A 55,410-nucleotide genomic window follows, 5' to 3' on the forward strand; every position below is an offset into this window, starting at 1 on the left:
CCCGTACCGTGTCGCGGACCGGCCCGCCGAGCAGGGTGTGCACCGGCACCCCGAGGGCGCGGCCCGCGATGTCCCACAGGGCCTGGTCGATGCCGGCGACGGCGCTGGACAGGACCGGGCCGCCCCGGTAGAAGCCGCCCTTGCTCAGCACCTGCCAGTGGTCCTGGATACGCAAGGGGTCCTGGCCCACCAGGTACTCCGACAGCACCTCCACGGCCGACCGGACCACCTCGGCCCTGCCCTCCACCACCGGCTCGCCCCAGCCGACGACGCCGTCGTCCGTCTCGATGCGGCAGAACAGCCAGCGGGGCGGGATGAGAAAGGTCTCGACGCGCGCGATCTTCACTGTGCCTGGCCGTCCTTCTTCTCGGGTGAACCGTCCGTGCCCTCGGGCGCGTTCGGGCCGCTGACCTTGTCGAGATCGCGCGTCGCCTGGTCGAGCAGGGCGCGCATGGCGCGTTCCGCGGCGTCCGGGTCCCGGTCGCGCACGGCGTCGAGGACGGCGCGGTGGCTGGGGACCGGGTCCTCGCTGTGCGGGGCGCTGTGCACCAGCTGGTCGCGCTGGGCGAGGCCCGACTCGATGACCACCTCCATGCGTTCCAGCAGTTCGTTGTGGGTGGCCGCGAGCAGCGCGCGGTGGAAGGCGAGGTCGGCCTCGACGGCGTCGCTCGGGTCGCCCTCCTGGCTCATGGCGGTCAGTGCGGTCCGGAGCGCCTCGAGGTCGGCGTCGGTGCGCCGGTCCGCCGCGAGGCGCACGGCCGCGGGCTCGATGATGCCGCGGACCTCGCCGAGGTTGCGCAGCAGTGCGGGGTTCGCGCCGGTGCCGCTGCTCTCGGCGAACTGCCAGCGCAGCACGTCGGCGTCGAGCAGGTTCCAGTCGGAGCGGGGCCTGACGAAGGTGCCGCGCTTCTGCCGGGCGTCGACCATGCCCTTGGCCGCGAGCACCTTCAGTGACTCGCGCAGGGCCGTCAGGCTGACGTCCAGTTCGCTCTGCAGGGCCGCCATGTCGAGCGTCGCTCCCTCGGGGATCTCGCCGCTGAGCACCCGGCGGGCGAGGGTCTCCACGGTCTGGCCGTGCACTCCGCGGCGCGCGTATGGCGTCATGTGTATGCCTTTCTTGCTGTTCGATCGGTGGCCGTCGCGGTCGGTTCCGTCAGGCGGAGGCCTTGGTGACGCTCCAACCGCCGTCCACGAGCAGGCTCGATCCGGTGATGTAGGAGGCTTCGTCGGCGGCGAGGAAGGCGACGGCGGCGGCGACCTCCTCGGGGGTGCCGAAGCGGCGGGCCGCGGTCTCCGCGACACTGAGCTCGCGGTCGGCCTGCGGTACCCGGTCCCAGGCGGCGGTCAGGATCGGCCCCGGCAGCACCGCGTTGACCCGGACGTCCGGGCCGTACTCGACGGCGAGCTGACCACACAGCGACAGCAGGGCGCCCTTGCTCGCCGCGTACGCCGGGTGGCCGGGGATGCCCCGGTGCGCGTGCACGGAGGAGACGAGCACCACGGCCCCGCCGTGCTCGCGCAGATCCGGCAGTGCGGCCTTGACGCCGAGGAAGGCACCGGTGAGGTTGACCGAAAGCTGCCGCTCCCAGGAGGCCAGACTGGTCTCGTGGACCGGTGCGACGGCCACCGTGTACGCGTTGCTGACCAGGACGCCCACGGGCCCGAAGCCGTGCGCGGCGGTGATCACCCGCTGCCAGTCGTCCTCACTCGAGACGTCGGCGGCGACGAAGAGGGCCCGGGCCCCGTCCTTGCGCAGCCGCTCGGCGGTCTCCTCGCCGCGCTCGGCGGCGATGTCGACGAGGACGACGGCCGCGCCCTCCGCGGCGAGACGTGCCGCGGCGGCCGCGCCGATGCCCGACGCGGCACCCGTGACCACGGCGACGCGGTTGGTGAAGCGGGCGGCTGGATTCATGGGGTGGATCTTCTCCTGTTCGAGAGGCCGGTGGGGTGCAGATTCTCCCGCTGTCGTCACTGACGGGCCAGAACGGTCAACTCCGCGTCGTGCTCGGGGGTCCAGGCGAACGGCAGCCCCGTGTGGAGCAGATACGCGCCGCGGTAACGGGTGCCGGTCACGGTGTCGGTGTAGACGGCGTCCGGGGCGAGGTCCCGCAGCCGGAGCCGGGCGGGCCGTCCGGGCACCAGGGGCGCGCCGTTCAGTGGACCGGTGTTCCAGGCCGTCACCACCACGCGGTCGCCGCTCTGTTCCTCGAACTGGACGCCGCACGTCGGGTCGGCGGGGCTGCCCAGCAGATGGACCTCGCCGTGGTGGACCACGTCCCGGATCTCCTTGTAGCGGGCGATCCACCGCGCGGCCTCGGCACGCTGCTCCGGTGTCCAGTGGCGGATGTCGGCGCCGATCCCGAGCACGCCCGCCATGGAGTTGACGAAGCGGAAGGCGAGCGAGCGGGGCCGGGGGTCGAAGACGCCGGGGGCGTCGGTGACCCAGGAACTCATGGTGTGCGGGGCGTGCGCGTGGAGGTAGCCGTACTGGGTGCGCAGCCGGTCCATGGGCGCGGTGTTGTCGCTGGGCCACACCACGTCGGTGCGGGCGATGGTGGCGTGCTCGACACGTGCGCCGCCGCCGGCGCAGCCCTCGACCGTGACGTGCGGGTGGGCCGTGCGCAGATGGTCCAGAACACGGAGGTAGCCGGCGACGTGCGCGGCGTCGAGGTCCTGCCGCTCCGGATCGGGGCCCGCCGGATGGCCGGGGCGGCCGCGTTCGGTGGGCGGCCGGTTCATGTCCCACTTGAGGTAGCCGATGGCGTGGGAGCCGAGCAGCCGGTCGAGGGTGGCGATGACGAAGTCCTGGACGTCCTCACGGCCGAGGTCGAGCAGGAGCTGGTTGCGCACCAGGGTGGCGGGGCGGCCGTCGATCCGGTACACCCACTCGGGGTGTTCGGCGTAGAGCTTCGAGCGGGGGCTGATGCCCTCGGGCTCGACCCACAGCCCGAAGTCCATGCCGAGAGCGCGGACGTCCTCGACGAACCGGTCGAATCCGCCGGGGAATTCGGCCGGGTCGGGGTCCCAGTCGCCGAGGCCGCCGGTGTCGTCGGGGCGCCCGGTGAACCAGCCGTCGTCGACGACGAAGAGCTCGGCACCCAGTTCCGCGGCGACCTCGGCGAGCTCCAGCTGGCCTTCGGCGTCGACGTCGAAGCCGGTGGCCTCCCAGGAGTTGTAGAGGACCTTGCGCGGCCGGTCGATGCGCTCGCCGGTCAGGTGCCGCTCGTAGCGGTGCCAGACGCGGGCCAGGCCGTCGAGACCGTCCGGGCTGAAGGCGCAGGCCAGACGGGGCGTGACAAGGGTGGTGCCGGGGGCCAGACGGACGGCTCCTTCGTGCGGCACACGGCCGGCGCGCACGCGCACCGCGCCGCCGGGCTCGGCATCGGCGGTGATCCGCCAGTTGCCGGACCACTCCAGCGCGATGCCGTAGGTGGGGGTGGCTCCCTCGGCCGGGGCGGCGGCGTCCTGGATCGCGAGCCACGGGTGGTAGGCGTGGCCCGCCGAGCCCTGGGTGCTCTCCATCTCGAACCGGCCGCGCTCCAGTTCCACGTCCTCGAGCTGGAACTCCTGCGACCACTGGCCGGCCAGATACGTCAGCCGTGCGCCGTCCTGGACGGGCACGTTGACCGCGGCGGAGTCGAAGCGTTCCAGACGCACCTCGTCGTCACCGGTGCAGGTGAGTACCGTCCAGCGCAGCACGACGTCGGTACCGGGCACCGTCTCGTAGCACAGGGTCGTGTGCAGTCCGAGGAGGTCGTCGGCGAACTCCAGGCGCAGCGCGTGGTCGCCGTCCTGCGTGGCACCGGTGAACCGCCACCAGCTGCCGCGGTCGCCGCCGGGGCGGGAGGCGACCAGGTCGGCGCCGGCGAACGGCCGCAGCCCGTACGGGATGTACTCGGCCGGCGCGGCGTCGGCGGGGGTGATGAAGTGCGTGCGACGGGACCAGTCCATGGGCGACGGTCCGTCCTCGGCGCCGTGCGGCCCCCAGGCGGCGAGTTCGGCCCAGCGTCCGTCGCCTCCGAGTGCGACGGCGTAGGTGGTGGTGTCGGTGCGCAGCAGCCACCGGTCGGGCGCGGTCACTTCACGGCTCCGAGGTTCAGTCCGGCCACGAAGTGGCGCTGGAAGCGGAGGAAGACGGCCACCGTCGGGGCGGCGGCGATCACCGAACCGGCCGCGATGACGTTCCACATGGACACGTACTGGCCCTGCAGCCCGATCAGCGAGGCGGTGATGGGCATCTGGGTGTCGGTGCGCAGCACGGTGATGGCCCACAGCAGGTCGTTGAAGATCCAGGTGAACGACAGCGCGGTCAGCGCGGCCAGCGCCGGGCGGGCCAGCGGCAGGATGATCCGCCAGTAGATCTGCCACGGGCCCGCGCCGTCGATGACGGCGGCCTGCTGGATCTCACCGGGGATCGACCGCATGAAGCCGTGCAGAACGAAGACGTAGAAGCCGACGCCGAAGCCGACCTGCACCCCGATCAGGGCGTACAACTGGTCGTAGATGCCGAGCACTTCGCTCAGTTTGGAGACCGGGATCAGCAGGATCTGCGGGGGCAGCAGATTGCCGCCTAGCATGAGCAGCAGCAGGACGCGCCGGAAGGGCAGGTCGTAGCGGCTGAGCGCGAAGGCCGCCATGGAGGCCAGGCCGAGCGACAGTGCCACGGTGGGGATGGTGACCAGCATGCTGTTGATGAGGGCGCGCTGCTGGCCGCCGTCCACCCACGCCTGGCGGAAGCTGTCGAAGGTGAACGAGTGCGGCCAGCTGCCCACTCCGTGCGCGGCGATGTCGTCGAAGGTCCGGGTGCTGGTGATGAGCACCAGGACGATCGGCAGCAGCCACAGTGCGGACAGCAGGCTCGCGGTGAGGTGGAAACCGGTGGTGCGCAGCTTGCGGCTGTGCAGCAAGGAGCGGCGGGGTGCCGCGACCTTGGCGGGGCCGGCCTTGCCCTCGGTTTCCTCGCTGTGCGCGGTGGCGTGGGTGGCGGTCATCAGTCGGCCTCCCGGAAGGCGCGCACGAGGTAGCTCACGATGACGCCGAAGGCCAGCACGAAGATGACGACGGCGAGTGCGGAGCCGTATCCCAGACGCAGGGACTGGAACGCGGTGGAGTACATGTAGGTGCTCAGCAGTTCGGAGGAGTGGTAGGGGCCGCCGCGGGTGAGCGCCCACACCACGTCGAACGAGCGCAGCGAGTCGATGACGATCACCGACAGAACGACCGCGTTGACGCTGCGCAGCTGCGGCAGTGTGATGTACCGGAACTGCTGCCAGCGGGTGACGCCGTCGACCTTGGCCGCCTCGTAGAGGGCGGGGTCGATGCCCTTGAGGCCGGCCAGGTACAGCACCATCACATAGCCGACCTGGCGCCACAGCGCGGGCACGATCACCGCGTAGAAGGCGGTGTCCTGGTCGGCGAGCCAGGCGTGCCGCCAGCCGCCGAGACCGACGGCCTCCAGCACGTTGTTGATCAGGCCGTCCGGCTGGTACATGGCCTGCCACACCAGCGCGGTCGCGACCAGTGAGAAGACCACCGGCAGGAACAGCGCCGCCCGGTAGAACCCGATGCCGCGCCGCTCCTTCTGGAGCAGCATCGCGGCACCGAGCCCGAGTGCGGCGGAGAGCCCGCCGAAGAGCAGCAGCCACAGCACCGTGTTGATCGCGGCGGTGCGGAAGACCGCGTCGTGCACCATCTCGCTGTAGTTGCCGAGGCCGACGAATTTCGGGGCGGCCAGGCCGTCCCAGGACGTCAGGGAGAGGTAGAAGCCCTGGAGCGCCGGCCAGAAGACCCAGAACGCCTCGGCGAGCAGCGGGATGAGAACGAAGGCCAGGACCACGGGGGGCACCCGCGTGGCCCTGGACCGACGTGTGGAGCCGATCAGCGCCATTGTCACTGGCTCCAGATCTTCTGTGCGCTGCGCTGCCACGTGGTGAGGATGGAGCCGATCTCCTTGGGCTTCGCCAGGTAGTGCACCAGCGCCGTGTCGGCGGTCGGCTGGAGCGCGTCGCTGGAGTCGCGGTTGAAGAACTGGGTGATCTCCGCGGCGCTCTCGACGAGCTTGCGCCCCTTGGCGACCAGAGGGGTGCCGGCGTCCTTGGCGTCCGGGTGGGTCGGCAGCACCGTGCCCGAGGAGCTCTTGATGTACAGCTCCTGCGACTCGGCGGTGGCCAGGTAGCGCAGCAACTCCTTGACGCCGTCGGCGCGCTTGGTGCGGGCGCTGGCGAAGTAGCCGTCGGTGGGTGCCTCCTCGGCGACCGGCACCTTCGGGTCGATGATGGGGAACTGGAAGAAGTCCAGGTCGCCCAGCGCGTCCTTGGGCGCGGCGTCCGCGAAGAAGGTGCCGATGAGCATCATCCCCGTACGGCCCTGGAGGAGGGCGGTGGTGGCGTCCTGGAAGGGGATCGCCGTGCCGTTGGGGTCGAAGTAGGGGCGTGCCTCGTCCCACTTGTCGAAGACCTTGCGGACCTCGGGGTCGTCGAACCGGTGCTTCCCGGCGAGGAGTTCGCGGTGGTACGTGGCACCGTTGACGCGAATGTTGAGGTAGTCGAACCACGCGGAGGCGACCCACGGGGTGTCGCCGCCCGCACCGAGGCCGATCGGGGCGACGCCCTTGCTCTTGAGCTTGTCGCACAGGTCGAGGAACTCGTCCCAGGTCTTGGGCTCCTGCACGCCCCACTTCGCGAAGTTGGACTTCCGGTAGAACATGCCCCACCAGTAGTAGCTGGTGGGCACGAAGACCTTCTTGCCGCTGGAGGCCGAGGTGCACAGCTTCTTGAGCGCGTCGGAGTAGCCGGCGAGCTCGGGCTTCGTCCAGATGTCGTCGAGCTGGAGGAGCAGGTCCTTCTTCGCGTACGACTCGGCGACGGAACCGGGGTACCAGGTGTAGGCGTCCGGCGGGTTGGCCGACGTGAGGTAGGTCGGCAGCTGTGTGCGGAAGGTCTCCGACGCGACGGTGTTGAGCTGCGCCTTGGTGTCGCCGCGCTTGTCGAAGGCGGCGACGATCTGCTGCATCGCGGTCTTGGCCTGCGGCGAGGAGAGGTTGGACTGCAGGGTCACGGGGCCGCCGGACTTTCCTCCGGAGGCGGACGGGCTCTGGGTGACGCAGCTGCTGAGCAGCGCGCCGGCGCCGACTGCGCCGGTTCCTATGAGGAATCTGCGGCGGGTGGCGTTGAAGGCGGTCATCTGTGCACTCCCTAGGTGCCGACGGAACGGTGCTTGGGCCCCCTGACGGCCCGGCTCCGGGCGCGGCAGGCACAGCCTGGCGCAGTGGTCAGGGGGCCGTCAAGATTAATTACTAATTTATTTTCGGGTGGGTGCGCCTCAGGGCCTGAGAAGACCCCGAGGCGCACCTGTCACTGCCGGGTGATGCCGGGTCGAGCGGTGATGCGGGGCCACGCGGGTGGAACAGGGTGGAGCGGGTCGACGCGGGTGGAACACGGTGGAGCGGTCGGGCGCCGAGCTCAGAGCTCGGTCTGGTGGACGCGCCCGTCCACTCCGCGGAAGGCGGCCAGCACACCGCCGTCCGGCCCGGCCACGGCGCCGAGCGCGCCGTCGAAGGCACCGCTGACGAACTCCTCGGCCTTGCTCCAGCCGGCCCAGTCGCCGGACGCCGTCCAGCTGCGCTGCCAGAGCGTGTAGTCACCGGCACGGGCGTACAGGTGCACCGTGTCCCCGGAGGCCACGAGCGTCGGGCTGCCGCTGGTCGTGCCGTCGAGAGCCGTCCAGTCCGACCAGGTGCCGGCTGCGTCGCGGGTCCGCGTCCAGACGGAGTCGTCGGGGGTGCGAACGGCCACGTGCAGCCGGCCCGCATCGTCCACGACGCCCGACGGACGGCCGTAGAACGCCTTGTCCTGCGGGGCGCCCTGCGAGGTCCAGCCGGAGGCCGGGCCGCGCGACCACAGCGCGCCGTCCGCGCCGCGGGCGAAGAGCGTCCAGTCGTCAGGACCGGCGAACGCCGCGGTCGGCGCGTCCGTCAGCGTCCCGCCGAGGCTCTGCCAGCGGCCCCAGCGCCCGTTCGTGAAGACACGCCGGTAGGCGGTGTCGTCGGTGCCGCGCACGAAGACGTCGATCCGTCCGCCGGACGAGGCGTACGCGGCGGGCTGACCGAGGAAGCGGCCGTGCGTCGGTCCACCCAGTTCGGTGGTACGGGCCTTGGACCAGTCACCGTCGCGCGCGGTCCGCGCCCGCAGGGACCCGTCGGTGCCGCGAGTGAAGGCGGTCAGGGTGTCACCGTCGCGCACCAGCGCCGGACTCGCCGACGAGCGGCCGGGCAGCTGCGCACCCGGGGCGTCGTCGGTGCCGGTCAGCTTGAGGAACGCGGTGCCGTGCGCGGGGACGTGCACCGTGTACGAGCCGGCGAACGTGCCGCGCGAGGTGCGGGCCCGCAGGTCGCGGACGGAGACCTTGCCCGTCAGACCGGCGTCGGCGAAGTTCACCGTGCGGTCCTGCGCCTGGTCGGACCGGTTGAGCAGGACGACCGCCCGCTTGCCCGCGCCCTGGAGCACCTTGCTGTAGACGTCGCCGACGGAGTCGGTGGCCACGCGGGCGCCCTGGATGCCCAGCGGGTCCTGGTCGACGGCGAGGATCTCGGGGTTGCGCAGGGTGTCGAGCATGGACTCCGGCAGGGTGCGCGGGTCACTGCCGATGACCAGCGGCGAGGCCATCTCGGCCCACATCACGAACTGCGTGGTGGACTCCTCCTCCGTCAGCTCGTAGCCGCCCTCGGCGAGCTTGCGCATCGGGATGAGGTAGTCCGGGTCGTTCCAGTGGCCGGGACCCTGGGCTTCGGGGTGCCACGCGTTGGCGTCCATGCTGCGCAGGATGTTCGGCCACTCCCCCGCGGTCGGGGTGCCCCAGGCGAGGTCGGTGCCGGTGCGCCAGGAGTCGGCGGTGGTGGGCCCGTAGACGAAGGCGTTGTGCGCGTCCTGCTCGGGGGTGTGCGGCATGCCCCAGTCGTCGGTGAGCGGGTTGCACAGGTTGAGCAGCATCTTGCGGCCGGTCTTGGCGACGGCGTCGCTGAACTCCTTGAAGGCCGGGCCCGGATCGAGCCCCGCGCCGATGCCGCAGAGGAAGTCCACCTTGATGGCGTCGACCTTCCACCCCGCGAACTGGCGGGCGTCCTCCTCGTAGTGGCCGCGACTGCCCAGGCCGCACCACGTGCCGCCGTCGTACTCACCCGCGTCGGTGTAGATGCCGGCCTTCAGGCCGCGCTTGTGCAGGTAGTCCACCAGCGCGGGGATGCCGGAGGGGAAGCGGGTGGGGTTGGCCACGAGCCGGCCGGTCTGCGGATCGCGAGGCCGGTCGGCCTGCCAACCGCCGTCCAGCCACACGATGTTGTAGCCGCTGTCGCGCAGCCCGCTGCTGACGAGGTAGTCGGCGACCTTCTTGACCTGGTCCTCGGTCGGGGCGCCGAGCCCGTAGTAGGTGTTCCATCCCATGTACGGCGTGGGGGCGAGGCCGCTGTCGTAGTACTGCGGCGCGCCCTGGTCGTCCGCGGCGTGTGCCGTCGGAACGGCCGACCCGACCAGGACCGCGGCGCCGAGCACCGCCGCGGTCCGCCGCACGCGCGCCATCTCTGCACGATGCGAAGCCACTGAAGTCTCCCGAGAGTTGGGGGTACGGGGCACCCCGCTCCAGTCGTCCCGGGCGCCGGTGCCACGGCGGAAACTGTGCCCAGGCCCCTGAAGCCTGTCAATATTAATTGCTAATTAACTTAAAAACGGGATCTCGAAGTGACGTAGCCCTGCGCCGTCGAAGGTTGCCGCGGGCCATGGCGATGCCCTGACCTGGGCACGGGTACGCCGAAGCCGCCGTACGACCTGCCCTCGAGCCGTACGGCGGCTGCGGCGCCCATCAGATCCTGTGCGGGTTGCGTCCCTTCACGGTGTGCGGTGTCGGCCGGAAGGCGCGCGGTCCGCGAGCGGCGTGCGGGCCGGAGCCTCCCGCCGGATCGGGGTTGCGCTCAGGCACCGACGGCGGTACGTCCGGCGAGGTAGATGCGGGTCTGTTCGGCGACGCGGCGGCCCAGGTGCCCGGCGGTGGCGATGTCCGCCTTGTGGACTTCCTCGGGGCCGTGGTCGGTGTGGGTCTGGGCGCCCGCGCCCAGGTAGAAGCCGAGGCGGTTGAGATCGTCCTCGGAGGCGGTGGAGCTGTTCCAGCCCGGGTGCAGGCCGAGGTTGACCCATGTCATGCCGTGCTGGGCCGCCAGTACGGTGAAGTACTGGAGCGTGTGCAGCTTGTCACCGCTCTTGGCTCCGGAGTTGCTGAAGCCGGCGGCCAGCTTGTCCTTCCACGAGTGGACGAACCATCGCTTGGAGGTGGTCTCGGCGAACTGGTGGAAGGCGCCGGACGCCGTACCCATGTAGGTCGGCGAACCGAAGACGATCGCGTCGGCCGTGTCGAGCAGCCCCCACTGCTCGTCGGTGATCTCGTCGACCTTGATCAGGTGAACGACGGCTCCGGCCTCCGCGGCGCCGTCACGCACGGCCTCGGCCAGCACCGTCGTGTGGCCGTAGCCGGAGTGATAGGCGATCGCGACGACGGGGGTGGTCATAAAAGCTCTCCTCCTGGCGGTGGGGGTGCCGACTCCCTCCGGGAGCCGGAGGCCGACGCCCGCCCCACAGGGCGGCTCGGAATCGACCTTCTCCTACCAGGACCGGACGGCCTCCCGATCCGTGACAGCGGAGGAGGCGCGGGAAGGAGCGTCTCTCGTACCAGGGGTGGGCCCCGCGTCGGGCACGGGCACCACGTTCGGCCGGTGTCGTGGCTCTGCCGCGGGGGGCGCCCGCCACCCGGGCGGCAGGCACGCCTCCAGGACCGCGCCGGGGAGCGGGAAGGCGTTCCTCAGCGGACGGGACCGGCCGGGGACGCCGGTCCGAGGGGGCGTCCCCGGCCGGGGTGCCGCCCCGGACAGGCTCCCCGGCTCAGGCGGCGCCGCCGGACAGGCTCCTCGACTCAGGCGCCGCCGGACGGACTCACCGACTCAGGCGCCACCCCGGCCGGGGCGACGTCCTGCCGCCCCGGGCTCGAGGGAGCCGTCTCACGTCTCCCTCTCCGGCATGTACTCCCCCTCCTCGAGGCCGAAGGTCCAGGCGACGCCCTCCCGGGCGGTGCGCATACGCGGCGGTACTCGAAGCCAGTACGTGCGGTGCGTACCGTCGGGCTCGGGCGTCGAGTTGACCACCTCGACCATCACCAGCGGCTCGTCCCCGTCCAGTTCGATGCGCCACAGCACGCCCGTCTCGTCCCGCTGGACCGGCTCGGCCCCGGACTCCTCCAGGTACCGGTCGTAGCCGTAGTGCTCCAGCATCACGCGGCGCAGTTCGGCGTTCTCCTCCTCCCGTATCCGCTGCGGGGTCAGCCCGGTCAGCCCGTCGAGGAACTCGGCGGGGACGGGCATGCCGCGCCACGCGTGCAGCGCAAATCCGTCGGGAAAGGCGAGCGCCGGTCCGTCGCCGCGATCGAGTCTGCCCGCCTCGTCCCGGTGCAGTTCCACCGGGCGTTCGCAGACGATCACGGTCCTCTCGTACGGCCACCACCAGCCCGCGGCACGGGCGACCGCGGCGACCCCGTCGAGCGCCTCACCCCCGTCCTGACCGTCGAAGGCGGCGAGCCACGCCGCGTCGTGCTGGCCGAGGACCGCGTCGACCAGCACCAGCCGGACGGCCCGCTCGTCCCCCGCCGCACCGGCCAGGGCCTCGACCACACCGGTCCGTATGCGCTCGGTCAACATGGCCGTGCCGTCCCACAGCTGAGCTCCCGTCAGGGACCAGTGCCCCGCCCATCCGGCCGGCCCGAGCCGGTCGAGTACATCCTTGCGAGCGGCGGCCCACTGCCGCGTACGCACCGCCTCGCGCACACTGCGACCGGTCGCACCCTCCGCCGTGAGGCGTGCCGCGAGGGCGGCCCCTTCGCGGGGCGATCCCGCCCAGACGACGGTCTCCGGTTCCTTCAGGCCCGCCAGCCGGTAGGCCAGGCGCAGCCCCTCCTCCGCGGCCCCACGGTCCGCGGGGCCGGTCGCCGCCGCCGCTTCGCGCCACTTCGCCATCGTGTCCGCCTGTGCGGTCTCCATCGGCGTGCTCACCCTTCCGCTCCCCCGCCGTCTCAGTCCGCCACGACGCGCACTGCGCCGGGCACGTACTCGCGCTGCCGGACCACGCGGTACCAGCCCTTGGGCAGCGGTATGGCCGCGTGCTCCTCGTGCACCACCCGTCCGCCGTCCGGGAGATGGAGGTAGGAGACCGCGAACGGCCCGGTCTCACGCATGAGCGTCCCCGGCCCGACCACCGCGTGGGCATGTCCGGTGACCTCGCCGAGAGCGAGCACGAGCCGCCCTCGCGCGTCCCTCGGCTGCTGCGGCAGCCCTTCCGTGCCCGGTGGCAGCGCCGCCTCCGCCACGGGCATGATCAGGACGTCCCCCTGCCGGTACATGCGTGTCTCCCTTCCCCGTCAGCGCCTCGCCGATCGATGTCCACGACGTTATGCGGGGGGTCTGACAATGACGTCCCGCACGGCGGCGGCCGGGGCCCGACGCCCCGTCCGACCTGCGCTTCCGCACCGGCGCCTTCATCCACCGCACCGCGCACCCGCAGGGGCGGGCCCGGCCGGGGTCCGCTCACGGCGCCGACCGATCGCGGTCGTTGTCGCCGTGGCCGAGCAATACGGCCGCCGCCGGACGATCGGCACTTCCCGTCCACGACATCGCCGCTCGCGCCGGTCGCTCGCCCCGCCCCGTCGAACCGGGTCACGCACGGCTCCTGTTGACGGTGCGGAACGGCTCGACGACCTGCCGGGCTCCGCCCCGCCTGCCTCGCGCAACCCGTTGCCGGCGGTGTCAGTGCCGCTTGGTAGAACTCTTCGCGAGCAACGCACCGCGTCCGCATCCCAGGAGGCCAGCGACATGTCCCCCGTCGAGCATCTTCAGGAACTGCACGGCCTCCCGGCCTTCGACTTCCCCGATCCCGGGACCCACCGCGAGCTGCCCGCCGCGGGCGCTGTGGCCTGGCGGCTGGCCGTCGATGCCTATGGGGACTCCTCGGAGGGTTTCGCCGACCTCTGGGACCGCTTCCTCGGCTCCGTGGAGCCGTCCGGCGTCCAGGCGATCGTCGTGGGCCAGTGGGGCGAGGCGTACGACAACGACTCCGGCGTCATCGTGCAGCGCCTCGTGGACGCCCGGGACCGGCTGACGGCTCTTCGGGCCGTGTTCATCGGGGACCTGGAGATGGAGGAGGCGGAGATCTCCTGGATCGAGCAGTCCGACGTCACCCCGGTCCTCGAGGCCTATCCGCTGCTGGAGGAGCTCGGGGTCCGTGGCGGCGCCGGACTGCGCTTCCCCGCCGTACAGCACAAGCGTCTGCGTACGCTCCGGTTCGAGGCCGGCGGCCTGCCGGGCGAGGTCGTACGCGGTGTCGCCGCCGGCGAGTTCCCCGCTCTGGAGAGCCTCGACCTGTGGCTCGGAGTGGAGGAGTACGGCGGTGACGCGACGGTCGCCGACCTCGCTCCGATCCTGGCGGGGGGACGCTTCCCGGCGCTGCGCCATCTCGGTCTGCGCAACAGCGAGATACAGGACGAGATCGCCGCCGCCGTCGCCGGGTCCCCGGTCGTCGCCCAGCTGACGTCGCTCGACCTGTCCCTCGGCGTGCTCACCGACGAGGGGGTGACGGCGCTCCTCGGCGGCCAGCCACTCACCCACCTCACCCGGCTGGACCTCCACCACAACTTCGTCACCGAACCGGTCGCCGGGCGGATCCGGGCGGCCCTGGAGCCCTCCGGCGTCGACATCGACCTGTCCGAGGTGGGCGATTCCTGGGAGGACGACGGCGTCGTCCACCGTTTCACCGCCGTCGCGGAATGAGGACACGATGACGTTCGCCGATCACTTCGAGACCTTCCACGGACTGCCCGTCCACACCCTTGCGGAGCGGCCCGAGGAGGCGCTTCCGGCAGCGGACGCCGTGGCCTGGCGGCTGGACTGCCAAGCGGCCGATTTCATGGCGTTCGACGACCTGTGGCGCAGCTTCGTGGACCGGGTGCCGACCACCGAGGTACGGGCGCTGGTCATCGGACCCTGGTGGTACGACGAGTACAGCGAACTGCGCCCGGCGCTCGAGCTCGTCCTCGCCGACGCGTCGCGATTCCCGGCGCTGCGGGCCCTGTTCCTCGCCGACGTCACCGGCGAGGAGTGCGAGATCTCCTGGCTGCAGCTCACCGATGTCACTCCCGTGCTGGAGGCCTTCCCGCTGCTGGAGGAGCTGGCCGTCCGCGGCGGCGACTCGCAGGGGCTCGGGGAGGAGCCCCTGTCGCTGCGCCCGGTGCGCCACGAAGCGCTGCGCGTACTGCGCTTCGAGTCGGGCGGCCTGCCCGCGCAGGTGGTCCGCTCGGTCGCCGCCAGCGAACTGCCCGCGCTGGAGCACCTCGAGCTCTGGCTCGGTGTGTCCCAGTACGGCGGTGACGTGACGGTCGCCGACCTCGCGCCGGTCCTGGCCGGGGGACGCTTCCCCGCGCTGCGCCATCTCGGCCTCCAGGACAGCGAGTTGCAGGACGAGATCGCGGCGGCGGTGGCCTCGGCGCCCGTCGTGGCACAGCTGCAATCGCTGAGCCTGTCCATGGGAACGCTCACCGACGCCGGTGCCGAAGCCCTGCTCCGGGGTCAGCCGCTGTCCCATCTGAAGCGGCTGGACCTGCACCACCACTTCCTCAGCGAGTCGGTGGCCGACCGGGTGCGTGCCGCCTTCGGCTCCGCCGGCACCGAGGTGGATCTGTCGGACCAGTGCGCTCCGCACCGGTGGCGGGACGAGGAGTGGCGCTATGTCGCCGTCTCCGAGTAGTCCGGGGCCGCGCACCGGCCTCCGGTTCGCCGTCATCGGCAATCCCGAGAACCGGCGGACGTCGATGTTCGCCGACGCCGTCCGGGCCGCGGGCCATGGCGCGCCCCGCGTCCTCGCCTGGCGGGACGTGCTGCGCGGGCGCTACGCCTTCACACCGGGCGAGTGGGTGCGGATCGACTCCCCCGGCGAGAACGCCGAGGTCGACCGGCTGTTGCGGGACACCGACGACCCGGCGCGCGTCGAGGGAACGGCTCTGTGGCACCGCCGCTTCACCGCCGTGCTCCGGGACGTGGCCCGTGCGGCGCACCGTGCGGGCGCGGTGACCTCCGCCGACCCGGAGGACGTCGCGGTCATGTTCGACAAACGCCGCTGCCACGCCCGGCTGACCACCGCGGGCGTGCCGGTCCCTCCGGCCCTGACGGGTACGGTCGGCGGCTGGGACGAGCTCAAGGACCGGCTGAAGCAGGCCCGCATGGCACGGGTGTTCGTCAAGCCGGCACACGGCTCGTCGGCCTCCGGGATCGTGGCACTGGAGACGGCGGGCCCCGACCGGGTCAAGGCGACGACGTCCGTGGAGACCGCGCCGGACGGCCGCCTGTACAACTCCCTCCGGGTGCGGCACTACACCTCGGAGCCGGAGGTCGCCGCCCTCGTCGACGCCCTGGTCCCGGACGGCATCCACGTCGAACGGTGGCTGCCCAAGGCCTCGCAGGGCGGCCGGGCCTGCGATCTGCGGGTGGTGGTGGTCGCGGGGCGGGCCACACACGCCGTCGTACGGACCAGCCGGCACCCGATGACGAATCTGCATCTGGGTGGCGCCCGCGGCGACCTGGACGCGGCACACGCGGCGATCACGGCCGCGGGAGGCAGGTTCGCCGACGTGCTGGAGACGGCCGAACGCGCAGCCGCCTGCTTCCCGGGCACGCTGTGCGTCGGCGTGGACATCCTGCCGGCCGCGGGATGGCGGCGGTTCACCGTCGGAGAGGTGAACGCCTTCGGTGATCTGCTGCCCCGCCTGACCGGCCTGCCCGGCAGCGGCGCCGAGGGCCTGGACACCTACGCGGCACAGGTCGCCGCGGCACCGGCCGCCGTCCCACGTGCGGAACGCAAGGAGCACCACCATGACACCACCGTTTGACATGAACGACATCGTGGGCAGCCACGACCTGCTGCTGGTCACGCTGGACACACTCCGCCACGACGTGGCCCAGGAACTCGCCGCGGCCGGCCGCATACCGAAGCTGGCACGCCATCTGCCCGGGGGCGGCTGGGAACGCCGGCACGCTCCCGGCAGCTTCACCTACGCCTCGCACCAGGCCATGTTCGCGGGTTTCCTGCCGACGCCGGCCACGCCGGGACCGCACCCGCGGTTGTTCGCCGCCCGCTTCGCGGGCAGCGAGACCACGGCGGACGGCACCTTCGTCTACGACACCCCCGACCTGGTCTCGGGGCTGGCCGCCATCGGCTACCGCACCGTGTGCATCGGCGGGGTGGGCTTCTTCAACAAGCAGGGACCGCTGGGCTCCGTCCTGCCCGGGATGTTCCACGAGAGCCACTGGGAGCCCGAGTTCGGGGTGGCCTCGCCCACCTCCTTCGAGGCCCAGGTGGCCCGCGCCGAGAAGGTCGTCGCCGAACTCCCCCCGGAGCGGCGCCTGTTCCTCTTCGTGAACGTGGCCGCCCTGCACCAGCCCAACTGGTTCCATCTGCCCGGCGCCACCCGCGAGGCCGGCGACTCCCGGGCCACTCACGCCGCCGCCCTCGAGTACGTGGACCGGCACATGGGGCGGCTGTTCGCCGCCGCGAGCAGCCGCCGTCCGTGCTTCGCCATCGTCTGCTCCGACCACGGCACCGCCTACGGCGAGGACGGCTACACGGGCCATCGTGTCGGCCACGACGTCGTCTGGACCGTGCCCTATGCCCACTTCTTCCTCGATGAGGCCGCATGACCACCGCCGAAGCCGCGGCCCTGCCCGCCGTCCGCCCGTACCAGCACTACGTCTACGCCTATCCGCACAAGACCGCGTACCGGCCCCTGCCCCCGGAACGCGCCCTTCTGCGCGAACTGTGGGCCGATGAGCCGAAGAGCGCCCTCTCGCTCTACTTCCACATCCCGTTCTGCGAGGTGCGGTGCGGCTTCTGCAATCTCTTCACCCGGATCGGGGCACCGGACGGTCTGACAACGGCCTACCTGGATGCGCTGGAGCGTCAGGCGGTCGCGGTGCGCGAGGCGCTGGGCGACGGCGCGCGGTTCGCGAATGCGGCCTTCGGCGGTGGCACTCCGACCTTCCTGGAGGCAGCGGAGCTCGAGCGGCTGTGCGATCTGGCCGAGCACGGCCTGGGCGCCGATCTGCGGGCCGTCCCGCTGTCCGTGGAGGCCTCGCCCGCCACCGCGACGGCCGACCGCCTGTCCGTGCTGGCCTCCCGCGGCACCACCCGGCTGAGCCTCGGGGTGCAGAGCTTCGTCGACGCCGAGGCCCGGGCGGCCGTGCGTCCCCAGCGGCGGGCGGACGTCGAGGCGGCGCTCGCCCGGATTCGCGACGCCGGAATCCCGGTCCTGAACATCGACCTGATCTACGGCATCGAGGGCCAGACCGAGGAGTCCTGGAGCCGTTCCCTCGACGCCGCCCTCGCCTGGCAGCCCGAGGAGCTGTATCTCTACCCCCTTTATGTGCGCCCGCTCACGGGTCTCGGCCGGCATCACGGTCGGCCCGCCGAGGAGGCCGACTGGGACGAACAGCGACTGCGGCTGTACCGCCACGGCCGCGACCACCTGCTCGCGCGGGGCTATGAGCAGGTCTCCATGCGCATGTTCCGCCGTGCGGACGCCCCGTCCACCGGTGGGGAGGACTACGCGTGCCAGACCGACGGCATGGTCGGTCTCGGCTGCGGTGCCCGGTCGTACACCTCGACGCTGCACTACTCCTTCGACTACGCGGTGGACATGCATCGCATACGCGCGATCATCGACGACTACACCGCCCGTTCCACCGACGGTTTCCGCCGTGCCGACTACGGCTGGGAGATGAACACGGACGACGCCCGGCGCCGCCATCTGCTGCAGTCACTGCTCCAGGCCGAGGGCATGCCCGTCACCGGCTACCGAACCCGATTCGGCACCGCGCCCGAGGACGATTTCGCCTCCGAGCTGGACCGGTTCCACGACCGGGGCTGGCTGGACGGCTCGACCGGCCCGGGGGTGCTGCGCCTGTCGCCCGAGGGTCTGGCCCACTCCGACGCACTGGGACCCGAGTTGTTCTCCGCCGCCGTGCGGGAGCGCATGACCGCGTACGAACCGAAGTGACGGAGCCCGTATGGACCTGACGATCCTCTACCGCGGCCCGCTGGCGTCGTGCGACTACGACTGCCCCTACTGCCCCTTCGCCAAGCGCCGGGACAGCCGCGCCCAACTGACCGCGGACCGCGCCGCACTGGAGCGGTTCGGCGACTGGGCGGGTGCGCAGCACGAGGACCGGCTCTCCCTGCTGTTCACGCCCTGGGGTGAGGGCCTGGTGCGTTCCTGGTACCGGCGCACCCTCGTGGAGCTGAGCCGGTTGCCGCATGTGAGCCGGGTGGCGATCCAGACCAACCTCAGCTGCCGCACGAACTGGCTGGACGAGGCCGATCCGGACACCATCGCCCTGTGGTGCACCTTCCACCCCGGGCAGACGCCGTACGACCGCTTCCTGGCCAAGTGCCATGACCTGGCGTCCCGCGGGGTCCGGCACAGCGTGGGCGTCGTGGGCCTCCCCGAGCACCTGGAGCACGCGCGCCGCCTGCGCGCCGACCTCCCCCCGCACGTCTACCTGTGGGTCAACGCCGCCGAAGGTCACACCTACTCCGATGCCGAGGCCGACCTATGGACCGACCTCGACCCGCTCTTCCCGTACAGCCGCCACCCGCACCGCAGCGGCGGTCTGCCCTGCCGTACGGGAGAGTCCGTCATATCGGTCGACGGAGAGGGCACGGTGCGGCGCTGCCACTTCGTCCGGTCCGAGTTGGGCAACCTGTACGACGGCTCCTACCGCCAGGCACTGCGTCCACGTGCCTGCCCGTTGGCCGCCTGCGACTGCCACATCGGCTACGTCCACTTGGAGACCCTGCCTCTGTACGACGTGTTCGCAGGCGGGGTCCTGGAGCGGATCCCCGCCGCGCTGCCTCCGGTCGGCGTCTGACAGCTCTGCAGCTCCGCCACCACGCTCGTCCCCGTCCAGGGCATGAGCCGGTCTGTTCGCTGTCAACGCCGACGCCGAGCCGCCCACCTGCTGCACTGGGCCAGTGACAGCTCGCACAACAAACGCCGTGCGGGACACGGCGAGCCGGTGCCATCCTGTGGCGGTGCTCCTGAGTGATCTGGCGACGAGGGTCGAGCTCGGCCCGTTGGGCTATGAGTTCCCCGTGGTCCGCGGCGACGTACACGACGACAACTGGCTGGTCATCACCGGCGCGGTGACAACTCCCGAGGGCAGCTGGTCCTTCACCGATCCGTGTCTGCTCACGGACGAAGCCCGTGAGGTGGCCGCCTGGCTGCGCGGGGTGGCCGCGGGGACGGTGTCGGTGAGCGAACCTGCCGCCGAAGACGATTGGTTGTCCCCCGACACATGGTTCATCGAGCCGGTCCTGGCCTTCAGTCTCGCCGATCGACGCGAGGACGGGGCGGTGATCCGCGTTCACCTGTCTTTGGAGGCGGCACCGCCATGGCGGCAGGGTGACAACCGGGCCGGCATCTACCAGTATTTCGTGAAGGTGTGCGTCGATACGGCTGCTCTGCTCGACGCGGCGGACCAGTGGGACCTCGCTCTGACCTCCTTCCCGAACCGTTGATCACCATCGTTTCGCCTTCGGCTCTTCTCGACGGCAGTGGCCGCCGGGAAGTGAACGGCGCGTTGCGGGCCGTCTCGGTGATCGTCGTTCACCTCCCGGACGGTGCCGTTCCGTGGACTTCGGACATGTGACAGGGCCTCTTCGGTGAGCTGGGCAGCGGTGCCCACGAAGAGCGCCGTCGGGTCATCGGTACGAACCTGAGGGTCCCGTTCTTCACCCGTCAACGATCGACCGGCAGGCCGGAGGCCGGAACCGCTCATGTCAGGTCGGTCGGGCGCCGGTCCGAGGTGGCATGCCGTCCCGGTCGTCGCCGGCCTGGCCTCGTACTGGCAAGAACCACCGAAAACAGAACCCTCCCGCCGCCCGCGCCGATCCCACATCCGCCCAGGTCACAAGCTCGATCGCCCCCTCCCACGACGGTCGGCCGCCCGCAATCTCCACCCCGGGGAACACCATCCCCGCTTTTTGTGGATTTCGTGCATTTTTGTCCGCAAGTGGGCTACTCGCCCCGGAGGCCGGGTCCGACGGCGGCGGCACAGCCTGCACGGGTTGTCCGGCCGTCCAGGACACGGTACGTACCGGTCGGACGGAGGGAATCCCGATGAAGGCTCTGGTGTACGAAGGTCCGCGCGAGGTCGTGGTGAGGGACATGCCCGATGCCAGGATCGAGCGGCCCACCGACGTCCTGGTGAGGATCACCACGACCAATATCTGCGGTTCCGATCTGCACATGTACGAAGGCCGTACCGACCTGGAGTCCGGCCGCATCCTCGGCCACGAGAACATGGGCGAGGTCATCGAGGTGGGCGACGGCGTGGACCGGGTCAGGGTCGGCGACATGGTCAGTCTGCCGTTCAACATCTCCTGTGGTTTCTGCCGCAACTGCGAGCACGGGCTGACCGGGTTCTGCCTTACCACGCCGGACGATCCGACGATGGCCGGGGCGGCGTACGGGTTCGCGGGCATGGGCCCCTACAGCGGGGGGCAGGCCGAGTTCCTGCGGGTTCCCTACGGCGACCACAACTGTCTGGTCCTGCCGGAGGACGCCGCCGAGCGGCAGAGCGACTACACCATGCTCTCCGACATCTTCCCCACCGGCTGGCACGCCACCCAGCTGGCCCGGGTGGAACCGGGTGACACCGTCATCATCTACGGTGCCGGTCCTGTGGGGCTGATGGCCGCCCTGTCCGCGACGCTGAAGAGCGCGGCGAAGGTGATGGTGGTCGACCGCCATCCGGACCGTCTCGCACTCGCGGAGCAGATCGGCGCCATCGCCATCGACGACTCCAAGGGTTCACCCGTCGACCGGGTCCTGGAAGAGACCAAGGGGCTGGGGGCGGACCGGGGCTGTGAATGCGTGGGCTACCAGGCACACGACACCCAGGGCAACGAGCACCCCAACCTCACGCTCAACAACCTGGTCGACTCGGTGAAGTTCACCGGCACGATCGGTGTCGTAGGCGTCTTCGTCGCGCAGGACCCGAAGAGCCCCGACCCGCTGTACAAGGAGGGTGAAGTCGCGTTCGACTACGGCAGGTTCTGGTTCAAGGGCCAAAGCATCGGCAATGGACAGGCCAACGTCAAGGACTACAACCGGCAGTTGTGCGGGCTGATCGAGCAGGGCAAGGCGAAGCCGTCCTGGATCGTCTCCCATGAGCTGCCGCTCGAGCGGGCGCCCGAAGGCTACCGGCACTTCGACGCCCGGGACGACGGCTGGACGAAGGTCATCCTCCACCCCGAAGGCGCCTGACCGGGCGTCCGCGGATGCCCATCCGCTTCACCTCCGGAGCCCGTTTCACGCTCAAAACCAGGGGGACGCGACAGCCATGGTGAAGATCGGCTACACGATGATGACGGAGCAGGCCGGCCCCAGGGAACTGGTCGACCACGTCGTCGGCGCGGAGCAGGCGGGATTCGACTTCTCGGTGACCAGCGACCACTACTTCCCATGGCTGCGTTCCCAGGGACACGCGCCCTATGCCTGGAGCGTTCTGGGCGCGGCCGCCCAGGCCACCGAGCGCATCCCGTTGATGACGTACGTCACGTGCCCCGGCTTCCGCTACCACCCCGCGGTCGTCGCGCAGAAGGCCGCGACCATGCAACTCCTCTCCGGGGGCCGGTTCCGGCTCGGTCTCGGCTCCGGCGAGAACCTCAACGAGCACATCACGGGCGGTGGCTGGCCGTCGGCCGACGTGCGCCACGAGATGCTCGAGGAGGCCGTCGGCATCATTCGGTCCCTCTTCGACGGAGGTCATGTCACCCACCGGGGACCGCACTTCCGCGTGGACTCCGCCCGCCTGTGGGACCTGCCCTCCACTCCACCTCCCCTCGGTGTCGCCGTGTCGGGTGAACAGTCGTGCGCCATCGCCGGCCGCCACGCCGACCTCGTCATCGCGACGGAACCGAGGCCGGACCTGCTGGAGTCCTTCGACCGGCACGGTGGCACCGGCAAGCCGCGCGTCGGCCAGTTGCCCGTGTGCTACGACCCCGACCGGGACACCGCGATCACCCGGGCCCACGAGGAGTTCCGCTGGTTCGGCGGCGGATGGAAGGTCAATGCCGAACTGCCCCATCCTGACTCCTTCGCCGCAGCGACCCGGTTCGTCACCAAGGACGATGTGGCCGCCTCGATACCGTGCGGCGACGACATCGAGTCCTTCGTGGAGGCGGTACGGCCCTTCGCTGCGGCGGGTTTCACCGAGATCGCCCTCGTCCAGGTCGGGGGCGGCAGTCAGCCCGCGTTCCTGGAATGGTCCGCCGAGGCTCTTCTGCCCGCACTGCGCGAGGCCTTCGCGTAGGCACACGGCCCGATCGGCCGTCAACTCCGCTGCCAGGAGCGAATGGTTGACTGTCGACCGGCGGCAGGGGGCTCACCGAGTGCCCCCTCGGCCGCGCAATCGGAGTACGGCCCTCGCCGCGGCGGTGACACCCAGGACCAAGGCGGAGGCGGCAGCAGCGGGATGGCGGGCCAGGGCGGCCTCGAAGGAGCGGCGGTGCGCCTGGTCGTCGAAGATTCCGTGGGCCCCGTGGTCATCACCCTCGGTCCGGTCGACGGGACGGAAGAGGTTGCTCCGTCCGCTCGGGGGCAGTAGATCGGTCTGCCGGGAGTCGAGCGCCGTGCGCGCCAGATAGCGGTCGAGCACGGCCGGAGCCAGGCGGTTCGCCCAGATGGTCGACGGTGTCGTGGCTCCGGCGCAGTACTTCTTGCGGCCCGGGTGGTCGGCCGCGTGCACGACGCCCCGGCCGCCACCTCCGGCTGGTAGATCGGCGGAACGGGCTACGGGTGCCGGGGCAGACGCGAGCGCACCCAGGAGAACTGCGGGGTGTTGACGGCGGGCACCTGGACGACCGTCACCCTCACATTGCCGCCGCTGTGCAGGAGTTCGGTGCGCAGCGAGGAGGTGAAGCCGTTGATGGCGTGCTTCGCCCCGCAGTACGCGGACTGCAGCGGGATGGCGCGCTCCCCGAGCGCGGAGCCGACCTGCACGATGGTGCCGTGGTCGCGCGGTGCCATCCGCCGCAATGCGGTGCGGGTGCCGTTGACGAACCCGAGGTAGCTCACCCGGGTCACCCGCTTGTACTCCTCCGCGGTGATCTCGTCGAAGGGCGCGAACACGCTGGTGAAGGCACAGTTGATCCATACGTCGATACACGCTCGTTGCCGAGGTGGCCGCGAGCACGGTGTCGGCGAGATCCGTGCAGGTGCCGGCGAGCGGATGCCGCGGTGCCTCCCGGGCCAGGGCGCGCAGCCCGGCGACTCAGGTGAGGCGGCTGTGCGTCCGGGGCCGGGGGTCCAACTCCCAGAAGCCCGCGCCGGGTTCGCGCCACCGCTCGGCGATGGTCCGCACCGCGAGTCCGGTCGCCTTCCAGGCATCGGTGTCCGGACGCTGACGGCGTTCCGCGGCGGCGAACAGCAGCAGGTCCTCACCGTAGGATAGGAGTCCAGTTGGAACTGCGACTTCACGTGGTTCCCGGTGCGGCTGAGGCCGCCGGGATGGCCCGGAAGATCGAGTTCCCGCTGACCGGGGACGGCCGCACCGTGCACGGTGTAGGCCGGGGCGAGGCGCGGGCCGTCGGCCAGCAACCGCTCGCCCACGAAACGGACTGCGGAGTCGAGGAGTTCGACGGCACCCGCCGCGGCCGCGGCGGGTGCGGCATAGCTCTGGTCGCGGATCCACACGTACCGGTAGTCGTCGTTGCGGCCGGCCTCGGCGCGCCGCGGTGGCGGCGGGCGCGTAGGTGTAGCCGAGGCCGGTGACGTCACCGCAGCGGACGGTGGCCAGGACCAGGGTGGTGCTGTCCCAGCTGATCGTGCCGTCCGCCTCGGGGGCATCCGTGGACAGGGTGAACACGGCGCTGTCCACCCGCTCCACGACCGGAGTGTCGCTCATCACCGCTCGGTCCGCGAGGGCCGCTCGTTGCGGTGGCGGTGACCGGGCAGGAACTCCTGGACCTTGGCCTTGAAGCCCTGGCGGACCATGGCCGCCCGATCGCTGTCGCCCTTGATGACGGAGGCGGCGGCCGCCTCGATCTGGTCGAGGGTGGCGTGCGGCGGAATGGGGGGCACGGCCGGGTCGGTGACGAAGTCCAGCACACAGGGCCGGTCGGTGGCGAGTGCGGTCTCCCAGGCACCGCGCACGTCGACCGGCTTCTCGATCCGCAGCCCCTCCAGGCCGATCAGACGGGCGAAGTCGGCGTAGGCGACATCGGGGATCGACTGGGAGGGCAGGAACTGCGGGGCGCCCTCCATGGCACGCATCTCCCAGGTGACCTGATTGAGGTCCTGGTTGTTCAGGACGGCGACGATCAGACGCGGGTCCTCCCACTCGTGGTAGTACTTCGCGACGGTGATCAGCTCGGCCATGCCGTTCATCTGCATCGCGCCGTCGCCCACCAGGGCGATCGCCGGACGATCGCCGTGCGCGAACTTGGCACCGATGACGTACGGCACCCCGGGACCCATGGTGGCGAGCGTGCCGGACAGCGAGCCGCGCATGGCGCCGCGCAGTTTCAGGTGACGGGCGTACCAGTTGGCGGCGGAGCCGGAGTCCGAGGCGAGGACGACGTTGTCGGGCAGCAGGTCGTTGAGGGCATGGGCGACGTACTCGGGGTTGATCGGGTAGGCGTCGACGGCGGCACGCCGTTCCATGACCTCCCACCAACGGGCCGTGTTCTTCTCGATCTTCCTGCGCCAGCCCTGGTCCTTGGCGGTGTCCAGGAGCGGCAGCAGCCGCTCGAGTGTCTCGCGGGCGTCGCCGACGAGGTTCACCTCGAACGGGTAGCGCAGGCCGACCATGTGCGGATCGATGTCGATCTGCACCGCCCGAGCCTGCCCGAACTCCGGCAGGAACTGGGTATAGGGGAACGACGAGCCGATGACCAGGAGCGTGTCGCAGCCCTGCATCATCTCGTACGACGGCCGGGTGCCCAGCAGCCCGATGGAGCCGGTGACGTACGGCAGGTCGTCGTCCAGTGCGTCCTTGCCCAGCAGTGCCTTGGCGACGCCGGCACCGAGCCGGTCGGCGACGGCCATGACCTCCTGCCGTGCCCCGCGGGCGCCCTGTCCGACGAGGATCGCGACCTTGTTGCCCGCGTTGAGTACGTCGGCGGCGCGTGCGATGTCCTCCTCGGACGGCACCGGCGCGTAGTGCGGCATGCCCAGGCTCGACGGCACCATCTTGAACGCGTGCTCGGGCGGGGAGTAGTCGAGCTCCTGCACATCGGCGGGGATGATGACGGCGGTGACCGAGCGTCGCGCCATGGCCGTGCGCATCGCCCGGTCCAGCACGTTGGGCAGCTGCTCGGGGACGGTGACCATCGCGCAGAAGTCGGAGGCGACGTCCTTGTACAGGCTCAGCAGGTCGACCTCCTGCTGGTAGGAGCCGCCCATGGCGCTGCGGTTGGTCTGTCCCACGATCGCCACGACCGGGACGTGGTCGAGCTTGGCGTCGTACAGACCGTTGAGCAGGTGGATGGCGCCGGGCCCGGAGGTGGCGGCGCAGACGCCGACCCTGCCGGAGAACTTGGCGTAGCCGACGGCCTCGAAGGCGGCCATCTCCTCGTGCCGGGCCTGGATGAACCGCGGGTTGTCGTCGGCCCGGCCCCAAGCCGCGAGCAGGCCGTTGATGCCGTCGCCCGGATAGGCGAAGACGTGCTCCACCCCCCAGTCGCGCAGGCGCTCCAGGACGTGGTCGGAGACCTTCATCGACATGTTCGAAGACCTTTCCGGAGGTTGCTGTGAAGGGACGCGGTCACTGTCGGCGCAGTGCGCGAAGGGCTCTGTGGCCGGCCGCGGTCGCGGCCGCGGCCGTGAGGGCGGCGGCGCCCGCCGTGGTCGCGCACCGCGCCGCGAGGGAGGGGCCGAAGGGGCGCTCAGCCAGGCGTTCGGGGTCCTGGCCCGGCAGGTTCCCCTCAAGACCGAGGGCGAGCACCTCGGCCAGATGCAGGGCCCGGCGCCCGGTGTCGCCCTGTTCGATCTGGGTGCGGCAGCCGAAGCCGTCGGCGAGCACCGGACCGTCCGGCGCCGCCGCGCGGACGGCGGGCAGGACCCCTTGTTCCGCGACGGCCATGGAGAGGTCGTGATGGCCCCGTTCGAAGCCGAAGTTGCCGGCCAGACCGCAGCAGCCCTCGTCCAGGACGTCGGCGTCCAGGTGCGCACGACGCATGAGTTCGCGGTCCGCGTCGAACTTCATGATCGCGTGCTGGTGGCAGTGGGTCTGCACGGTCGCCTGCCGGCCGAGCGCCGGGGGCTGCCGGCCGGCGGGCGCATGGTGCACCAACTGCTCCGCGAAGGTGCGGACTTGCCCGGCGAGCCGCTGGACGTCCTGATCGCCGGGCATCAGCTCGGACACGTCGCTCCGGAGCACCGCGGTGCAGGAGGGTTCAAGACCGATGACCGCGGTGCCCGCCTCCAGGTAGGGCCGCAGCGCCTTCAGGGTTCGGCGCAGCACCTTCCCGGCGACGGTCAGCTGGCCGGTGGAGATCCAGGTCAGGCCGCAGCACACCGGCTCGGTGGGTACGGCCGGCCGGAATCCTGCGTCCTCCAGCACCCGTACGGCCGAGATCGCGATCGACGGGTGGAAATAGGTGCTGAAGGTGTCCGGCCACAGCACCACCGTCCGGGGGTCGGCGGGGTCCGGCTCTTCGACGTCCCGATCCCGCCACCACCTCAGGAAGGACCGCTCGGCGAACAGCGGAGCCTGCCGGGCCTCGGCCACACCGGCCAGCCGTTTGCCCGCGCGGGCGAGGCCGGGGGCGTGCAGGAGACTGTTGACCAGTGTCGGGGACACGCGGGACAGCCGGGCCCACACCGACAGCCGGCCCGCATCCACCGCGTCACGCAGCGCCGCCTCCAGACCGGCGACATCCACCGTGGCGCCGCCGGAGGAGGAGGCACGAGACATCGGGGAGACCGCCTTCGTCGATTCCGGGACGTGCAGGACATCCGGCCGTACGAGCGGCACCCGGACGGTCGATTCGCCGAGTACCCGCCCTTTCCAGGGGCATAGCGCTTTTTCCGTATTCATTACGATCTATGACGTTCGGTGACGTAGATCGCACAGCTCCGGCAACCGGAAGACCTCGCCCGGCTGCGGTGGGCGGCCCGGCCACGCGGCGGAAGAAGCTCGCGGAGCACCGCGTGGGCCCGGGCCGCGCACGGGTTCCCGGGGCCGCGGGCGGCAAACGGCCGCGTCGAACGCGGCTTGTGCGGGTACCCGGGCCGAACCCGACAGTCGCGCCCCGCGGAGGGACCGCGAGGCGTTGAAGTGGCAAACGTTGAATCGGTGACCGGCCATGACCACGAAGACCGACAGGAAAACGGCTCGGTCCGGGAGGACCGGCGAGTCGACGGACGAGGCCGCGGTCCGCGCCCTCCTCGACCGCCAGCGGCACACCTACGCCGCGGAGGCAGGCATCCGGCTGCGCAACACTCCGGCCCCGCTGTACCAGATGCTCGTCCTGGCGACACTTCTCAGCGCCCGTATCAGGGCCGGCACGGCGGTGGCGGCGGCCCGGGCACTGTTCGACGCCGGGTTCCGCAGTCCGCGGTCCATGGCGGAGGCGACCTGGCAGCAACGCGTCGACGCGCTCGGCAAGGGCGGCTACCGGCGCTACGACGAACGCACCTCGACGATGCTGGGCGAAGGGGCCGACCTGTTGCTCGAACGCTACGGCGGCGATCTGCGCAGACTGCGCGAGGAGCCCGACCCGAGGGCGGCCCTGTTGGACGTGCCCGGGATCGGGCCCACCGGCGTGGACATCTTCCTACGGGACGTGCAGGGCGTCTGGCCGGAGTTCGCGCCGTACATCGACGACAAGGCGCGCGACGGGGCCCGGCGGCTGGGGCTGCCCACGGCGCCCGGGACACTGGGCGGTCTCGTCGACGACCGCGAGCTGCCGAGGCTGGCGGACGGCCTTGTGCACATGGCCCTCGACAAGCCCTTCGCCGAGGAGGTGCGCGCGGCGGCCCGGGCGGTATGAGCGGCCGGGCGTTCACGGCACTCCCTCCCGGGCGCCCCGCGGTCGCGGGCCCCCGCGGCTCTCCGCAGGCCCGCCCCACTTCGCGCCCCGCGCCGCCGCTCGGGTGCGTGGTGGCCCGGGGCAGGCGTTCATGACGTTCCGCGGCCTCGGCGTGATCCTGGATCTCCTTCGCCGCCCGGCGGGTGCTCCCGAACCGTCGGGTAGAGGTACATCTCCTCGGCGGCGGAGTGCCGCACGAGCTCGACGGTGAGTTCGCCCACGACGGTCCTGCGGTCCTTGCGGCCTGCCGGCAGCACGCGCGGGCGCTCGAAGAACTCGTCGACTTCGCGCGGTCAGCGGTGAGTTCGCCGATGGCGTTGCCGCAGCGTCCCGCACACCTCTTTCGGGTCGGACTCGGTCGTCGTGCGTGGGGTTCCCCGTCCCATGGCGGTCAGGCATGCCCCATCGGTGACGGGGCCCGGGCGGCGGCCTCGGCCGGCACCATGTCCGAACCGGGCAGCCCGCTCATCGCTCGGCGGCAGCGGCGAAAAGCGGCAGCGTCTCCGTCAGTTCACACACGCGTTCCACCACTGGGCCGGCCGCCCGAATGGTCACGGTCTTGCCGTCCTGCAAGGCCGTACGGCGCACGGCGAGCAGGACGTTGAGACCGGAACAGTCCCAGAAGGTGACCTGCCGCAGATCGAGGTCGATCCCCCGGCAGGATCGGCCGAGGGCTCCGATGAGGGAGCGCCTGAGCACGTCTTCGGACTCGTAGTCGATCGCGCCGCGCACCACCACGACCATCCGGTCGCCGCTGCGACGGCTGGTGACGGTGATGAGACTCGGCGGGCTCGGGGGCGCCATGGCTCCTCCCTGGCATTGTGTCGACAACTTCACCCCCGTGGGCCGGTTCCGGCATCGCGGCCTGCGCAAAGGGCACCGTCCGTCCTCCCCGTGCGGACTTCCCGTGAGAACACGTCATTGGATACATGAAATATATGTCACCTGTCCGTCCACGCCAAGTGCTCCGGACCATAGGATTGAGACATGGATGAAGTGCCCGCGTCTCACACCGGATGGACGTTCGTCACCAATCACGCTCGCGTGCTGGCGGCCATCGCCGACGATCCGAACGTCCGCATCCGTGACATCGCCGCCTACTGCCGGCTCACCGAGCGCGCTGTCCAGCGGATCATCTCCGATCTCGAGCAGGACGGTTATCTGTCCCACACCCGTGACGGGCGGACCAACACGTACCGCATCGAGCCGGGCAAGGTGCTGCGGCATCCGGCCGAGGCGGGCCTCACCGTGGCCTCCCTGCTCTCCCTGCTCGTCCAGGACGAGACCACCCGGGCCACGCAGCCGGCCGTACAGGCGCGTCACGAGCAGTGACGCCGGCACCCTCCGGTGCGGGCGCACGGCGGCGCCCCTCCCGTCCATGCCGCTGAACCGGACCGGGCGCGGAACCCCCGGGAGCGGCGGTGCGGAAGTGTCAGGTTTCGCCGAGCACGTTCCCGGTACCCAGGCGCGGGGGCACCCGTCGGCAGACGCGGGCCACGACGGACGGGCGAAAACGCCCGCGCCGGCCGGCTCGAAGCCGACGGATCCCCGAACCGATCCGTCCAGGGAGCGCTCATGGGTCTGTCCGACCGTGTCCGGGAATGGCCCGTCTACCGGCAGTTGACGGGGGAGGATCGCCTGGGCCGGGGCAGCGCCGCCAAGTCCCGGCACACGGAGCGGTTGCGTCCACGGACCGACACCGCCGACCACGTGACACAGTCGATCTGCCCGTACTGCGCGGTCGGCTGCGGGCAGCAGGTGTACGTCAAGGACGACAAGGTCGTCCAGATCGAGGGTGATCCCGCTTCGCCCGTCAGCCGCGGACGCCTGTGCCCCAAGGGTTCGGCGACCCTCCAGCTCACCACGGGACCCGCCCGCCGCCACCAGGTCCTCCACCGCCCCCCGCACGGTGGCGACTGGGAGCCCCTCGACCTGGATACGGCCATGGACATGGTCGCCGACCGGGTGATCGCGACGCGCCGCGACACCTGGGAGTGGGAGCGCGACGGCGTGCGGACCGCCCGCACCATGGGCATCGCGAGCCTCGGCGGAGCCACCCTCGACAACGAGGAGAACTACCTCATCAAGAAGCTGCTGACCGGCCTCGGCGTCGTGCAGGTGGAGAACCAGGCCCGGGTCTGCCACAGTTCCACCGTCGCCGGCCTGGGCACCTCCTTCGGCCGCGGCGGCGCGACCACGTTCATGCAGGACCTGCAGCACTCCGACTGCATCGTCATCCAGGGCTCCAACTACGCGGAAGCCCATCCGGTGGGCTTCCAATGGGTGATGGAGGCCAAGGCCCGCGGGGCGTACATCATCCACGTCGACCCCCGGTACACACGCACCAGCGCCCTCGCCGACCTGCACGTCCCGATCCGGGCGGGCAGCGACATCGCCTTCCTCGGCGGGATCATCAACCACGTCCTCACCGAGGAGAAGGACTTCCGCGAATACGTCCTGCACTACACCAATGCGGCGACCCTGGTGAGCGAGCACTTCCGCGACACGGAGGACCTCGACGGCGTCTTCTCCGGACTCGACGAGGAGAAGGGCCACTACGACCCGCGCAGCTGGCAGTACGAGGGCGTCCAGGTACAGCAGCCGACCGGTGAGGTCGACGAACAGTACGAGGACCGGGTGCACACCGCCGGCGAGGCCGAGGCACACGGGTCCGGAGGAGCGCGCACCGCACCTCGCGCCCCCGCCGATCCGACGCTGCGGCATCCGCGGTGCGTCTACCAGGTCCTCAAGAGGCACTTCGCCCGCTACACACCCGAGATGGTGGAGGACGTCTGCGGTGTACCCCGCGACACGTTCCTGCGCGTCTGTGCCGCCCTCACCGACAACTCCGGCCGTGACAGGACCAGTTCCTTCGCCTACGCGGTCGGCTGGACACAGCACTCGGTGGGCTCGCAGTACATCCGCGCCGCGAGCATCCTGCAGCTGCTGCTCGGCAACATCGGGCGCCCCGGCGGAGGAATCCAGGCGTTGCGGGGCCATGCCTCCATCCAGGGCTCCAGCGACATCCCCACCCTGTTCAATCTGCTGCCCGGCTATCTGCCGATGCCGCACGCGCACAAGCATCTCGACCTCGACACGTTCGTCGAGACGACCCGGACGGAGAAGGGCTTCTGGGCGTCGATGCGGGCGTATTTCGTCAGCCTGCTGAAGGCCTACTACGGGGACGCCGCAACCCGGGACAACGACTTCTGCTTCGATCACCTGCCGCGCCTCACCGGCTCGCACTCCACGTACGAGACGGTGATGGCCCAGCTCGACGGCACCTGCAAGGGCTACTTCCTGATGGGCGAGAACCCGGCGGTGGGCTCGGCCAACACCCGGCTTCAGCGCCTGGGCATGGCCGGGCTCGACTGGCTCGTCGTCAGGGACTTCTCGCTGATCGAGTCCGCGACCTGGTGGAAGGACGGACCGGAGATCGAGAGCGGCGAGCTGCGGACCGAGGACATCGGCACCGAGGTGTTCTTCTTCCCGGCCGCCGCGCACACCGAGAAGTCCGGCTCCTTCACCAACACCAACCGCTGGGTGCAGTGGCACCACGCGGCGGTCGAACCCGAGGGCGACGCACGCAGCGATCTGTGGTTCACGTACCACCTCGGTCGACGTATCAGGGAGAAGCTGGCGGGCTCCACCGATCCCATGGACCGGGCGATCCTGGACCTCAGTTGGGACTACCCCGTCGACGGTCCCCTCGCGGAACCCGTCGCCGACGCCGTCCTCGCCGAGATCAACGGTCACGGCCCCGACGGCCGCCCTCTCACGGCCTACACCGAACTCAAGGACGACGGCTCGACCCGCTGCGGCTGCTGGATCTACTGCGGGGTGTACGCGGACGGTGTCAACCAGGCGGCCCGCAAGAAGCCGGGGTCCCAGCAGGACTGGGTGGCCGCGGAGTGGGCCTGGGCCTGGCCCGCCAACCGCCGCATCCTGTACAACCGCGCCTCGGCCGCCCCCTACGGCTCCCCGTGGAGCGAACGCAAGGCCTGTCTGTGGTGGGACGCGGACGCCGGGCGATGGCACGGCCACGACGTCCCGGACTTCATCCCCGACCGAGCGCCCGACTTCGTACCGGACGACAACGCGACGGGCCCGGAGGCACTGCGCGGCGACGACCCGTTCATCATGCAGGCCGACGGAAAGGGCTGGCTGTACGCCCCCGCGGGCCTGGAGGACGGCCCGATGCCGACCCACTACGAGCCGCAGGACTCACCGTTCACCAACGCCCTGCATCCCGCAACCCCCCGCTCCCCCACCCGGCAGGTGCTGCCGCGGGAGGGCAACCGCTACCACCCGAGCGGCGACGAACCGGGGGCCGGCGTCTATCCGTACATCGTCACCACGCACCGGTTGACCGAGCACTTCACGGCGGGCGGCATGAGCCGCTGGTCCCCGTATCTGTCCGAGTTGCAGCCGGAGTTCTTCTGCGAGGTCTCACCGCAGTTGGCGGCGGAACGGGGACTGGAGGCCGAGGGCTGGGCGACCATCGTCACCGCCCGCAACGCCATCGAGGCCCGGGTGCTGGTGACCGAACGGATCAGGCCGCTGACCGTCCGGGGCCGCACCGTCCATCAGATCGGCCTGCCCTTCCACTGGGGTCCCAACGGTGTGTCCACGGGAGACGCCGCCAATGAACTCGTCGCCATCACCCTCGATCCCAACGCCCATATCCAGGAGGACAAGGCGCTGACCGCGGACATCCGGCCGGGGCGCCGCCCCCGGGGACCGGACCTGCCGCGTCTGGTCGCCGAGTACCGCCGCCGCGCGGGCATCACCGACACCACCGGAACGGAGACCCGGGCATGAGCGCAGGCAGCGAGGAAAGGGTCGGTTTCTTCACCGACACGTCCGTGTGCATCGGCTGCAAGGCCTGCGAGGTGGCCTGCAAAGAGTGGAACGCCATCCCGGAGGACGGCCTCTCCCTCAGCGGCATGTCCTACGACAACACCCAGGCGCTGGGCGCGTCCACCTGGCGGCATGTCGCCTTCGTCGAACAGCCGAGGCCGGAAGGACGCACCGAACTCCCGCTCACCGAACCGGCGTCGGCGAACGGCCCCCGGCAGGACGACGGCCCCGCCGGTGACATGCGCTGGCTGATGTCCTCCGACGTCTGCAAGCACTGCACGCATGCGGCCTGCCTCGATGTGTGTCCCACCGGCTCCCTCTTCCGCACCGAGTTCGGCACCGTGGTGGTGCAGGAGGACATCTGCAACGGCTGCGGCTACTGCGTCCCCGCCTGCCCCTACGGCGTCATCGAGCAACGCCCCCACGACGGGCGGGCCTTCAAGTGCACTCTCTGCTACGACCGGCTCGGCGCCGGCCAGGAGCCCGCCTGCGCCAAGGCCTGCCCGACCGAGTCCATCCGGTTCGGGCCGCTCGACGAACTGCGTGAGCGCGCGGCACTGCGCGTCGACCAACTGCACAAGGAGGGTGTCACCGAGGCCCAGCTGTACGGACACGATCCCGACAACGGGGTGGGGGGCGACGGTGCGTTCTTCCTGCTGCTCGACCGCCCCGAGGTCTACGGACTGCCCCCGGACCCCGTCGTCACCACGCGTGACCTGCCGACGATGTGGAAACACGCGGGAGTCGCCGCGCTCTCCCTGGTGGGCGGTCTCGCCCTCTCGTTCGCACTGTCGGGAAGGGGGCGGCGATGACCGGAACCCGGGGCGCGGGGCACCGGAGGGCCCGCACGGGCGAACAACTGATGGTGCCCAGGGCGGAGTTCGACTCCTACTACGGGCGTCCCGTCATCAAGGCGCCTTCCTGGGCCGCACGCGACATCGCCGGGTACTTCTTCCTCGGAGGTCTCGCGGGCGCGGGCTCCGTGGTCGCGGCGGGAGCACAGGTCACCGGCCGCAGCCGTACGGCGACCGCGATGAAGGTCTCCTCGCTCACCGCGGTCTCCCTCTCCGCCGCCGCACTGGTCCACGACCTGGGCCGCCCCGAGCGCTTCGCGAACATGCTGAGGGTCTTCAAACCCACCTCTCCCATGAGTGTCGGCTCCTGGCTGCTGAGCGCCTACGGTCCGGCGGCAGGGGCTGCCGCCGTCAGCGCGGTGACAGGGCGGCTGCCGCGGACGGGGGCGGCCGCCACCGCGGCGGCAGCTCTGCTCGGCCCCGCCGTGGCCGCGTACACCGGGGTCCTCGCCGCGGACACGGCGGTGCCCGCCTGGCACGGCGCGCACCGCGAACTGCCCTACCTCTTCGCCGCGTCCGCGACGGCCGCCGCCGCCGGCATGGCCCTGGTGGCCGGACCGGTCCGCGAGAACACACCCGCCCGCTGTGCCGCCGGGCTCGCCGCCCTCGCCGAGACGGCGGTCACCGAGGCGGCGGAACACCGCCTCGGAACGGTCGCCGAAACATACCGGGAGGGCCGCGCGGGGACGCTCCTGCGCGCGTCCCGGGTCCTCACCCTCGCGGGCGGCCTCGCAGCCGCCTGCCTCGGTCACCGCCGGTCCGCCGCGGTCGCATCGGGTCTGGCGCTGCTCGCGGGGTCCGTGTGCACGCGTTTCGGTGTCTTCGCCGCGGGCGTCGCCTCGGCGGAGGACCCGAGGTTCACGGTGGTGCCCCAGCGGGACGGAACGTAGCAAGGGCGCGATCGGTCATGTGCGGCGGCGGTGCGACGGCACGTTCCGGCCACCGCCGGCCGGGTACTCGGACCGTCGTCGACGCCCACGGTGACGACGGTGGTCTGCGCTTGTCCCGCACCGGGGTGTTCCCACGACCGACGGCACGAGGTGGTGGACGGGGTGCACATGCCCACAGGGCAGGGGGGCAGCGCACTCGTCGTGATCGACATGATCAACACGTACGATCACCAGGATGCCGAGCTGCTGGTTCCGTCCGCCGAGCGTGTCGTGCCGGTCCTCGCGGATCTGATCGGCAGGGCACGCGCGGCAAGGACGCCGGTGATCTACGCGAACGACAACTTCGGGCTGTGGCGCTCCCATCACGGGGAACTCGTGGAGGCCGCGCTGGCCCGTCCCCACGCCGACCTGATCGAGCCGATCAAGCCGGACGACGACTCCCTCTTCGTGGTGAAGGCGCGCCATTCCATCTTCTACGAGACGCCCATGTCCTACTTGCTGTGGCAACTGGGCGTAGGGCATGTGGTGCTGTGCGGCCAGGTCACGGAGCAGTGCGTCCTCTACTCGGCTCTGGACGCCCACATCCGCCATCTGGACGTCACGGTCCCGAGGGATGCCGTCGCCTGCATCCACCTCCACCTGGAGGATGCGGCCCTGGAGATGATGGAGCGCAACATGGGGGCCCGGATCGTCAGGGCGCGGGAGGTCGGCTTCCCGCCCCCGACCGGCTGACCCGGTCCCTTGACCGGGCGTGGACGCGCGGCCCGCGGGCTCACCGGTCACCCCTCGTCGAGGGCTGGCACCTCGGGCACCACAGGGTTCTGCGCCCGGTGACACGAGCCGAGTGCAGGGATCCGCCGCAGCGGGGGCACGACGGTTCGTCGTCGTCCCTGCGCCCGGTGAGCCAGGAACGTCGAGGGGGCACGCGACCGGCCCGCACGGACGTCGCGAGTACCCGGCCCATCGCGGAGTGGATGCGGCGCAGTGCCGTCCCGTCCAGATCCCGGGCCGGCGTCCGGGGATCCATCCGGGCCCGCCAGAGGATCTCGTCGCACAGGAGGTTTCCGAGACCCGCGATCACGGACTGGTCCATCAGCGCGCTCTTGACGGCGCCACGCCGCCCCGACAGCAGGTCCAGGAACTCGGCCCGGTCCACGGTCAAGGCGTCGGGGCCCAGGCCGTCCACGATCCGGTCGACGGTGTACTCGTCGGCCAACCGTACGCCCTGAAGCTTGCGTTGATCGTGATAGCGCAGCTCGCGGGCCTCGTCGAGCGTCAGGACGATGCGGTCGTGCGGTTCGATCGGCTCGTCCGGGCGACAGCATCTCAGCGATCCCGTCATACCGAAGTGACAGACCAGGGTGGACCCGCCATCGGTCGGCACGAACAGCCACTTGCCGTGACGCCACGCCTTCCCCAGACGTCTGCCCTTCAGCTCCCTCCGCAGCCGTCTCTCGGTCACACCCCGCAGCACTCCCGCGTCGCGCACCTCGACGTCCGTGACACGCCGACGGCGACCGCAGTTCATGAGCACCTGGCGGAACGCCTCGACATCCGGGAGCTCGGGCATGGGCTCGTTCCCGTCTTTCCGCGTCCCCGGGCAGTCGGCGGGTCCCGCCGCGGGTCACCCGCCGCCGTGCGCGTGGTGCGCCCGCTGGTTCAGCCGGCGGGCCGCACGATCGTTGAGAGCGCTGCCCCAGTCACGCAGTCGCGCTGCCACCGGATGCCCCGCCCGGTCCGGGCCCGGTTCGATGTCCCGGCCCCGGCGCAGACCACCGGCCCCGCTCCCTTCCGGGGAGCGCGGCAGCGCCCGGGCCGCCAGCGCGCTGAGCCGGGTGGTCAGTGCGGGGGCCACCCCGTGGGTGAGGCCGGCCAACTTCGCCATCGGGGTCAGCACGATACGGGCCCGGCGCCGCTCCACGGCGGTCACGATGCGGTCGGCGGCGCGGCGCGCGTCCATCGAGACCAGAGGGCTGCCGGCGAGCGCCGAGAACCACGCGAACTCCGCGGCCTCGTTCCCGCCGAACTCCGCGGCCAGGTGTGAACCGGTCCGCATCAGCCCGGGGTGGACCGCCGTCACACTCACGCCGTGGCCCAGCAGTTCGGTGTGCAGGCCCTCGGCAAGGGCGGCGACGGCGGATTTGGCACACGAGTAGGGCAGCAGGTGCGGTACCGCCAGGAGTCCGCCGACCGAGCCGATCAGCGCCAGCCGTCCGACGCCCCGGCCGTGTCGCAGCCAGGGCAGGGCTTCGAGTGAGGTGTGCACGGCACCCATGTACATGGTCTCCATGGCCGACCGGAACTCGTCGACCCCGATCGACTCCACCGGCGCGACCTGGATGATGCCCGCGTTCGCGATCACCACGTCGATCCCGCCCTGTGCTTCGGCGGCGTCCGTCATCAGTGAGGCGACCGTCGCACGGTCGGTGACGTCGCAGGGCGCGGTGCGCACGCGCGCGTCGGGGCGCCTGTCGGTCAAGAATTCCCGCGCCCGGCCGAGCTCCTCCTCGTCCCGGGCGGCGATGGTGACCGCGCACCCCCGGATGAGCAGCTGTTCGGCGAGCAGCAGTCCGAGGCCGCGTGAGCCGCCCGTGACCACCGCCGAGAGTCCTGACATGGAGTCCTCGTGGGAGCGGGGCAGCAGCAACGTCATCACGTCCACCTTCCGGGCCTGAGTGGGGCGCCGTCGTGGTTGCGGGTACCGCGGTGGCGCGGGCTCACACGGCGTGCCGACTGGGGGTCGGGCATGAGCCTGCTCCTCGAGGAGCGGGGCAGTGTGCTCGCGGGGTCACCGCGGCAGGTCGGTGGCCGGTCCGGGGGCGTCCTCGGTGACCAGGTCCAGGAGCGCGTGCAGGCCGCCCCTGCGGGCGGCGGCTCGCTGCCGGTCGGCTCCCGTACCGGCGTCGAGCATCCGGTGCAGGCCTTCGGCGACCCGGTCGTGGTCACCGAACCTGCGCAGGGCGGGGGCGACATGGTCGTACAGCGTCTCGGCGACCTGTCCGGCCGGTGCGGGCTTCCCGCTGCGCGGATCGACCAGCACGTCGCTGAGACCGTGACGGGCCGCGTGCCAGCCGGCCGCGGTGAGGATGCCGGCCGGCGGATTCGGGGCGACAAGACCCGAACGTGTCTCGTCCAGACCGGTGGCGACCAGTCCACGGACCAGACCGGCGAGCGTCACCGCGCTGTCGACGTCGATCTGCACGTCCGGCGCCCGCACCTCCAGCGTCGGATAGCAGTCGGACAGCCGGGCCTGCCAGTACAGCTGACGCCGATCCGGTATCACGCCGGTGGCCAGCAACTCCCCGACACGCTGCTCGTACTGCGTGGCGTCCGCGGCGAACGGCGGCACACCGCTGGCCGGCCACCGCCCGAACACCACCGTGCGCCAACTGGCGAACCCGCTGTCCTTGCCCTGCCAGAACGGGGAATTGGCGCCGAGCGCCACCAGTACCGCCAGCCACGGCCGCAACCGGGCCAGCGCACCGGCCCCCGGCGACCGGCCGGGAACGGCCACGTGCACGTGCATACCGCAGATCAACTGCTCGTCGACCAGAAGCGCCGCCTCACTGTGCATGTCCTCATAGCGAGGCAACGGCGTGACCGGCACCGCGGTGCGGGCCGCCACCGGGGCGGCGTCGCTCGCCGCGGCCACACAGCCGCTGCGCCGTGCCGCCCTGCCCACGGCCTCCCTCAGCCGCACCAGGTGCGCGGCGACCTCCGCCAGGTCCCCGCACACAGGTGTGGCCACCTCGATCTGCGCCTGCAGCAACTCCCTGTCGACCTCACCGCCCGCCAGCGTGGGTTCCAGACCGGCCGCGACCTCCACCTGTCCCGCCGTCGGCGCGGGCAACCCGCTGCGCGCGTCGAGCAGGACGTACTCCTCCTCCACACCCAGCGTGACGGCCTTGTCGGCTGCGCCCATGTACGACCCCGTTCTCCCGCCTTCGTGTGCCCGGACACGGCACCGGGTACCCCGAGGGGGCAACTGATGCAGTCCTTGTGGTGCCTGCCCCGAGCCCCGGAGGGGGCGCCCGTCGGGCGGGCTGTTTTGCACCGGGGCGGCTTCGGTGCAACGGTGAAGGGGAACCTTCATGGGTCAAGCAGCGCGTATGCCGCGTTGGGCAAGGCAGTATCGGCCATGGAGTCCCGACCACTCCCACATCACGGAGGCGACGTGGACGCTCACGCCGGCAGGGTTCCCGGAATGGTCCAGGAGCTGGAGTCACGCTCCGATCGCATCAGGGAACTGCAGAGCGAGGTGACTCAGCTGCGGCACGCAGTCACCGCACACGCGTTGATCGACCAGGCCATCGGCGTCCTCGTCGCCGTGGGACGGATCACGCCGGAAGAGGCCTGGGACGCACTCCGTGAGACCTCCATGTGCACCAACACCAAGCTGCGGAAGGTCGCGGAGCTGGTGGTGGAGTGGGCCCAGAACGAGTGCCTCCCGGCGGACATCCGCGACGAACTCGCGCCCCGGCTGCAATCCCATACGCCCGAGTGAGCGGTGCTCCCCGTCGAGGACGCCGACCGCCACCGTGCGAGCACGCTGTGCTGACGAACACATCGGTCCCGAAGGGGTCGACGTAAGCCCGCCTGGCCTTCGTGTTCAGCCGGTCCACCGGCCGCCTCCGCCCCTCGACCCTGCGCGGAGGGGTTCCGCGCCCTCACACCACAACTGGTCGTTCGCGCCCGCCCGTGAGCGGCTGTGGGCACGGATGAAGCCCTGAACGAGCGTGTTCTCGGCGGCCCTTGGCCGGCTCCCGAGCCGGTCGGGCGAGCGCCGGAAATCGCGAGTCGCGCCCGAACACGCCGTGTTCGCCGGTGACACCGTATGGGACCTGCAGACGGGAAGCCGTCCGCGAGTACGGTGCGCGGCACCGCCGATTGCCGTGTTCGACGAACCGGCCCGGCCGCCGAGGGGCCCGCCTCTCACGGAGCGCAACGCCTCATGTGCCCCACGTCCACGGATTGCCCCTGTCCAGGAGGGGTACGCAGGGTGGAGACCTGCGCCTGCGGCCCACCACCTGCGGGGTCTCCTCGGGCCCTGAACGGAGGTGCCTCGATGACGGTGCCCGCCGCACCCCCTTGGCTTCCGTCACTCGCGACTCCGCCAGGGGTGTACACGCCCCAAGCCGACACCCTCTTCCTGGCGACGGCTCTCCGGAGGGAGGCGCTCGCGCCGGGGACGGACGTCCTCGACCTGGGCACGGGCAACGGGACGCTGGCCGTCTGTGCCGCGCAACAGGGCGCCCGCGTCACCGCGACGGACATTGCCCGGCGTGCCCTCGCCACCGCGCGTCTGAACGCGCTGCGGGCGGGGCAGCACATCGATTTCTGCCGGGGAGATCTGCTGTCACCGATAAGCGGGCGAAGGTTTGACCTGGTCGTCTGCAACCCGCCGTATGTCCCGGCCCCCGAACCTCCCCCTGGTCGCACCGAGGACGGTGACAGTCACGCCGAACCGGGCCGGGCGTGGAACGCCGGTCGGGACGGGCGGGCGATCCTGGATCGGATCTGCGAGGAAGTGCCACAGGCCCTGCGCCCCGGCGGCATCCTGCTGATGGTGCAGTCCGCGCTGAGCGGACCCGAGGAGACCCTGCTGCAACTGACCGGTTCCGGGTTGCAGGCCGCCGTCAGCGACCGCATGCACCTACCGTTCGGCCCCGTTCTGCGCTCCCGGCTCCCCTGGCTGCGCGACCGCCGACTGGTCACGCCCCGGGAATCGTTCGAAGAGCTGGTGATCATCCGTGCCCGGCAAGCCTGACCGACCGTGCCGCGTCGTACTCACCGACGACGGCCCGCTGCTCGTCCCGGGCCCGGTGGAGATCACGCTCGCCGACGGGACCGTGACCGTGTCCACTCGGTTCGTCGTCGCCGTGTGCATGTGCCGTCGCAGCGCCATCTACCCGTGGTGCGACACCAGCCATCGGCGCCGGACAGCCGGATGCCCCGGAACACATGAGGAGGGCGGAGCGTCATGACCGCACCCCCGCCGTCACCCGCGCCCGTGGGCCCGCCGCCGCCACGCCCACGGGGCGACATCTCGTCCGCCGTCGTGGCGGTGGCGAAGGGGGGCACGGGTGAGCTGCCGACGTCCACGGAAGCCGGGCGGGCCGACCCGTACGGCGACGACCTTCAATTGGCCCTCTACAGCCTGTACGAGCTGCACTACTGGGGCTTCGAGGGTGTGGACCCCCGCCGCGAGTGGGATCCCCGTCTGCTGGGTCTGCGCTCCACGCTGGAGGACCATTTCGTCGACGCCCTGCGCCACGATGTCGCCCGAGCAGGCGGATCCGTGGGCGAGGCGCTCGACGACCTCCTGCTGGAGCCGGCTCGGGACGACGGGACCAGTGTCACCCACTTCCTCCAACACCACGGTGAACTCTGGCAGTTGCGCGAATACGCGGCGATCCGTTCTCTCTACCACCTGAAGGAGGCCGACCCGCACGCATGGGTCGTCCCGAGGCTGCGCGGCAGGGCCAAGGCCGGCATGGTGGCGGTGGAGTTCGACGAGTTCGGGGCCGGTCGTGCCGAGGACATCCACGCGACCCTCTTCGCGAATCTCATGGCCGACCTGGGGCTGGACACCGCATACGGCCATTACCTGGACGCCGCGCCCGCCGAGGCACTGGCCACGGTGAACCTCATGTCGCTGTTCGGGCTGCATCGCCTCTGGCGGGGTGCGCTGGTCGGTCACTTCGCCTCGGTCGAGGTGACCTCGTCCCCCGCTTCGAGGCGTCTGGCCCGGGCGATGAACCGCACCGGTGCCGGCCCCTCCGCCGAGCGCTTCTACGACGAACACGTGGAGGCCGACGCCGTGCACGAACAGGTCGTTCGCCGTGAGGTCATCGGCGGTCTGCTGGCCGACGAGCCGGGCCTGGAGCCCGACCTCGTGTTCGGCATCGACGCGACCGCCGAACTCGACCGCCGTCTGGACGCGACGCTGCTCGAGGCGTGGCGGCGCGGCCGGAGCGCCCTGAGAACCCCGCTGACCGGGCCTCCGCAGCCGCGGCCACCCGGGTGAGCGTTCTGTCGGCCTGTCAGCCGAAGACGGTGACCGCCCCTTCGCGGCGCATGCCCTCGACGGTGTCGATCTGGTGCCGCGCACGGTCCAGAAGGTCCCGCAGCCGCGCCCGGTCGAGGCCCTTGGCCGGGGGGAGCGACAGCAGGGTCTGCCACAGCAGGCTCTTGCCCTCGATGCCCAGGCGCAGCGTCTCCAGTTCAAGGACGCTGCTCAGCCCCGAGCGCCGGGTCACCCGTCCGTTGAGTGTGAACAGCCGTGCCTTCTCGCCGAGGCGACCGGCGTACACCTTGTAGCGGTGCACCGGTACTCCGAGGGCGTCCATCATCTCCAGGAGGGACCGCCGGTCCTCGGCGATCTCGTCCGCCACGCGGCGCAATGCGCCGCCGTGCGACGAGGAACGGTGGTGCTCGGCCAGGTGACGTGACATGAACTGTCCCGCGGTCGCACCGGCCAGATGGTCGTTGAGATAGATCTCGAGAGCTTCCGGGCCCATGGCGCCTCCCCGCCGCTCAGGCCGTCACCGGCAGGCGGACGTCGACGTCGCCCCCGGCGGAGACCCGGCATTCGAAAGAAGGCTGCGGCGCGGTGGCGGGACCGTGCACGTTCACGCCGTCCGACAACCGGAACTCGCTCCCGTGCCACGGGCAGGTGACGCAGCCGTCGAGGACGTCGCCCTCGTGAAGCGGCCCGTCCATGTGGCTGCACCGGTCGGCCAGGGCGTTCAGCCGGCCGTCCCCGTCACGCACCACGAGCAGCGCCACCTCGTCGGCCGTCCGCCGTACGGGCTCACCGACCGGGAATTCTTCCAGCGCCCCGATCCGGTGCCATCCTGGCTCGACCAGCACCGGCACGGCCTCGGCATGGTTGACGCCGGCCGCCTGCCGGTAGGCGAGATGGCCGCCGAGCGTGCCCCCGACCGTGACCATCGTCAGACCCGCGAAGCCGAGCATGCGGCCCAGCACGTTGCGACGGCGCCTGCGCGCCGCGAGGGAGGCGGCGTACGCGCCGACGGCGGCGAGGTTCGACGCGGCGTGGACGAGACCCACGCGGGCCTGGCGGGGACGCTGCTCCGCCCAGTCCACCCAGCCGGTCAGGGTCGCCGGTGCCGCACCGAGCAGACCGGCCGCCACCAGACGGCGGGCCGCACGGCTCTCCCCGGGGAACAGATCGAGAATCGCGGCCGAGGTCCAGGCCCCGATGGGCAGTTGGACCATGACCGGGTGCAGCGGATGACCGAGCCACAGGCCGCGCAGTACGTCCCGGCCCCGACCCATGGGGACGGCGCGTACGACCTTGCGTATCCCCGCGGCAAGGCCGTCCAGCCACTCCTGTTCTTCGATGGAGTCCATCGCGGTGGCCAGGGGGTCGCCGAGTGGTGTCTGCGCCGCGCTCGTCAGCCTCATGAGGGACACCTCCCCTTCCCGTTCGGGAGAAATCGAACTCTTGGTCGTATTGCGGTAAGCCTTGTCGCCACCTGCTTCGGTGCCGTACGCGGAGCGCAGTGCGCTCGGCCCGAACGGCGCTTCGACCGCGAGTACCCCTGACCCTTGTGGCCCATACTCGGGCGCCTTGCCCGGATCGCCGCCCCGCCGGGCGTCGGCCGGAAGGCCGGCACGGGGCCGGGTCTCTCGCGGTCGCGCTGCCGGAGTTGTGCCGTGATGATCCGGAAGTACGGGGTACCCGACGCAGAGAGCGCAAGGGAAGAGAAGAGGGGTGACACCCGATGCCCGCAGGGTCGAGCCGTAAGCGTGAGCGGCAGTACGAGCACATCAAGGAGAGCGCCCGGGACCGGGGCGAGAGCGAGAAGCGCGCCGAGGAGATCGCGGCCCGCACCGTCAACAAGGAACGTGCCCGCTCGGGTGAGTCGAGGACGGCGAGCCGCAGCTCCATCCAGGACATGTCCTCCGGCGAGCGGGGTGGTCACCGCTCGGGCAAGGGTCCGCAGGGCCCGACCTACGACCAGCTCTACGCCGAGGCCAAGCGGCGCAATGTGGAAGGCCGCTCCCACATGAACAAGGCCGACCTGAAGCGGGCACTCGACAGCTGAGCCGGCTCGTGCCGAGCCCTGGCCCGCGCCTGCAAACCGACGCCACGAACGGAGGACAGCATGCTCATTGTCGGCGTTATCTTGCTGATCATCGGATTCCTCACCGGAATCTCCATCCTGTGGACCATCGGAGTCATCCTGGCGGTCATCGGTCTCGTGCTCTGGGTGCTGGGTGCCACGGGGCGTGCCGTCGGTGGTCGTCGGCACTACTGGTGACGGACCTGCCGCCGCGGAGACGGTCCGGAGGACCGGCCGCCGGGGAGACGCGTTCGTTCACCCGGTGACCTGCCGCAGAAGTGATCGTTGACTCGCGCAGCGCGTAAATGATCAACCCCCGGACACGCGATCCTGCGAGGGCCCGAGAGCCCGGTTGGGCTGTCGGGCCCTCGCTCTGCCGAAAAGAGACATTTCCACCCCCGAACCGGCCAGAGCCTCGAGTGCGGCCTGACGCGGCTGCACCGGCATGCGGCGGCCCCGGCCTGCGAACCCCTCCCCCGTCATGTGCGACGAACTTCTCGCCTCCTGGTGGACCCGTACCCCGGACGATGTCGCTCTCCTCGCCCTGCGTCTTCCTTCCCGCCGGCGCGGGCCCACCTCGGTGGCCGGGCGAGCATCCGCGCCGTCCCGCATTCTGAAGGCGGGGGGGTGAGGCGACGGAGGGAGTGATGAGGATGCAGATCGTCGTGGACCTCACGCGCTGCCAGGGTTACGCGCAGTGTGTGTTCCTCGCTCCCGGCGTGTTCCGGCTGCACGGGGACGAAGCGCTGCTCTACACCCCGGCCGTCCCCGGTGATCAGGTGGAGCGTGTGCGTCAGGCCGCTGCGGCGTGCCCGGTCCAGGCCATCCTCCTCGGTGAAGAGGTGAGCGTCGGTGGCCGGTGACCTGTGGGACGGCCGCATCGTCGTCGTCGGCGCGTCGCTGGCCGGGCTGAGGGCCGCCGAGACGCTGCGTGCCGAAGGCTTCACCGGCCCGGTGACCGTGATCGGGGACGAGCCCCATCCGCCCTACGACAGGCCGCCGCTGTCCAAGCAGGTGCTGCTCGGCCAGGCCGCCGCCGACACCACCGGGCTGCCGATGCGCCGGGATCCGGACGCCGAGTGGCGGCTGGGGGTGCCCGCCACCGGTCTGGACCCGACGGGAAAGCGGGTGCTGCTGGCCGATGGGGAAGCGGTGCCGTTCGACCGGTTGCTGATCACCACCGGGACGCGGGCGAGACCCTGGCCCCGGCAGGAGGAAGCCGCCCTGGACGGGGTGTTCACGCTCCGCACCCTCGACGACGCCGGAGGGCTGGCCGAGCGGCTGGCCGCGGGACCGCGGCGGGTCCTGGTCATCGGCGGCGGATTCACCGGCTCGGAGATCGCCTCGGCCTGCCGGGAACGCGGCTTGGACGTGACGGTCGCCGAACGAGGCCCCGGCCCGCTCGTGGGCGCCCTCGGCGGGACGCTGTCGAAGCTTGCCGCCGCGATGCACCGGGCCCACGGGGTGGACCTGCGCTGCGGGGTCACGGTCACCGCGCTGCACGGCGACGGCGGCCGGTTCACCGGTGCGGATCTGTCCGACGGCAGCCGGGTCGACGCGGACGTGTGCGTCGTGGCGCTGGGGGCCGTCCGCAACGTCGAGTGGCTCGCGGACAGCGGACTTGCGGCCGGCCCGCGCGGCATCGCCTGCGATGCGGGGTGCCGGGCCTTCGACATGTACGGGATCGTCACCGACGACGTCTTCGTGGCCGGCGACGTCTCGCGTTTCCCGCACCCGCTGTTCGATTACCAGATGCTGTCCCTCGAGCACTGGGGCAACGCCGTCGCGCAGGCCGAGGTGGCGGCTCACAACATGGTCCATCCGGGACCCATGCGGCGCCCGCACCTCTCGGTCCCGATCTTCTGGTCGAGTCAGTTCGGGCACAACATCAAGTCGGTGGGTGTGCCCACCTTCTCCGACCAGGTGGTGATCGCCCAGGGCTCGCTGGAGGAACGCCGGCTGGTGATGGTGTACGGCTACCGGGGCCGGATCACCGCCGCGGTGACCGTCGACATGGCCAAGTCGCTCGAGTACTACGAGCGCCTGATCGAGACGGCCGCGCCGTTTCCGCCCGCGGCCGGCGCGGCGGACCGTCCGATGGCCGCCGAGGTGCCGATCCCGTCCGACGTACCGGACCCGAAGGGGCTGTACCACGGCCCCACGGTGGCGCTCACCGGACATCTGCCGGACCGCCGGCTGACCGTGGTGCCGCCCACCGGCTGACCCGCCCCGCGACAAGGAGCGATACGCATGACCGCCGACACCCTGCTCGAGCGCATCACCGACTACGGCAGTCGTCCCGACCCCTACCCGCTGTACGCGGAACTCCGCGAGGCCGGCCCCGTGGTGCGGCAGTCGGACGGCAGCTATCTGATCGGGACCTACCACGAGGTCGCCGCCCTGCTGCACGACCCGCGGATCAGCGCGGACCCCCGCAGCCGCACCGCGCCCTTCCCCGGTCCGTCCGAGGACGCGCCGAAGCCTCCGTTCCTGCGGCTCGACGATCCCGAGCACCACCGGCTGCGCACCCTGGCCATGCGGCCCTTCGGCCCACCCCACAGCCCGGGCCGGATCGACGCCATGCGCGGCGAGATCAGCCGGATCACCGAGGAAGTGCTCGGGAGCCTCGAGACCGGCCGGCAGATCGACGTCGTCGACGAATTCGCCTACCCCCTGCCCGTCACGGTCATCTGCCGGCTGCTCGGTGTGCCGCACAAGGACGAGCCCCTGTTCCGCGGGTGGACCGACGCGCTGGTCGCCTCGGCCGATGTCAGGCCCGCGGACGACACCACCGCCGAGCGTGACCGCGCAGGCCGGCAGGCGCGGAACGAGATGGGCCAGTACCTCGTGGACCTCGCCGAGCAGCGCCGCGGCCATCCCACCGACGACATACTGTCCGAGTTCGTCAACGAGCCGGATCCGGCCCTGCGACTCAGCCGTGAGGAACTCGCGCAGACCGCCGTTCTGCTGCTCATCGCCGGGCACGAGACCACGGTCAATCTGATCACGAACGGGGTGCTGACCCTGCTGCGCCACCCGGACCAGCTGGACCGGCTGCGTCGGGAACCCGGGCTGCTGCCGAACGCGATCGAGGAGCTGCTGCGCTACGAGCCCCCGGTCCACATGCGTGAGCGCATCCCCCTCTCGGACGTCGACGTCGCCGGCACCACCCTTCCCAAGGGCACATCGGTCGTACTGGCCCTGGCCTCGGGCAGCCGTGACCCCAAGCGGTTCGACCAGCCCGACCGGTTCGACCCCGCCCGCCCGGACAACGAGCACTTCGGCTTCGGCAGCGGCGTCCACCTGTGTTACGGCGCTCCACTCGCCCGTCTCGAAGCCCAGGCCGCGCTGGGCGCGCTGCTCCCCTACCTCGGCACGGCGGCCCTTGTCCAGGACCCGCCCCTCTACCGGCAGAACGCCATGCTCCGCGGGCCCCGCCATCTGCCCGTACGGTTGTAGGGCGCGGAGTCGGCCTCGCACCGCCCGCACCACGCGCCCGATCTGGCCAGGGCAGCAGGACGGGCACGGAATTGTTCGGGACGCCGGCGCGCTGATGTGTGCGAAGGGTGTGCGAGGGCGGCCGTATGCGAGCCGAGCAGCCCGAATGACCGAGGCGACACACATTGGAGGGGCCGACATGGCAGCGCAGACGCAGAGGGCCGTGCTTGCGGGCGGATGCTTCTGGGGAATGCAGGACCTGATCCGCAAGCTCCCGGGCGTGACGGGGACCCGGGTCGGATACACCGGCGGTGACGTGCCGAACGCGACGTACCGCAACCACGGGACGCACGCGGAGGCGATCGAGATCCTCTTCGACCCCGAGAAGACCGACTTCCGCACGCTCCTGGAGTTCTTCTTCCAGATCCACGACCCCAGCACCAAGAACCGCCAGGGCAACGACATCGGTCTCAGCTACCGCTCGGCGATCTACTACGTGGACGACGAGCAGAAGCGGATCGCGGAGGACACCATCGCGGATGTGGACGCCTCCGGTCTGTGGCCGGGCAAGGTCGTCACCGAGGTCGAGCCGGTCGGGCCCTTCTGGGAGGCCGAGCCGGAGCACCAGGACTACCTGGAGCGCTACCCCGACGGCTACACCTGCCACTTCCCGCGTCCGGGATGGCGGCTGCCCGCCCGCACGGAGCGCTGACCGCGGGCAGCGGGCAGCGGGCAGCGGGCAGCGGGCAGCGGGCAGCGGGCAGCGGGCAGCGGGCAGCGGGCAGGGTTTCGGATCCGGGTGCCGGAGCGCACGCCCGGCGCACGGCACTCGTCTGCGACACTCACCCGGCAGGGCGACCCGGCCTCGGGGCCGGGTCGCGACGCACACCTGGGGATCCGCGCCGGCCGTGGCCGGGGTGCGAGGTCCCCGGGCACGAAGTCGATGCACGGGAAGCCGGGCACGAAGTGGGCCGGCACACCGGCGTCCACCGTGCCGGTGGTCGTGTCGGGCCGGTTCCGGAAGCCGTCGGTGAAGACCTCCGGGATCCGGCGCCCGAACCGGGCGCGGGTGCGCGTCGGTGACGGCTCCGGGGTCCTCGGGATCCGGGTCGCCACGGCCGATCCCGAGCACACCGGCCTGCACGCCGCGGCCACCCACGCGATCTCGGGCCCCATGACCTCCGGGACACCGGGCGTGGTGTGCGGCGCGATGGCCCGTCCGTACCCGGCGGACGTCAGGGCCCGTCCCGTAGGTGCCGTTCGGGCGGGCGGTGGGTGCGGCGTCCTCGTCGACGACGTCTCAGCAGCCGCGTGTCCCCGCTGCCGGCGCCTGTCCTCCCGGCGTCGGTCACCGTCCGGGGGGCAACAGGACAGACCGGGCCGGTCGGCATAGCTTGGTGGGAGGTCCGCAGGAAGCCGCCCGAGGCGTCCGGGAGGACGGCGTCGACACGTGCGTGCGGCGGGAATCGCCCGTTGAACGGCGTGTGCCTGCCGGCCGTGTTCCGGGAGTCAGGAGGCACCATGACCTATGTCGCCACCGAACGTCCCCGCATCGGCTGGATCGGCGCCGGCCGCATGGGGTACCCGCTGGCATCCAGGCTGCTCGACGCCGGCCATGACGTCGCGGTCTACAACCGGACCCGTGCCAAGGCCGAGCCGCTGACCGGGAAGGGCGCGACGGTCGTCGACCGGCCGGAGGAACTGGCCGACCGGGACGTCGTCTTCACCATGGTGGCCACGTCGCCCGACCTGGAGTCCGTCACCACCGGCGCCGGGGGTCTACTCACCGCGAGCGACGCCTCACCCGGTGTGCTGGTCGACAGCTCCACCGTGTCCACCCAGGTCTCCGCCCTTGTACGGGCGGCTGCCGCCAAACACGGCACCGGTTTTCTGGCCGCCCCGGTCAGCGGCAACCCGAAGGTCATCGAGGCCGGCGAACTGACCGTCGCGGTCTCGGGTCCGCGCGAGGTCTTCGACGCCGTCGAGCCGCTTCTGAGACTGCTGGGACGTGCCGTGACCTATGTCGGTGCGGACGAGGTGGCCCGTCTGGTCAAGATCGCGCACAACGTCTTCCTGGGAGTCGTCAGCCAGTCGCTGGCCGAGATCACGGTCCTCGCGGAGAAGGGCGGCGTCACGCGATCGGCGTTTCTCGAGTTCCTCAACAACTCCGTGATGGGCTCGGTGTTCACCAGGTACAAGTCCCCGGCGCTGGTTCACCTGGACTTCACGCCGACCTTCACCAACGTCCTGCTGCGCAAGGACTTCGACCTGGGGCTGGCGGCGGCGCGCGAACTGGAGGTCCCCATGCCCGTCGCCTCGGCCACCGCGCAACTCGTCCAGGCGGCTGTCGGCGCGGGCCTGACGACGGAGGACTTCGCGTCCCTGATCCTCGAGCAGGCGCGCAACTCCGGAGTGACGCTCGAGCCGGAGGACGTGCCAGTGGACGACGGCCTCGGCGGCCGGTCGTGACCACGCGGCCCGAGCCCGGCCCCGAGCCGGCACCACTCCCCGCGCCCGGTGCGACCGGCCGCCCGGGAGGAGACCGATGAGCGGACGGCTCGCCGGCCGAAGGGCCCTGGTCACCGGTGGCTCACGGGGGATCGGCGCGGCGACCGCCCGCAGACTGGCCGCCGACGGGGCCGACGTTGTGATCAACTTCCGGAGCAGCGGCGAGGCGGCCGAAGCGCTCGCCGCCGAGATCTCCGCCACCGGCCGGCGGGCAGCCGCGATCAAGGCGGACGTCGGCGATCCGGATCAGATCAGGCGCATGACGGATCAGGCCGCCGACGCTCTCGGCGGGCTCGACATCCTGGTCAGCAATGCGGGAATCGAGCACTTCGGCAGCCTGGACGCCGTCACCCCGGCCGAGTTCGACGAGGTCTTCGCCGTCAACACCCGGGCCCAGTTCTTCGTCGTGCAGAACGCGGTGCGGCACATGGACAACGGCGGGAGGATCGTCCTCACGTCATCGGGCAGCGCTCACAAGGCGGTCTTCCACCACGCCCTTTATGCGTCGAGCAAGGCCGCCGTCGAATCCATCGCGCTCAACCTCAGCCCTGAGCTCGGCAGGCGCGGCATCACCGTCAACGCCGTCGCCCCCGGCGGAACGGTCACGGACATGTCCGGCCATGCCGGTGCGCACTACGTCCACCCCGACCTCGACGTGGACTTCAACACCCTGATCCGTACGACCAGTTCGCTGGGGAGGATGGCCCGGCCCGATGAGATCGCGGCCGTCGTCGCGTTCCTGGTGTCGGACGACGCCTCGTTCATCACCGGCCGGACGGTCCAGGCCGACGGCGGTTGGTTCTGACCGCGTCATTCCTCCCTGTCCGCCGCGTCGACGGCCGCGAGTGTCACGGTGCCGTCGTCGGCGACCGACCAGCCGGGGTTGTGGCACACCTCCCAGCGGTGACCGTCGGGATCGGCGAAGTAGCCGTGGTAGCCGCCGAACGCCGCGCGCTGCGGCTCCTTGAGGACGGTCGCCCCTGCCGCACGGGCGCTCGCCATGACCGTGTCCACGGCGGCAGGCGAATCGACGTTCTGAGCGAGGGTGAACGAGGTCCCGGCCGTCGCCGCATGCCCCGTGTCGGCACCGAGGTCCGCCAGGGGAAAGAGCGCCAGGGCCAGCCCCTTGCCGATCTGGTAGAAGACGATGCCGTCCAGATCGAGCAGCGGTGTCCAGCCGAGGCCCTGGCTGTAGAACCGACGGCTCACCTGCACGTCCTGAACACCCAAGGTCACCAGGTTCACCTGCTGGTTCATCGAACGCCCCCATGCGCCGTAGGAGATCACCATCCACACGCAACGTTACCGGCGTGACAGGGCGAACGGTGGCCGGGCAGGCAACGGCCCCTCGCGGCCTCGGCAGACGCGGCCGTGAAGGCCGACTCGACCGCAGTGCAGCGAGGTTGACGACCCATCGCCTGGACGACAGGCAGTCGCCCCCGGTTCACGGATCTCGACCTGGGTTGCAGTATTCCCGCCGGGTCGAACGAGACACGGGGGAGGTTTTTACCGATCTCTCACCATTTCGAACACGGTGACTTACCTCGCGGAGCGACTGTCGGCTCTGTTGCAGGTCGCCGCACAACAAGCAGCAGCGGATCAGGATCGGCACCGGATCACGGCCATCGATTCCGTCCTGCGAAAACCGGCTCGTCCCATCGGTTCACCCCCGCAGCAAGCCCGGCCGTCAACCACCGCAGGGGGACATGACGTGGCCGAAGCAGGTCGGACCGCAGTCTCTCTTCCGCAGTGACCCCTTGCAGGAAGCTCCGATGAGATACATCCCCGGAACCAACGGCTCGATCGACCTTTCAGGCGCGGTGTCACCACAGGGGGACGTCCGACCACGACTGGTTCAGCCGTCGGCGACCGTCTCGATCCTGCTGATTGTGGTGACAAGTCTGGGCGCCTTCTTCGCCCCTGTGGCGATAGCCGGCCACTGGTCGCCCCTGCTTGTCGCCGCACCCATCATCGCCGCGGCGTTCGTGGGCTCCCGGTTCACCGCCGGTGTCGTCGTGGTCGCCGGCGGGGCCACCGTGGTCATCGACCACCACGACGGACTGCTGCGCTCGCCGATCCTTCCCTTGCACTTCGGCGCTCTGCTCGCCATCTCCGCCGTTGCCCTCACGGCCCGCACTCTCCACGATCGCAGTGTGCGGGACCTCCACCAGATAAGGACGGTGTCGGAAGCGGTCCAGACGGTGCTGCTGCGGCCGATCCCGCGGCACATGGGCTGTCTGAGGGCGGCCGCCGTGTACCGGGCGGCCGCCGAACACGCCCGTGTCGGTGGAGACCTCTACGCCGCAGCCCGAACCGGCCGTGCCACCCGCCTCCTCATCGGTGACGTTCGCGGCAAAGGACTTCCGGCCATTCATGACGCCTCCGCCCTCGTCAGTGCCTTCCACGACGCCGATCACCTGCACGACACCCTGGCCGAGCTGGCGGCTTCCCTGGAACGCAGCGTACGCAGGCATCTGACCCAACTCACCGAGTGCGACTCCGAGTTCAGCGAGTGCTTCATCACCGCTCTCTTGGCCGAAATACCCGACGACGGCGGACGCGTCGACATAGTGAACTGCGGCCATCCACCGCCGTTGCTGAGGCGTCACGGCCATGTGAACGTCTTGGAGTCACACCGTCCCGCGCCGCCGTTCGGGCTGGCCGGCGACGAGGCCGACGCCTTCCACCCCGACACCTTCGCGTTCGGCGCCGGAGACACCCTGTTGTTCTACACGGACGGCATCATCGAGGCCCGGGACACCGCGGGGGATTTCTACCCTCTTGCCGAACGGGCTTCGGGCTGGCCGTGGGGAGAACCGGAAGCCATCCTGCAGCGCATCAGTGACGACCTGGACGCCTACACCGGTCGGCGCCTGGACGACGACCTCGCCATGATGGCCGTGCAGTACTGCGTCCGCCCATGCGGAGAGTTCTCCCGACCCCGTTGACGACGCGAGGGCAGCGGACCGCAGGACGACAACGGTCCCGCGTCGGGAGCGCGCAACCGGCCGGCCGGGCCTCGCTCCTCAGGCGAACTCCCGGCGCAGCACGTCGCTCAGAGTGTTCGTGGCGTCGACGATGCTGTCCGTGATGGGAAGGAGGCGACGACCGTCCGGTAGTGACCGGTCGCGCAGCGAGGCCTCCAGTCGCCGCAGGGGTGGAAGATCCCTCGGGGCCCTCAGGGCCAGAAGGGCCTCCGCCAGCGTGTCCAAGGTGGCACCCAGAGCGTCGGCCAGGGCGTCCAGTTGAGCGCTGGGGGCACAACCGCGCCACTCTTCGTCCCGGCCCACCGCGCCGGTGCCCGCCGCTCGCTGGGGAGCGGCCTGCTGGAGGACGAGCAGGTGCAGGGAGAGCTCCGCGTGCGCCAGACGCATGACGACGGCGACCAGGGTCCGGGCGACGGCCGGGGTCAGCGGCGGCTGGATCGGCTCGGCGGCCAGTCGGGCCGTGGACGCGTCGGCATCGGTGCGAGCACGGCGGGCTGCGCTCTGCAGGGCACGCAGCCGGGCCTGGTCGGTCGTCCCGGGCCGGCCGAGCCGGCTCAGCAGATAGGTGAGGTACCGGCTCTGCGAGGTGAGCAGCCGTGCGAACTTCTGCTGGGCCGTGAGGCCCTCCCAGGTGGGCCATGCCCAGTAGGCGATGATCGCGAGCGCCGCTCCGATGGCCGTGTTGGCCAGACGGGCCGTGGCCGTGGATTCGGCCGACAGCCCGAGGATGTCCAGGACGATCACGATGAACACGGTGAGCGAGACACTGAAGAGCAGATAGTTCACGGAGAACAGCGCGTAGGCCGCGGCGACGGCGACGGTCGCCCCGACGATCAGACCGGCGTCCTGCGGGCGGGCCAGCACGGCGACCGCCGCGCCGAGGCCGGCCCCGGCGGCCGTGCCCAGCGCCCTGTGCACGCTGCGGGACAGCGTCGAGGCGAAGTCCGGCTTGAGCACCAGGAAGATCGTCAGCACCACCCAACGGCCCTGGAACAGGCCGGTGACCTGCACCATCAGCTCGGCCAGCCCGACGACGGCGGCCAGCCGCACCGCATGGCGCCCGGTCTCGCCGGCCGGGGTCAGATTGGCCCTCAGCGCCAGGGCCGCCCATTCGACCCCCTGCCCGGGGACCGGCCGCTGCGGCGCGTCGTCCGGCCCAGCGTGCCGGGTTCCGCTGCCTGCCGATCGCATCCGGCCCACGATGGTGTCGACGGCGCGCAGTTGCCCGAGGAGCGCCTCGGCGACCCAGTGCCAGCCGCTCGTCGGGGCCACGGCCGCCTGTTCGGCCAGGGCGGCGTTCAACTCCCGCAGCCGGGTGGCGGGAACGGCCGATCTGGTGGTCATCGCCGCGGCGGCGACGTCCAGCACCTCGGAGGTCCGTACGGCGAAGATGCGGGCGCCCCCCGAGGGATCGCCGGCCGTGTGCGCGCCCAGGGCCGCGAGTGAGGCGCGGATGCGTTCGGCCTGCTCCAGGAGGTTCAGGTGGATCGCGCGAGTTGTGTCCGAAAGGAGCGGGTTGGGATCGGCGACGACGGCCGTGGCTCTGAAGGCGGCCGGCGGTGGCGGGTCGGTGCTGCCCGCCGCCAGGCCCGACGCGTAGGCGGACAGGCTGCGGTAGGACTCGGCCAGGGCGGCCCGCTCCGCGGCCCCGCGTTGTACGGTCCACGAGGCGGCGACCAGCACACCCTGGAACAGGCCCCCCGCCAGCACCAGGCCGGCCCGCAGGGCCGCCTGCGACGGGCTCTGCGGGACACCGACCGCGATCAGCAGCGCCACCGCCCACTGGAGGATGGCGACGCTCAGCCACAGGCCCAGGCAGACCGACAGCCCGGTCGCATATCCCCACAGGGCCACCACGGGCACCAGCAGCCAGGGGGCCGAGCCGGCCAGGACACCACCGACGAACGTGGACACCGCCATACCCGCACTGGCCGCCACCACGGCCGCGATCCGTGTCCGGGCCCTGCCTTCGAACGAGGCGAACCCGGCGGGCAGCGCGCCCAGCGCGGCGAACGCCCCGTCGTCCAGGTGATGGGTCGCCGCCCCGACGACGAGCGGGACCGCCACGCCGAGCGCCACGCGGAGAGCCCTGCCGAGGGACAACTCGTGCCAGTTGAACGGCCCCAGTCGCAGCATCCCCCGCCACTGGCGCCGTTCCCAGCGGGCCCGGGCGGCACGAAGGTCGCCGCCACGGGCTTCTCCGCGCATCTCGCCCTCAGGAGGCAAGGGTCCGCAATGTCGCCCCCGCGGCGTGCCGCCCCGTCAGCCGTCGCGCACCGCTGAGGGGATCCGTCATCGCCCGTCCTTTCGGGCCGCCGACCGGCCGCACCCCGATGCGGTGGCCGGGTCCACCGGCACCGTGGCCCGCGGGCGTCGGCGCCGCAGTGCTCCAGCGGCTCACGTTTTCTCAGCGTCCCATGCGTGCACGGCAAGTCAAACCACATCGGTCGCGGACACCGCGTGTCCCCGGTCCGGTCCGGCTCGTGCCGTCGCGAGGACAAGGCCGCCGCCCGCCGCCCGGTGCGCGGCCGCGCATCCGGGCCCCTCCCGCGGTTCACCCGTTCACCGCGGCGACGGCGGCCTCCAGGAATCCACGGATGAGCGCCTGCTGCGCA

At 71.2% G+C, this 55,410-nt stretch carries 49 protein-coding genes and 3 pseudogenes (2 of these 52 only partly in view); 28 read left to right on the top strand and 24 right to left on the bottom strand.

Features of this window, described 5'->3' with window-relative positions:
- The 11 genes from dgoD to ACSHXN_RS08645 all read right to left on the bottom strand — a co-directional run.
- A protein-coding gene (gene dgoD / locus ACSHXN_RS08595; RefSeq protein ID WP_355133986.1) for a galactonate dehydratase crosses the window boundary here: on the bottom strand, window positions 1–346 show its start. Its footprint begins 800 nt before the window's first position; 346 of the gene's 1,146 nt are visible here — the first part of the coding sequence; it begins with the start codon at window positions 344–346; the stop codon falls past the left edge of the window.
- Window positions 343–1,104, bottom strand: coding sequence for a FadR/GntR family transcriptional regulator (locus ACSHXN_RS08600; protein WP_355133988.1), 762 nt, complete (start codon window positions 1,102–1,104; stop codon window positions 343–345). Before ACSHXN_RS08600 ends, dgoD begins: the two co-directional genes overlap by 4 nt.
- A 49-nt stretch (window positions 1,105–1,153) precedes the next feature.
- A complete protein-coding gene (locus tag ACSHXN_RS08605) occupies window positions 1,154–1,912 on the bottom strand; it encodes an SDR family NAD(P)-dependent oxidoreductase (protein WP_355133990.1) in 759 nt (252 codons plus the stop codon).
- Window positions 1,913–1,968: 56 nt separating this feature from the next.
- The gene (locus ACSHXN_RS08610) at window positions 1,969–4,080 is read right to left on the bottom strand and encodes an alpha-galactosidase (protein ID WP_438302878.1); all 2,112 of its coding nucleotides are present in this window, start codon (window positions 4,078–4,080) and stop codon (window positions 1,969–1,971) included.
- Complete coding sequence (locus tag ACSHXN_RS08615) at window positions 4,077–4,991, bottom strand: carbohydrate ABC transporter permease (protein WP_355133994.1); 915 nt, start codon at window positions 4,989–4,991, stop codon at window positions 4,077–4,079. The genes ACSHXN_RS08610 and ACSHXN_RS08615 overlap by 4 nt, the downstream gene beginning before the upstream one ends.
- Window positions 4,991–5,836: a carbohydrate ABC transporter permease gene (locus ACSHXN_RS08620; RefSeq protein WP_355133996.1), complete on the bottom strand. Its 846-nt coding sequence runs from the start codon at window positions 5,834–5,836 to the stop codon at window positions 4,991–4,993. The genes ACSHXN_RS08615 and ACSHXN_RS08620 overlap by 1 nt, the downstream gene beginning before the upstream one ends.
- Window positions 5,837–5,889: 53 nt before the next feature.
- Entirely contained in the window at window positions 5,890–7,182 is a 1,293-nt protein-coding gene (locus tag ACSHXN_RS08625; protein ID WP_355133998.1) for an ABC transporter substrate-binding protein, read from the bottom strand.
- Window positions 7,183–7,460: 278 nt separating this feature from the next.
- Window positions 7,461–9,572, bottom strand: a complete 2,112-nt coding sequence (locus ACSHXN_RS08630; protein ID WP_356112185.1) for a glycoside hydrolase family 27 protein — start codon at window positions 9,570–9,572, stop codon at window positions 7,461–7,463.
- 389 nt (window positions 9,573–9,961) lie between these two features.
- On the bottom strand, window positions 9,962–10,552 hold the full coding sequence (locus ACSHXN_RS08635) for a flavodoxin family protein (protein ID WP_355795948.1): 591 nt from the start codon (window positions 10,550–10,552) through the stop codon (window positions 9,962–9,964).
- 486 nt (window positions 10,553–11,038) lie between these two features.
- Window positions 11,039–12,046, bottom strand: a complete 1,008-nt coding sequence (locus ACSHXN_RS08640; protein ID WP_355134140.1) for a DUF6745 domain-containing protein — start codon at window positions 12,044–12,046, stop codon at window positions 11,039–11,041.
- 56 nt (window positions 12,047–12,102) lie between these two features.
- A complete protein-coding gene (locus ACSHXN_RS08645; RefSeq protein WP_331264239.1) occupies window positions 12,103–12,429 on the bottom strand; it encodes a hypothetical protein in 327 nt (108 codons plus the stop codon).
- A gap of 469 nt (window positions 12,430–12,898) precedes the next feature.
- On the opposite strand from ACSHXN_RS08645, the gene ACSHXN_RS08650 reads away from it, so the two are divergent.
- The 9 genes from ACSHXN_RS08650 (at window position 12,899) to ACSHXN_RS08690 (ending at window position 22,444) form a co-directional block, all read left to right on the top strand.
- Window positions 12,899–13,852 carry an STM4015 family protein gene (locus tag ACSHXN_RS08650; protein WP_356112182.1) on the top strand — a complete coding sequence of 318 codons (954 nt, stop codon included), beginning with the start codon at window positions 12,899–12,901 and terminating at the stop codon, window positions 13,850–13,852.
- A 7-nt stretch (window positions 13,853–13,859) separates the two neighbouring features.
- Window positions 13,860–14,825, top strand: a complete 966-nt coding sequence (locus ACSHXN_RS08655; protein WP_438302879.1) for an STM4015 family protein — start codon at window positions 13,860–13,862, stop codon at window positions 14,823–14,825.
- Window positions 14,806–15,963 (top strand): STM4014 family protein, encoded by a 1,158-nt coding sequence (locus ACSHXN_RS08660; protein ID WP_438302880.1) that lies wholly within the window; start codon window positions 14,806–14,808, stop codon window positions 15,961–15,963. The genes ACSHXN_RS08655 and ACSHXN_RS08660 overlap by 20 nt, the downstream gene beginning before the upstream one ends.
- Before the next feature lies 1 nt (window position 15,964).
- Window positions 15,965–16,771, top strand: a complete 807-nt coding sequence (locus ACSHXN_RS08665) for an STM4013/SEN3800 family hydrolase (protein ID WP_438306441.1) — start codon at window positions 15,965–15,967, stop codon at window positions 16,769–16,771.
- The gene (locus ACSHXN_RS08670) at window positions 16,768–18,126 is read left to right on the top strand and encodes an STM4012 family radical SAM protein (RefSeq protein ID WP_355134011.1); all 1,359 of its coding nucleotides are present in this window, start codon (window positions 16,768–16,770) and stop codon (window positions 18,124–18,126) included. The genes ACSHXN_RS08665 and ACSHXN_RS08670 overlap by 4 nt, the downstream gene beginning before the upstream one ends.
- Before the next feature lie 10 nt (window positions 18,127–18,136).
- Window positions 18,137–18,997, top strand: coding sequence for an STM4011 family radical SAM protein (locus ACSHXN_RS08675; protein WP_355134013.1), 861 nt, complete (start codon window positions 18,137–18,139; stop codon window positions 18,995–18,997).
- Window positions 18,998–19,160: 163 nt separating this feature from the next.
- Window positions 19,161–19,646, top strand: coding sequence for a WapI family immunity protein (locus ACSHXN_RS08680; RefSeq protein WP_356112174.1), 486 nt, complete (start codon window positions 19,161–19,163; stop codon window positions 19,644–19,646).
- Window positions 19,647–20,247: 601 nt separating this feature from the next.
- Complete coding sequence (locus ACSHXN_RS08685; protein WP_355134017.1) at window positions 20,248–21,396, top strand: glutathione-independent formaldehyde dehydrogenase; 1,149 nt, start codon at window positions 20,248–20,250, stop codon at window positions 21,394–21,396.
- A gap of 76 nt (window positions 21,397–21,472) precedes the next feature.
- Window positions 21,473–22,444: an LLM class F420-dependent oxidoreductase gene (locus ACSHXN_RS08690; RefSeq protein ID WP_438302881.1), complete on the top strand. Its 972-nt coding sequence runs from the start codon at window positions 21,473–21,475 to the stop codon at window positions 22,442–22,444.
- Between the two features lie 72 nt (window positions 22,445–22,516).
- Here ACSHXN_RS08690 and ACSHXN_RS08695 read toward each other — a convergent pair.
- From ACSHXN_RS08695 to ACSHXN_RS08710, 4 genes and pseudogenes are all read right to left on the bottom strand, one after another.
- Window positions 22,517–23,295 (bottom strand): annotated as a pseudogene (locus ACSHXN_RS08695) (SDR family oxidoreductase); the annotation flags it as partial.
- 336 nt (window positions 23,296–23,631) lie between these two features.
- A pseudogene (locus tag ACSHXN_RS08700) lies at window positions 23,632–23,979 on the bottom strand (glycoside hydrolase family 15 protein); the annotation flags it as partial.
- Between the two features lie 57 nt (window positions 23,980–24,036).
- On the bottom strand, window positions 24,037–25,857 hold the full coding sequence (locus tag ACSHXN_RS08705) for a thiamine pyrophosphate-requiring protein (RefSeq protein ID WP_438302882.1): 1,821 nt from the start codon (window positions 25,855–25,857) through the stop codon (window positions 24,037–24,039).
- Window positions 25,858–25,897: 40 nt separating this feature from the next.
- Window positions 25,898–26,998: pseudogene (locus ACSHXN_RS08710) on the bottom strand ((Fe-S)-binding protein); the annotation flags it as partial.
- 442 nt (window positions 26,999–27,440) lie between these two features.
- Between ACSHXN_RS08710 and ACSHXN_RS08715 the strand changes: the two are divergent.
- Window positions 27,441–28,127 (top strand): endonuclease, encoded by a 687-nt coding sequence (locus tag ACSHXN_RS08715; RefSeq protein ID WP_356112166.1) that lies wholly within the window; start codon window positions 27,441–27,443, stop codon window positions 28,125–28,127.
- A gap of 504 nt (window positions 28,128–28,631) precedes the next feature.
- Here the strand turns inward: ACSHXN_RS08715 and ACSHXN_RS08720 are convergent.
- Window positions 28,632–28,970, bottom strand: coding sequence for an STAS domain-containing protein (locus tag ACSHXN_RS08720; RefSeq protein ID WP_438302883.1), 339 nt, complete (start codon window positions 28,968–28,970; stop codon window positions 28,632–28,634).
- 183 nt (window positions 28,971–29,153) lie between these two features.
- Here ACSHXN_RS08720 and ACSHXN_RS08725 point away from each other — a divergent pair, with 183 nt between their 5' ends.
- The 5 genes from ACSHXN_RS08725 to ACSHXN_RS08745 all read left to right on the top strand — a co-directional run bounded on the left by ACSHXN_RS08725 (window position 29,154) and on the right by ACSHXN_RS08745 (window position 35,502).
- The gene (locus ACSHXN_RS08725; RefSeq protein WP_355134027.1) at window positions 29,154–29,498 is read left to right on the top strand and encodes a helix-turn-helix transcriptional regulator; all 345 of its coding nucleotides are present in this window, start codon (window positions 29,154–29,156) and stop codon (window positions 29,496–29,498) included.
- Window positions 29,499–29,741: 243 nt separating this feature from the next.
- Window positions 29,742–32,987 carry a formate dehydrogenase gene (fdh, locus tag ACSHXN_RS08730; protein ID WP_438302884.1) on the top strand — a complete coding sequence of 1,082 codons (3,246 nt, stop codon included), beginning with the start codon at window positions 29,742–29,744 and terminating at the stop codon, window positions 32,985–32,987.
- Window positions 32,984–33,838, top strand: a complete 855-nt coding sequence (locus ACSHXN_RS08735; RefSeq protein WP_355134031.1) for a 4Fe-4S dicluster domain-containing protein — start codon at window positions 32,984–32,986, stop codon at window positions 33,836–33,838. The genes fdh and ACSHXN_RS08735 overlap by 4 nt, the downstream gene beginning before the upstream one ends.
- Window positions 33,835–34,770, top strand: a complete 936-nt coding sequence (gene nrfD / locus ACSHXN_RS08740; protein WP_356112159.1) for an NrfD/PsrC family molybdoenzyme membrane anchor subunit — start codon at window positions 33,835–33,837, stop codon at window positions 34,768–34,770. Before ACSHXN_RS08735 ends, nrfD begins: the two co-directional genes overlap by 4 nt.
- A 168-nt stretch (window positions 34,771–34,938) precedes the next feature.
- Window positions 34,939–35,502, top strand: a complete 564-nt coding sequence (locus ACSHXN_RS08745; protein WP_438302885.1) for a cysteine hydrolase family protein — start codon at window positions 34,939–34,941, stop codon at window positions 35,500–35,502.
- A 40-nt stretch (window positions 35,503–35,542) separates the two neighbouring features.
- Here ACSHXN_RS08745 and ACSHXN_RS08750 read toward each other — a convergent pair whose 3' ends face one another.
- The 3 genes from ACSHXN_RS08750 to ACSHXN_RS08760 form a co-directional block, all read right to left on the bottom strand.
- Window positions 35,543–36,340: an Fpg/Nei family DNA glycosylase gene (locus tag ACSHXN_RS08750; RefSeq protein ID WP_356292511.1), complete on the bottom strand. Its 798-nt coding sequence runs from the start codon at window positions 36,338–36,340 to the stop codon at window positions 35,543–35,545.
- A 54-nt stretch (window positions 36,341–36,394) separates the two neighbouring features.
- A complete protein-coding gene (locus ACSHXN_RS08755; RefSeq protein WP_356112154.1) occupies window positions 36,395–37,423 on the bottom strand; it encodes an SDR family NAD(P)-dependent oxidoreductase in 1,029 nt (342 codons plus the stop codon).
- 135 nt (window positions 37,424–37,558) lie between these two features.
- Window positions 37,559–38,692, bottom strand: coding sequence for a carboxylate-amine ligase (locus ACSHXN_RS08760; RefSeq protein ID WP_438302886.1), 1,134 nt, complete (start codon window positions 38,690–38,692; stop codon window positions 37,559–37,561).
- A gap of 252 nt (window positions 38,693–38,944) precedes the next feature.
- On the opposite strand from ACSHXN_RS08760, the gene ACSHXN_RS08765 reads away from it, so the two are divergent.
- The 4 genes from ACSHXN_RS08765 to ACSHXN_RS08780 all read left to right on the top strand — a co-directional run bounded on the left by ACSHXN_RS08765 (window position 38,945) and on the right by ACSHXN_RS08780 (window position 41,797).
- Window positions 38,945–39,274 carry an ANTAR domain-containing protein gene (locus ACSHXN_RS08765; RefSeq protein WP_355795980.1) on the top strand — a complete coding sequence of 110 codons (330 nt, stop codon included), beginning with the start codon at window positions 38,945–38,947 and terminating at the stop codon, window positions 39,272–39,274.
- A 561-nt stretch (window positions 39,275–39,835) separates the two neighbouring features.
- Complete coding sequence (locus tag ACSHXN_RS08770; RefSeq protein WP_438302887.1) at window positions 39,836–40,537, top strand: HemK2/MTQ2 family protein methyltransferase; 702 nt, start codon at window positions 39,836–39,838, stop codon at window positions 40,535–40,537.
- The gene (locus ACSHXN_RS08775; RefSeq protein ID WP_355134047.1) at window positions 40,521–40,754 is read left to right on the top strand and encodes a CDGSH iron-sulfur domain-containing protein; all 234 of its coding nucleotides are present in this window, start codon (window positions 40,521–40,523) and stop codon (window positions 40,752–40,754) included. Before ACSHXN_RS08770 ends, ACSHXN_RS08775 begins: the two co-directional genes overlap by 17 nt.
- Complete coding sequence (locus tag ACSHXN_RS08780; RefSeq protein WP_356112147.1) at window positions 40,751–41,797, top strand: iron-containing redox enzyme family protein; 1,047 nt, start codon at window positions 40,751–40,753, stop codon at window positions 41,795–41,797. Before ACSHXN_RS08775 ends, ACSHXN_RS08780 begins: the two co-directional genes overlap by 4 nt.
- Window positions 41,798–41,813: 16 nt before the next feature.
- On the opposite strand, the gene ACSHXN_RS08785 is transcribed toward ACSHXN_RS08780, so the two are convergent.
- Both ACSHXN_RS08785 and ACSHXN_RS08790 read right to left on the bottom strand, forming a co-directional pair.
- Entirely contained in the window at window positions 41,814–42,290 is a 477-nt protein-coding gene (locus ACSHXN_RS08785; protein WP_356292505.1) for a hypothetical protein, read from the bottom strand.
- 16 nt (window positions 42,291–42,306) lie between these two features.
- Window positions 42,307–43,200, bottom strand: coding sequence for a Rieske 2Fe-2S domain-containing protein (locus ACSHXN_RS08790; protein WP_383355482.1), 894 nt, complete (start codon window positions 43,198–43,200; stop codon window positions 42,307–42,309).
- 320 nt (window positions 43,201–43,520) lie between these two features.
- On the opposite strand from ACSHXN_RS08790, the gene ACSHXN_RS08795 reads away from it, so the two are divergent.
- From ACSHXN_RS08795 to ACSHXN_RS08830, 8 genes are all read left to right on the top strand, one after another.
- Window positions 43,521–43,844: a plasmid stabilization protein gene (locus tag ACSHXN_RS08795; protein ID WP_356292503.1), complete on the top strand. Its 324-nt coding sequence runs from the start codon at window positions 43,521–43,523 to the stop codon at window positions 43,842–43,844.
- Between the two features lie 60 nt (window positions 43,845–43,904).
- Window positions 43,905–44,060 carry a DUF6131 family protein gene (locus ACSHXN_RS08800; RefSeq protein ID WP_147318052.1) on the top strand — a complete coding sequence of 52 codons (156 nt, stop codon included), beginning with the start codon at window positions 43,905–43,907 and terminating at the stop codon, window positions 44,058–44,060.
- 455 nt (window positions 44,061–44,515) lie between these two features.
- Complete coding sequence (locus tag ACSHXN_RS08805) at window positions 44,516–44,725, top strand: ferredoxin (RefSeq protein WP_331269363.1); 210 nt, start codon at window positions 44,516–44,518, stop codon at window positions 44,723–44,725.
- Window positions 44,715–46,085: an NAD(P)/FAD-dependent oxidoreductase gene (locus ACSHXN_RS08810; RefSeq protein ID WP_356112142.1), complete on the top strand. Its 1,371-nt coding sequence runs from the start codon at window positions 44,715–44,717 to the stop codon at window positions 46,083–46,085. Before ACSHXN_RS08805 ends, ACSHXN_RS08810 begins: the two co-directional genes overlap by 11 nt.
- 27 nt (window positions 46,086–46,112) lie before the next feature.
- The gene (locus tag ACSHXN_RS08815) at window positions 46,113–47,321 is read left to right on the top strand and encodes a cytochrome P450 (RefSeq protein WP_355134056.1); all 1,209 of its coding nucleotides are present in this window, start codon (window positions 46,113–46,115) and stop codon (window positions 47,319–47,321) included.
- 178 nt (window positions 47,322–47,499) lie between these two features.
- Window positions 47,500–48,012 carry a peptide-methionine (S)-S-oxide reductase MsrA gene (gene msrA, locus ACSHXN_RS08820; protein ID WP_059130278.1) on the top strand — a complete coding sequence of 171 codons (513 nt, stop codon included), beginning with the start codon at window positions 47,500–47,502 and terminating at the stop codon, window positions 48,010–48,012.
- Window positions 48,013–48,821: 809 nt separating this feature from the next.
- On the top strand, window positions 48,822–49,769 hold the full coding sequence (locus ACSHXN_RS08825) for an NAD(P)-dependent oxidoreductase (protein ID WP_356112136.1): 948 nt from the start codon (window positions 48,822–48,824) through the stop codon (window positions 49,767–49,769).
- A gap of 76 nt (window positions 49,770–49,845) precedes the next feature.
- A complete protein-coding gene (locus ACSHXN_RS08830) occupies window positions 49,846–50,613 on the top strand; it encodes an SDR family NAD(P)-dependent oxidoreductase (protein ID WP_355134062.1) in 768 nt (255 codons plus the stop codon).
- 5 nt (window positions 50,614–50,618) lie between these two features.
- Here ACSHXN_RS08830 and ACSHXN_RS08835 read toward each other — a convergent pair whose 3' ends face one another.
- Complete coding sequence (locus ACSHXN_RS08835; protein ID WP_356112132.1) at window positions 50,619–51,098, bottom strand: VOC family protein; 480 nt, start codon at window positions 51,096–51,098, stop codon at window positions 50,619–50,621.
- Between the two features lie 482 nt (window positions 51,099–51,580).
- Between ACSHXN_RS08835 and ACSHXN_RS08840 the strand changes: the two genes are divergently transcribed.
- Entirely contained in the window at window positions 51,581–52,756 is a 1,176-nt protein-coding gene (locus ACSHXN_RS08840) for a PP2C family protein-serine/threonine phosphatase (protein WP_355134066.1), read from the top strand.
- Between the two features lie 78 nt (window positions 52,757–52,834).
- Here ACSHXN_RS08840 and ACSHXN_RS08845 read toward each other — a convergent pair whose 3' ends face one another.
- Both ACSHXN_RS08845 and ACSHXN_RS08850 read right to left on the bottom strand, forming a co-directional pair.
- Complete coding sequence (locus tag ACSHXN_RS08845) at window positions 52,835–55,003, bottom strand: FUSC family protein (RefSeq protein WP_355134068.1); 2,169 nt, start codon at window positions 55,001–55,003, stop codon at window positions 52,835–52,837.
- 346 nt (window positions 55,004–55,349) lie between these two features.
- Window positions 55,350–55,410, bottom strand: the final stretch of a protein-coding gene (locus tag ACSHXN_RS08850) for a LysR family transcriptional regulator (RefSeq protein ID WP_438302888.1). The gene runs 791 nt beyond the window's last position; only the last 61 of its 852 coding nucleotides appear in the window; its start codon lies off the right edge, out of view; the stop codon is at window positions 55,350–55,352.

Source organism: Streptomyces sp. HUAS TT11, assembly GCF_051553595.1.
Taxonomy (GTDB): Bacteria; Actinomycetota; Actinomycetes; order Streptomycetales; family Streptomycetaceae; genus Streptomyces.

What these genes read in the sequence shown, in the direction of transcription:
- ACSHXN_RS08600 (WP_355133988.1), bottom strand. Translation starts at nt 1,104, where the DNA reads ATGACGCCATACGCGCGCCGCGGAGTGCACGGCCAGACCGTGGAGACC.
- ACSHXN_RS08605 (WP_355133990.1), bottom strand. Translation starts at nt 1,912, where the DNA reads ATGAATCCAGCCGCCCGCTTCACCAACCGCGTCGCCGTGGTCACGGGT.
- ACSHXN_RS08615 (WP_355133994.1), bottom strand. Translation starts at nt 4,991, where the DNA reads ATGACCGCCACCCACGCCACCGCGCACAGCGAGGAAACCGAGGGCAAG.
- ACSHXN_RS08625 (WP_355133998.1), bottom strand. Translation starts at nt 7,182, where the DNA reads ATGACCGCCTTCAACGCCACCCGCCGCAGATTCCTCATAGGAACCGGC.
- ACSHXN_RS08630 (WP_356112185.1), bottom strand. Translation starts at nt 9,572, where the DNA reads ATGGCGCGCGTGCGGCGGACCGCGGCGGTGCTCGGCGCCGCGGTCCTG.
- ACSHXN_RS08635 (WP_355795948.1), bottom strand. Translation starts at nt 10,552, where the DNA reads ATGACCACCCCCGTCGTCGCGATCGCCTATCACTCCGGCTACGGCCAC.
- ACSHXN_RS08640 (WP_355134140.1), bottom strand. Translation starts at nt 12,046, where the DNA reads ATGGCGAAGTGGCGCGAAGCGGCGGCGGCGACCGGCCCCGCGGACCGT.
- ACSHXN_RS08645 (WP_331264239.1), bottom strand. Translation starts at nt 12,429, where the DNA reads ATGTACCGGCAGGGGGACGTCCTGATCATGCCCGTGGCGGAGGCGGCG.
- ACSHXN_RS08650 (WP_356112182.1), top strand. Translation starts at nt 12,899, where the DNA reads ATGTCCCCCGTCGAGCATCTTCAGGAACTGCACGGCCTCCCGGCCTTC.
- ACSHXN_RS08655 (WP_438302879.1), top strand. Translation starts at nt 13,860, where the DNA reads ATGACGTTCGCCGATCACTTCGAGACCTTCCACGGACTGCCCGTCCAC.
- ACSHXN_RS08660 (WP_438302880.1), top strand. Translation starts at nt 14,806, where the DNA reads ATGTCGCCGTCTCCGAGTAGTCCGGGGCCGCGCACCGGCCTCCGGTTC.
- ACSHXN_RS08665 (WP_438306441.1), top strand. Translation starts at nt 15,965, where the DNA reads ATGAACGACATCGTGGGCAGCCACGACCTGCTGCTGGTCACGCTGGAC.
- ACSHXN_RS08670 (WP_355134011.1), top strand. Translation starts at nt 16,768, where the DNA reads ATGACCACCGCCGAAGCCGCGGCCCTGCCCGCCGTCCGCCCGTACCAG.
- ACSHXN_RS08675 (WP_355134013.1), top strand. Translation starts at nt 18,137, where the DNA reads ATGGACCTGACGATCCTCTACCGCGGCCCGCTGGCGTCGTGCGACTAC.
- ACSHXN_RS08685 (WP_355134017.1), top strand. Translation starts at nt 20,248, where the DNA reads ATGAAGGCTCTGGTGTACGAAGGTCCGCGCGAGGTCGTGGTGAGGGAC.
- ACSHXN_RS08690 (WP_438302881.1), top strand. Translation starts at nt 21,473, where the DNA reads ATGGTGAAGATCGGCTACACGATGATGACGGAGCAGGCCGGCCCCAGG.
- ACSHXN_RS08705 (WP_438302882.1), bottom strand. Translation starts at nt 25,857, where the DNA reads ATGTCGATGAAGGTCTCCGACCACGTCCTGGAGCGCCTGCGCGACTGG.
- ACSHXN_RS08715 (WP_356112166.1), top strand. Translation starts at nt 27,441, where the DNA reads ATGACCACGAAGACCGACAGGAAAACGGCTCGGTCCGGGAGGACCGGC.
- ACSHXN_RS08720 (WP_438302883.1), bottom strand. Translation starts at nt 28,970, where the DNA reads ATGGCGCCCCCGAGCCCGCCGAGTCTCATCACCGTCACCAGCCGTCGC.
- ACSHXN_RS08725 (WP_355134027.1), top strand. Translation starts at nt 29,154, where the DNA reads ATGGATGAAGTGCCCGCGTCTCACACCGGATGGACGTTCGTCACCAAT.
- fdh (WP_438302884.1), top strand. Translation starts at nt 29,742, where the DNA reads ATGGGTCTGTCCGACCGTGTCCGGGAATGGCCCGTCTACCGGCAGTTG.
- ACSHXN_RS08735 (WP_355134031.1), top strand. Translation starts at nt 32,984, where the DNA reads ATGAGCGCAGGCAGCGAGGAAAGGGTCGGTTTCTTCACCGACACGTCC.
- nrfD (WP_356112159.1), top strand. Translation starts at nt 33,835, where the DNA reads ATGACCGGAACCCGGGGCGCGGGGCACCGGAGGGCCCGCACGGGCGAA.
- ACSHXN_RS08745 (WP_438302885.1), top strand. Translation starts at nt 34,939, where the DNA reads ATGCCCACAGGGCAGGGGGGCAGCGCACTCGTCGTGATCGACATGATC.
- ACSHXN_RS08750 (WP_356292511.1), bottom strand. Translation starts at nt 36,340, where the DNA reads ATGCCCGAGCTCCCGGATGTCGAGGCGTTCCGCCAGGTGCTCATGAAC.
- ACSHXN_RS08755 (WP_356112154.1), bottom strand. Translation starts at nt 37,423, where the DNA reads ATGACGTTGCTGCTGCCCCGCTCCCACGAGGACTCCATGTCAGGACTC.
- ACSHXN_RS08760 (WP_438302886.1), bottom strand. Translation starts at nt 38,692, where the DNA reads ATGGGCGCAGCCGACAAGGCCGTCACGCTGGGTGTGGAGGAGGAGTAC.
- ACSHXN_RS08770 (WP_438302887.1), top strand. Translation starts at nt 39,836, where the DNA reads ATGACGGTGCCCGCCGCACCCCCTTGGCTTCCGTCACTCGCGACTCCG.
- ACSHXN_RS08780 (WP_356112147.1), top strand. Translation starts at nt 40,751, where the DNA reads ATGACCGCACCCCCGCCGTCACCCGCGCCCGTGGGCCCGCCGCCGCCA.
- ACSHXN_RS08785 (WP_356292505.1), bottom strand. Translation starts at nt 42,290, where the DNA reads ATGGGCCCGGAAGCTCTCGAGATCTATCTCAACGACCATCTGGCCGGT.
- ACSHXN_RS08790 (WP_383355482.1), bottom strand. Translation starts at nt 43,200, where the DNA reads ATGAGGCTGACGAGCGCGGCGCAGACACCACTCGGCGACCCCCTGGCC.
- ACSHXN_RS08795 (WP_356292503.1), top strand. Translation starts at nt 43,521, where the DNA reads ATGCCCGCAGGGTCGAGCCGTAAGCGTGAGCGGCAGTACGAGCACATC.
- ACSHXN_RS08800 (WP_147318052.1), top strand. Translation starts at nt 43,905, where the DNA reads ATGCTCATTGTCGGCGTTATCTTGCTGATCATCGGATTCCTCACCGGA.
- ACSHXN_RS08805 (WP_331269363.1), top strand. Translation starts at nt 44,516, where the DNA reads ATGCAGATCGTCGTGGACCTCACGCGCTGCCAGGGTTACGCGCAGTGT.
- ACSHXN_RS08815 (WP_355134056.1), top strand. Translation starts at nt 46,113, where the DNA reads ATGACCGCCGACACCCTGCTCGAGCGCATCACCGACTACGGCAGTCGT.
- msrA (WP_059130278.1), top strand. Translation starts at nt 47,500, where the DNA reads ATGGCAGCGCAGACGCAGAGGGCCGTGCTTGCGGGCGGATGCTTCTGG.
- ACSHXN_RS08825 (WP_356112136.1), top strand. Translation starts at nt 48,822, where the DNA reads ATGACCTATGTCGCCACCGAACGTCCCCGCATCGGCTGGATCGGCGCC.
- ACSHXN_RS08830 (WP_355134062.1), top strand. Translation starts at nt 49,846, where the DNA reads ATGAGCGGACGGCTCGCCGGCCGAAGGGCCCTGGTCACCGGTGGCTCA.
- ACSHXN_RS08835 (WP_356112132.1), bottom strand. Translation starts at nt 51,098, where the DNA reads ATGGTGATCTCCTACGGCGCATGGGGGCGTTCGATGAACCAGCAGGTG.
- ACSHXN_RS08840 (WP_355134066.1), top strand. Translation starts at nt 51,581, where the DNA reads ATGAGATACATCCCCGGAACCAACGGCTCGATCGACCTTTCAGGCGCG.
- ACSHXN_RS08845 (WP_355134068.1), bottom strand. Translation starts at nt 55,003, where the DNA reads ATGCGCGGAGAAGCCCGTGGCGGCGACCTTCGTGCCGCCCGGGCCCGC.